Raw genomic sequence first — 47248 nt, 5'->3', positions numbered from 1 at the left:
GGGGGCGGGGTGGGGGGGGGGGGCCGGGGGGGACCCCCGGGGGCGCGGAGCGGGGGGGGGGGGGGGGCGGCGCGGCCGCGCCGCACCACCCGGGCGGAGCGGGCCGTACGGGTGCCGGTCAGGCGATCGAGAAGGTCACGACCGTCTGGTAGGTGTCGGCGAACATGAACGCCGGGAGCTGGATCATCCCGGCGCCGCCGACGGCGAACTCGCCACCGGTCAGCTCGTCGCCCCCGGCGGCCTGGGAAGCCACCTTCATCGGGACGTCGGTGATCGCGCCGGGCGTGCCCGCGGTGCAGGTGCTCGGGCTGTCCGGGTTGGTCACGGTGCAGGTCGGCTGGATGCCGATCTGCGCCTTCGGCATCGAGTGGCCGGTGGTCTGGTTCAGGAACGGGGTGCGGGTGGCCGTCACGTCCCAGCCGAGCGAGCCGCCGCGGAAGTCCTGGACGGTCGCGGCGTTGAAGACGCCGACCACCGACTGGGCCTTGCCGTTGATGGTGACCGAGCCGAAGCTGACCGCCGGCTGGCCGTCCTTCGGGCCCAGGGCGAGCGGTCCGGGAAGGACCTCGACGTCGACCGGGTTCTTCACGCCCGGCTGCTCCTCCACGAACACGAAGGCCTTGTACGGAGTGATCGAACCGTCGATCCTGATCGCGTCGGCCTTCTTGGTGATCGTGATGTCGCAGGTGGCGGCGCCGGAGGCGTCCGCGGTGCCGGTACCGGTGTCGCCGGTCACCGCCCCGGCGAGCAGTGCGGAACAGGTGACCGCGCCGGCCGGGAAGTTGGCGCCGCCCACGACGACGGCGGTGCCCGCCGGGCCGCTGTTGGGTGTCAGCTTCGTGGTGACCGGGTCCTTGGGCAGGGCCTCGACGGCGACCGATCCGAGCGAGGCACTCGGGCGGGGCGCCGGGGTGCAGGTGGTGGTGAAGACCGACCCGGAGAGGTCCGCGTCGGTCACCGCCAGGTCGAGGGCGACCTGGACGGTCGTCCCCTCGGTTCCGTCCGGGATCTTGATGGTCCCGGAGAACGCCTTGGGGTCGAGCGGCTGCCCGGCCACGACCGACACGGTCTCCGGCGGGCTGGTGACCACCTGGGTGGTCGTACCGACCTTGAGGGTGATCCTGGTCGTGTTCACCGTGGTGACGGAGAACGACGGGATCAGGGGGCTCGCACCCGGGTCGATCGTGATCGGGACGACGTCGCCGGCCTTGGCGCCGTCGGGCAGCGTGACCGTCCAGTCCTGGTTGCCCGAGCCGTCCGGCTGCGGAGCCGGGGCGTCGCAGTTCTCGAAGACGGCGGTGGTCTTGGTCGCGGCCTGCGCGGAGCCCGCCAGGCCCACCACTGCGCCGGTCAGGGCCAGCGACAGGGCCCCCGCCCCTGCCAGCACCTTGCGTAGATGCGTTCTCGTAGTCACTGGGTCGCGACTCCTTCGTCATGACGAACCCCTCCCCCCACCCGCTGTGTGGGGGAGGCCGAGCCGGTGCGGTGGCCGATATTGACGCGTCATGGTGATGAGAAGTCAATGGCTTGCTTTCCCCTGAAGCACACACACATTGATGGGCCATCAGAGAGAGGGCGATGGCCCATCGCATACCGACCGGTCGGGGTGGACCGGTGCCGGTCTGCCGCCGTCGGCCGAAGTCAGTTCGGGCCGGCGGCGACGTGCAGCAGCCGGTTGGGGGTGCCGGCCGGCAGTCCGGTGATCCGGTCGCGTACGGCGTCGCGCACCAGCACCTCGGACACCTGCGCCGGGGTGCGCGCCGTACCGGCGGCCAGGAGCAGCGCGGCGGCGCCCGCCACGTGCGGGGCGGCCATCGAGGTGCCGGAGGAGCGGGCGGTGGCGGTGGCGGAGCCCTTCCAAGCGGAGGTGACGGCCACTCCCGGTGCGAACAGGTCCACGCAGGAGCCGTGGTTGGAGAACGCTGCGCGGCGGTCCGCGGCGTCGGTCGCGCCGACGGTGAGGGCCTGCGGGACGGAGGCGGGGGATCCGCCGCAGGCGTTCCGGCCGTCGTTGCCGGCGGCGGCGACGAAGGTGACCCCGGAGGACACGACCCGTACGACGGCGGCGTCGAGGGCGCGGCTGCGGCTGCCGCCCATGCTCATGTTGGCCACGGCCGGGGTGCCCGGCGCGCGGGCGGCGTCCCGCACCACCCAGTCGAGCCCCTTGATCATGGCCGAAAGGCGCCCGTCGCCGCGGCAGTCGGCCACTTTCACCGAGACGAGCGCGACGCCCTTGGCGACCCCGTAGGTCTTCCCGCCCACGGTTCCCGCGACATGCGTGCCGTGACCGTTGCAGTCGCGGGAGCTCTCCATGAACACCGCGTTGTGCCCGGTCCGGGCACGGCCCGTGAACTCCTGGTGGCGGGTGTTGATGCCGGTGTCGAGGACGTAGACGGTGACGCCTCCGGCCTTCGTGGCGTACGTGTACGAGCCGTCCAGCGGCAGTTCGCGTTGGTCGATCCGGTCGAGGGGCCAGGGGGCGGGCGCCTGCGGCAGCGTCTGCGGTGTGTCTGCGGTGCCGGTGACGTGGAAGACGGCATCCGGCTCCACGAAGGCCACTCGGGGGTCGGCGGCCAGGGCGGCGGCCCGCGCGGCGGTGGCGCGGACGGCGAAGCCGTTCAGAGCCGCCTCATAGACGGGACCGACCACGTCCCCGGCGTCCGCGGCCTCGGCGGCGAGCGCGCGGGTCGGGGCGCGGGAGGCGGTGTCCTTGAGGACGACGACATAGGGGGCGGTGGAGTCAGGGCCGGAGGCGGAGGCGGAGGCGGAGGCGGGGCCGGGCCCGGGGCCGGAGGCGGGGCCGGGCCCGGGGGGTGGGCCGGTGACGGCTGCCGCGAGCAGGGCGGTCGCGGGCAGGAGCGTGGCGAATGCGGTGGGGGTCATGCGCCCGATGCTCCGTCAGGGGTGGCGCGGGCGCGCGGAGGGTGCGCCGAGTGGGCTCACGACACGCCGCCTCCGGGGGGCGGCCCGTGCCGTGTGGACCGGCGCGGGTCCGCAGCGCCCCGATCCCCACGACACGGCCTGGAGCCCGCTCCGGCCGAGCCGGCGCGCCCTACCGGGCGAGCGGCCAGCCGCGCATCGAGAACACACCCTCGTCGCGGGCCCCGGCGGCGTCGTAGGTGGCCAGCGCGGCCTCGTTGTCGGTGTCGACCCCCACCCACATCCCATAGCAGCCGCGTTCCCTCGCCTCGTCCGCGAGGGCCAGCGTCAAGGCCCGGCCGATGCCGCGCCGCCGGTAGCCCTCGTCCACGGAGAGCTCGTACAGGCACATCTCGGTGCCCTTGTCCGGGTGGACCATCTCGATGCCGGAGACCATTCCGGCGGGCACGCCGTCGACGTAGGCGATGAGCATCAGGTGCCCGGGGGACGTGAGGAAGCGCTCGGACCATTCCTGGCGGGCGGGCCCGTCGAAGAGGGATTCGGCGGCCGAGAGCTCGGCGGGTGTGAAGGCCCGGCGGATGTCCATGACGGTCACGATAGTGCGCGCCCGGCCGCGGGCGGGGCGCGGCCGGGCGCGGCGTGGCGACCTGCTGCCCGAGGCGGACGGACCGCTCCCGGGTGCCGACGCCCTCCGGGCCGCGGTGCCGACGCCCTCCGGGCGCGGGTGTTGCTGCGGTGCCCGTGCCCGATTGCGGCCACGACATCATGCTCTCGCGCTGGTCGCCGTCCTCGCGGAACACGCCTGCGCGGAGCCGTTGGACCTGGTGCGGGCACCGCCGGTGAAACCCGCCGCCGCGCCCCGCTCAGCCGCGGGCCGGCGGGGACGGCGTGCCGTCGGTCCACGCATAGACCCGCTTGCCGCGCACCGCGACCTGGTACTGGTGGAAGTCCCGGCACTCGGCGTGCACTTCGGCCCGCAGGGAGCGGCGCGGCCACCACCTGGCGTGCAGGTCCGGCGCACCCTGCCGCCGAGGGGTACCCGCCGCGCACTGCGGACCGTCCAGCGGGGTCTTGCCGAGGTCGAACCGTATGAGCCGGTCGTCGCCGCCGGTGCGCACCCGTATGCGGACGTCGGTGGCATCCCTCGGTATCCAGGACGGCAGGGCGAACGGCGCTGCCGCCCGTGTGGGGGCATCGCCGGCGGTCGCGAAGCGCTTGCCCTTCTCCTTGAACACCTTCTGGTCGATCGCGTCCGTCACGGGATTGGGCGGCAGGTTGGGGAGGGCGAAGGCGGCGGTGGCGAGGACTCCTACGGTGGCGGCGGCGACGACGAGCGGGCGGCGGTTCATGCGTCCAAGTCTCGGTCGGGCGAACTTCTTCGCGCGTCCCTCCACAGAACGAACCGCGCCTTGGCCGGAGGTCGCACACGGTGTCATACCTGCGAGGGTCTCCGGTCACGGGCACGCGACGCCCAGTAACCGGCCGGCGCCCGGCCCCGTTGGCCGGATGACCGTCCGCCCGGCCCCGAGGACCCCCATGCCGCGTCGCCTCCTGCCCGCCCTCGCCACCGCCACGGCCACCGCCGTGCTCGCCCTCGCGCCCGCCGCCTGGGCCGCCCCCGAGGTCCCGGCCGACAAGCCGCAGGTGCTGAGTCGCTGGACGCAGCCCAGCGCGGCGAGTTACGAGGCCTGGGCGGACGCGCGAGAGCACCGTGCCGCCTGGGCCGCCTATGCCTTCGACTGGTCGACCGACCAGTGCACCACCTCCCCGGACAACCCCTTCGGCTTCCCGTTCGCCGCGGCCTGCGCCCGCCACGACTTCGGCTACCGCAACCACCGGGCGGCAGGGCTGTTTCCGGCCGCCAAGGGTCGGCTCGACGAGGCGTTCCACGCCGACCTGAAGCGGGTGTGCGCCCGCTACTCCGGCGGCCGCAAGCGCTCGTGCGACGGCACCGCGTGGACGTACTACCAGGCCGTCAGGTTCCTCGGCATTTCCTAGCGAGCCGCGAGGCAGAGCACCGGGACCCGCTGGACCAGGTTGTTGCCGAACCCGCCGCGATTCCACGGCTGTTCGAGGGGCTGCGTGTGCCCTTCGGTGTCCGTGGCGCGGACGGTGAGGGTGTGGCGGCCCGGTGCGGCGGTCCAGTCGCAGCTCCAGGCCTGCCAGGCCCACGGATGCGGGTGTGGGGCGGCCAGCTCGGCCCGGGTCCAGGCCAGGCCTCCGTCGGTGCTCACCTCGACCCGGGCGACGGCCCCGTGGCCGGACCAGGCCCGCCCGTGCAGGTGCACGGGGCCGGGGTGCACGACGCGGGTGCGCGACATGAAGTCGGGGAAGCCGGGCGGGGCCATCAGGGCGCGCGGCGCGATCCGGGTGACCGGCTCACCGGGATCGTCCGGGTCGTCGGCGGACCACCGGAAGCGGTAGGCCGCGGACTGCTGGAAGCCGGTGAACGGTGCGTCGACGAGGGTGATCCCGCGCAGCCATTTGACGTGTGCCATGCCGTACCAGCCGGGCACGACCAGGCGCAGCGGGTACCCGTGCTGCGGTGGCAGCGGCGCGCCGTTCATGGCGTAGGCGATCAGCACGCCCGAGTCCTCCGCGGCGGCGTACGGCAGCGGCAGGCTGCGCCGGTAGTCCTGCTCGACACCGCGCTCCACACCGTGGTCGGCCCCGGTGAACACGGCTTCGACTGCATTCGGCCGCACCCCCGCCCGGTCCAGTACGACGCCCAGTGGGACCCCGGTCCAGTCGGCGGTGCCCACCGCCTCGACCAGCCACGGCTGACTGACCGGGCGGGGCGACAGAAGAGCCCGGCCGTTGCCGGCGCACTCCATCGTGACGCGGTGGGTGACGGCGGGCAGCGCGCGCAGGGCGTCGAGGTCCAGCGCGAGCGGTGAGGCGACCTGGCCGTCCACGTCCAGCCGCCAGCCGTCCGCGTCCGCGGCGGGGATGTCGTAGTGGACGAGGACGTAGTGCAGCCCGGGGGGTGTGACCTCGTAGCGCAGTGCCTCCAGCGGCAGGCCGTGGTTGCGGGCGGCGAGTGCCAGCTCCTCCGGGCCGATGCCCTCACCGGCCGGGGCGATGCGCGCCGGGGCGCTGACCTCCCGGGCGGACGTCTGCTCCATCTCCCCATGGTCGCGCGCCCCGCTCCGTGGGGCACGTCGTCGCGTCCCCGGACCGTCCCGTCACAGGTGCCGGGCGAACCAGGCGCGGGCCAGGGCAGCCACCTGAGCGAGGGCGCCCGGCTCCTCGAAGAGGTGCGTGGCGCCCCGGACGACCTCCAGCCGGTTCTCGCAGCGCAGCTCCCGCTGCGCCGCACGGTTGAGGTCGAGCACGGTGGTGTCGCGGCCGCCGACGACGAGCAGCGTCGGTGCCCGCACGGCGGCCAGCCGGGGCCCGGCGAGGTCGGGCCGGCCGCCGCGGCAGACCACGGCGCCGATGTCCGCGTCGGACGCGGACGCGGCCCACAGCGCGGCCGCGGCCCCGGTGCTCGCCCCGAAGTACCCGATGGGGAGGGACGCGTGCAGGCGCAGCCAGGCGGTGGCGCCGGCAAGGCGTGCGGCCAGGGTCCCGATGTCGAAGACGTTGGCCCGGTCCGCCTCCTCGGCGGGTGTCAACAGGTCGAAGAGCAGTGTGCCCAGGCCCGCCCGGTTCAGGTCCGCCGCGACCGCCCGGTTGCGCGGGCTCCGGCGGCTGCTGCCGGAGCCGTGGGCGAACATCACGACCGCCCGGGCGTCGCCGGGCAGGGCCAGGTCACCGGCCAGGGTCGGGCCGCCGGCGTCCACCTCGACGGCGACCGTCCGCGGGGCCGGCCCGGGCGGGGAGCCGGCCGCCGCCCGCGCCAGCAGGGAGACGACCTCGTCGTCGGGCGTCTGGGAGAAGTCCCGGTACCACTCGCCGACGGCCCGGAAGGCGCGCGGCGTGGACAGGCACACCACTTCGTCGGCCTCGGCGCGCAGCCGGGCGACCGCGTCGGGCGGCGCCACCGGGACGGCCAGCACCACACGGGCCGCGCCCTGGGCCCGTACGACCTGGCAGGCGGCGGCGGCCGTGGAGCCGGTGGCGATCCCGTCGTCCACGACGATCGCCGTCCGGCCGCCGAGCGGGACCCGCGTGCGGTCGCCGCGGAACCGGCGGGCCTGCCGGGCCAGCTCCGCCTCCTCGGCGTGCTGGACGGCCGCCAGGTCCTGCGGCGTGACACGGCTGATGCGGACGATGTCCTCGCTGATGACCCGAACGCCGCCCTCCCCGATCGCGCCGAACCCGAGCTCACGGTGGTGGGGGACGCCGAGTTTGCGGACCACGATCACGTCGAGCGGGGCGCCGAGGGCCCGCGCCACGGGGAAGGCCACCGGGACGCCGCCGCGGGGCAGGCCCAGTACGACCGGACGTTCGCCCTCCAGATGGCGGACGGCTTCGGCGAGTCGTTCTCCGGCGTCCGCGCGGTCGGTGAAGAACACGGGAGTTCACCCCCAACCCGAGGGGAGACGGAAGTGCGGGCACCCGCTTCCGACGCAACCCCACGCGGGGCCGTCCCGCAACTCGGGGGAGTCGGCGGGCCAGGGGCTTGGTACGTCGAAGAGGACCGACCGCTTCCGGTGAAGGGCTCGCCGTGCCGCCGCTTTCGGCCGATCTGCGGCCGGGCGCAGGCGTGTTCGGCCCGCGGACCGCCCTCCTCGGCGGCCCGGCCGACCGCTGCGACCTGCACGGAAGCCCTCCACGGAGGGAGGGCTTCGGGTGATGGAGAATATGTGCCCCCGGCAGGACTCGAACCTGCGGCCAAGTGCTTAGAAGGCACCTGCTCTATCCACTGAGCTACGGGGGCCGGAAGGTGACCCTGGTGGGCCTGGAGCCCCTGGTGGGGGTGGGACTTCGGTCCGTGCCGGGTCAAGGATAGGGCTCCGGTTGCCTTGTCCCGGTTGCTTCACCCGCGTGCCACGATGTGGAGGTTCGGTGAAGCGGTCCCGATAATCGCAGGCAGGTGCGATTCGCGCATCGCTTTTGCGCCGCGCCGCCGTGGGTGTTGTGCACTCGTTATGCCTGCGCCACGCCTGCGCCCCACTCGTCCGCCGTGCCCGGAATATCCCGTCCGAGTCGCCGTCGGCGCGCAGAGGGCGTATAAGCTTCAAAAATGGTCCTAAATTGGGCATTCTTCGCATGTGGTGACCTTGGATGTTCGGCCTCAGCTGCTCGAAGCCCTGTCCGCCCTGCGCGACCGGGTCGCGTCCGTACGTCTGCCGTTGCCCCTGCCCGGCGCCCCGCGGGCCCGTCAGACCAGATCCGAGCTGCTCGCGCAGCTCGACGACTACCTCGTACCGCGCCTGAAGGCGCCCGAGGCGCCCCTGCTCGCCGTGGTCGGCGGGTCCACCGGGGCCGGTAAGTCCACCCTCGTCAACTCCCTCGTCGGACGCCAGGTCAGCGAAGCCGGCGTGCTGCGCCCGACCACCCGCACACCCGTGCTGGTCTGCCACCCCGACGACCACCACTGGTTCGCCGGAATGCGCGTGCTGCCGGATCTGATGCGGGTGTGGGTGCCGCACGAGGACGACGACACGCCCCCCAGGCCCTCCTCGCGCCGCCGGGGCCGCAGCCACACCGGCGCCCAGGGCGGCCACGAGACCCGCGAGATGCGGATCGAGACCGTCACCAGCCTGCCGCGCGGACTCGCCATCCTCGACGCCCCCGACATCGACTCCCTCGTGGTCGAGAACCGGACACTCGCCGCCGAACTCATCTGCGCCGCCGACGTCTGGGTGATGGTCACCACCGCCTCGCGGTACGCCGACGCCGTCCCCTGGCACCTCCTGCGCACCGCCAAGCAGTACAAGGCCACCCTCATCACCGTCCTGGACCGGGTGCCGCACCAGGTGCTCGCCGAGGTCTCCCGCCAGTACGGGGCCCTGCTCACCAAGGCCGGACTGGGCGAGGTACCGCGCTTCACCGTCCCCGAACTCCCCGAGTCCACCGGCGGCGGCGGCCTGCTGCCCGCCAGTGCCGTCGCCCCGCTGTTCGCCTGGCTCGCCCACCACGCCCAGGACCCGGCCGCCCGCCAGTACGCCGTCGGGCGCACCGCCCTCGGGGCGCTGGACTCGCTCGGGCGCCGGATGCCCGAACTCGCCTCCGCCGTCGCCGCCCAGCACGCCGCCGCCGTACGACTCACCTCGGCCGTCGAGGACGCCTACCGGCGCGAGGGCAAGAGGGTGCGGGGCCGGCTCGACCGCGGTGCCGTGCTGGCCGGGGACGCGCTCACCCGGTGGCGCGGCTACCCCCTCGACACCAGCGCCGACGAACTGCTGGACTCGCTCGCCGAGTCCCTGGCCGCACTGCTCCAGTGCGCGGTCGCCGCAGCGGACGAGCGGATCGCCGAAGCCTGGCGGCGCGAACCGGCCTCCGGGGCGCTGGTGCTGCCCGCGCCCGACAGGGAGGCGGGGGAACGCATCGGCGTGGCGGTACGCCGCTGGCGGCGCGTGCTGGAGGAACTCGCCGAGGAGGAGGTCTCCCGGCTCGACAAACAGCCGGTGCCCGACGCCGACGGCGTCGCGGCCCTGCTCGCCGCCACCCTGCTCGGCGGCAAACGAGCCCGGCCCGCCGGGGAGAAGCTCGCCGAGCGGATCGGCGCCCAGGCCGCCCTGCGGCTGCGCGACAGGGGCGGAGAACTCGTCGGCGACCACCTCGACGAGGTGCTCCGCGGCGAACGCGACCGCCGTCTCGCCCCGTTGGAAGCACTCGAAGTGACCCCGGAACCCCAGGCCGAACTGATCGCCGCGCTGTCCGTACTGCAGAAGGAGAGGTGACGCCGTGACCGCCCTGACCGACCGCACCGACGACCGCTGGGACGACGGGCTCATCGCGCGCTCCCGTCCCCGCCCCGCCGAAGCGGACGAGGAGGGCGCCGCGGACACGGGCGACGAGGGCGACGAGGCGCTCGTACGGGCCGTCTCGGGCACCGGCAGCGACGGCGGCAAGGTGTCCGCGCCCCCGCTCAGCCCCGAGGCGCAGGCCCTGCGTCAGCGCCTGGACGCGCTGCGCCAGCTGGTCGCGCTCTCCCGGACCCGGCTCGACGGCAAGACCCTCGCCGAGGCCGGACGGGTGCTCGACGAGGCCGCCGCCCGCCGCGGGCTCTCGCCCCAGCACACGGTCGTCGCGATCGCCGGGGCGACCGGGAGCGGCAAGTCCACGCTCTTCAACTCACTCGCCGGAGTGCAGATCTCCGAGACCGGTCTGCGCCGCCCGACCACTGCCGCGCCCATCGCGTGCAGCTGGTCCGACGGGGCCGCCGGGCTGCTGGACCGGCTGGAGATCCCGGGACGGCTGCGCCGCCGGCCCCGGGAGACCTCCGAGGCCGAGACACTGCGCGGGATCGTCCTGGTGGACCTGCCGGACCTTGACTCCGCGCTCGGCGCGCACCGCGACCACGTGGACCGGGTACTGGCGCTCGTCGACGCGGTGGTGTGGGTCGTGGACCCGGAGAAGTACGCCGACGCGGTGCTGCACGAGCGCTATCTGCGGCCGTTGGCCGGGCACGCCGAAGTGACCTTCGTCGTGCTCAACCAGGTGGACCGGCTCCCCGGCGAGGCCGCCGACCTCGTCCTGGACGACCTGCGCCGGCTGCTCGACGAGGACGGCATCGCACTCGGCGAGCACGGCGAACCCGGCGCCACGGTCCTCGCACTGTCCGCGCTGACCGGCGACGGCGTCGGGGAGCTGCGCGAACTCCTCGGGCAGTTCGCGCAGGAGAAGGGCGCCGCGACCCGGCGGATCTCGGCGGACGTGGACCGCGCGGCGGTGCGGCTGCAACCGCTCTACGTCGCCGACGGGCACCCCGGACCCGAGATCGGGGAGGCGGCGCGCGCCGAGTTCGAGGACCGGCTCGCCGAGGCGGTCGGGGCCTGCGCGGCCGGACTCGCCGCCGAACGGGCCTGGCGGCGCAACGCGGGCAAGGCGTGCGGCACCCCGTGGCTGCGGCTGTGGCGCTGGTACGAGAACCGGCGCGCGCCGCACACCCTGGCGGGCCTGGCCGCCCTCGCAGCCATCGGCGGACGGGGCCAGACGGCCGCGCAGCCACCGGTCGAGGAGGAGGTGACCGCGCGTCAGCGGGTGGAGCAGGCCGTACGGGCGGTCGCCGACGAAGCGGTGACGGGCCTGCCCGAACCCTGGGCGCAGGCCGTCAGGGAGACGGCGGTGCGCGGCGCCGACCGGCTTCCGGAGGCGCTGGACGAGATCGCGGTGACCCTCGGGCCCGCCGCCACGCCGCCGAACGTCAAACCGCCGCGGCCCGCGTGGTGGCCGGTGGCGGTCCTGGCACAGGCGGCCATGACGCTGCTGCAGATCTTCGGCGGACTGTGGCTCGTCGGGCAGATCGTCGGCGTCCTGGAACCGGAGCTGATGCCGCCGGTGCTGCTGATGGTGGCCGGCATCGTCGGCGGGCCGCTCGTGGAATGGGCCTGCTCGATCGCGGCCCGCGGTCCGGCACGGCGGTACGGGCAGGACGCGGAGCGCAGGCTGCGGCAGGCGGCGGCCGGGTGTGGGCGGGCCCGGGTGCTGGAGCCGGTGGCGGCGGAGCTGCTGCGCTACCGGGAGGTGCGCGAGCAGTACGCCACGGTTGCCGCAGGGGGGAGCCGGTTGTCCACAACCCGCCAGTAGTCCACAGGCCGGAGCGGGGACCCTGCCGCCGGCCGCAGCATGGGCCGTAGCCCGTACGGATGGTCCGCGCGGGCCACGACGACGGGGGAGGGCGACCGGGATGTACGACACCCAGGTGACGCTGGTGGGCCATGTGGCGACGCAGGTCGACTACAAGGAGACGGCGCACGGGCCGTCGGCACGGTTCCGTTTCGCGGTGACACCGCGGTACTTCGACCGGCGCAAGGACGCCTGGACGGATGGGGCCACCAGCTTCTACACGGTGTGGGCGCGGCGCACCCTCGCGGTGAACCTCGCCGGTTCCGTCTCCGTGGGCGAACCGCTCGTGGTGCACGGGCGGCTGCGCGTGCGGGAGGATCCGCCCGACGGGGAGGGCACCCGGTGGTTCGGCGCGGAGATCGACGCGACCGCCGTCGGGCACGACCTGAACCGCGGCACGGCGGCCTTCAGGCGAGTGGCGAGAACCGATCATCCGCTGATGGACACTCAGAAGGCGCTGGTGGGGTGAGTGTTCGAGGCGGTTAGGATTCCCCGGTACTCACGGGCACCTGGGTCTTTGGCCCGAAGGGGAAGACTGTGTCGATTGCCGTTCCCGCATCCTCCGTTCCTGCTCCCGCTCCTGCTGTTCCCACATCCGCCATCCCTGCCGTTTCCGCACCTGCTCCCGCCCCCGCCGAACCCGGCCCGGCGGTCCGGGGCTCCGTGCGCCGGCCGCTCGCGGCCGTCCTGCTGGCCGCGGCCCTCGCCGCCGCGCCCGGAGCCCGGGCCTTCGCCGACTCCGGCCCGGTGGCGCCCCGAGCCCCGGAGGGCGCGAGCGCCGTGCTGGACGGTCTCAAGACGTACGGGGAGGCGGTCCTCCACGCCGGCGACGGATCGGTGCGGCACATCCCCGCCGGCCTGTACGAAATGCGGGTCGACGGCGGCGGGATGCTCCAGACCTACGGGGTCGGGGTCGACGGCAACGCCCAGCCGCAGGCCCGGTACACCGAGAGCGGCTGGAGCGGCAGCGCGCTGGCGGGCAACGGGCAGGCCGGCCGGATCCGCTGGGTGCTGGAGCACTCCTACCCCCAGCTGAACGACCTGGCCGGGCTCGCCGAGGCGGCCGGGGCCGCGTCGCTCACCGCGGAGAGCGCGGCGGCCGGGACCCAGGTGGCGATCTGGCGGCTCGCCGACGGGGCGCGGGTCGAGGCAGCGGACCCCTCCGCCGAGAAGCTCGCCGACTACCTCCAGCGGGCGGCCGGACAGAGACCGGAGCCGCCCGCCTCGCTGGCGCTCGACCCCGGCGACGTCTCGGGGCCGGTTGGCACGCGGCTCGGCCCGGTGACCGTGCGTACCGGCGCGCGCAGCGTTTCGGTCATCCCGGACGCGGCGGCAGCGGCCATGGGCGTGCGCGTGCTGGATGCCGACGGGCAGCCGCTGACCTCGGCGGTCAACGGGAGCCGGATCTACTTCGAGGTGCCCGTGGGCACCCCCGACGGGACGGCCTCGGTGACCGTCCAGGGCGCCACCAGGGTGCCGGTCGGTCGGGTCTTCACCAGTGGCGTCCCCGCCCAGACGCAGATCGTGGCCGGCTCCAGCGAGTCCGTGGCGACCGCCACGGCGTGGGCCGCCTGGCAGCTGGCCCCGGCGTCCGGGGCCGGCGCGGACCCGGCCCCCGCCCCGGCCCCGGGCAGTGGCGCGGAGGCGGTCGTGCTGGGCGCGCAGTCCGGGCCGCTCCCCGTCACCTCGCCGGACGAGGAACGGCTGGCGACCAGCGGCAGCTCGGCCGCCACGCCGGTCATCGCCTCCCTGGCGGTGGGCCTGGTCGTACTGGGCGGCCTGGTCGTCCTGCTGCTGCGCAAGCGCCCGCTCGACGAGGAGGAGTAGGACGAGGAGCAGCGGTGGAGGCAAGGCCGGCCCGCGGAGCGCCGGGCCGGTTGCGATGCGGGATCCGGGGTAGAGGCAGGAAATGGTTGATCAAGAACTGACCTGGACCGGCGCCTTCGCGCGGTGGGACCGCCGGCTGTTCGACGCCGTGGCCCGCAGGCACTGGCCCGGCGCCGACCGGGTGCTGCCGCGTCTGGGGCGGGCCGCGAACCACGGCGTTCTGTGGGGCGGGGCCGCCGCGGCCATCGCCGTCCTCGGGCCGACCGGCGCGCGCAAGGCGGCCCTGCGCGGGGCCGCCTCGCTGGCCCTGGCCTCCGCGACCATCAACACCATCGGCAAGTGGTCCGTACGCCGCCCCCGGCCGTTGCTGGAGGGGGTGCCCGCGGTGCGGCAGCTGGCCGTGCAGCCGCACACCACCTCCTTCCCGTCCGGGCACTCGGCGTCCGCCTTCGCCTTCACCGCCGGCCTGGCGCTGGAGGCCCCCGCCCTGGGCGCCGCACTCGCCCCGGTCGCCGCGTCGGTGGCGTTCTCCCGGGTCTACACCGGCGTGCATTACCCCTCCGACGTCGTCGCGGGCGCGGCGCTGGGCGTCGCCGCCGCGTTCGTCGTACGCCGGCTCGCGCGGGACGTGAAGGAGGCCCGGGCCGTGCCGGGCGACGAGCCGAGGGCCGTCGGTGTCCCCGCGCTGCCGGACGGGGACGGGCTGACGGTGGTGGTCAACACCGCCTCGGGCACGGCCGCCGAGGTGCGCGAGGTACTGCGCACCCGCCTCCCCAAGGCCGAGGTCGTCGCATGCGAGGGCGCGGAGCTGCTTCCCGCACTGGCGGAGGCGGCCTCGCGCGCCGCCGTCCTCGGCGTGTGCGGCGGCGACGGCACGGTCAACGCGGCCGCCGGCGCCGCCCTGCGGGCCGGGGTGCCCCTGGCCGTGTTCCCCGGCGGCACGCTCAACCACTTCTCGCTCGACCTCGGTCTCGTCGGACCGGAGAGCACCTGCGAGGCCCTGGAACACGGGGAGGCCGTCCACGTCGGCGTGGGCCGCTTCTCCCCGGGGCCCGGCCCCGACGGCGAGCCCGGCTACTTCCTGAACAACTTCAGCATCGGCGCCTACCCGGAGCTGCTGCGCCACCGGCTGCGCTGGGGCCCGCGCATCGGCGGCGGCCCGGCCGCGCTGCTGGCCGCCTGGAAGGTCCTGCGTGCCGAGCGGCCCGTGCGGCTGCGCCTGGCCGGGCGGCCCCGGAGCGTCTGGCTGCTCTTCGCCGGCAACGGCACCTACCACGGCACCGGCCCCACCCCCGGCCGCCGCGACAGCGTCGGCGAGGGCCTGCTCGACCTGCGGGTCGTCCACGGGGGCGGCCGGCCCGGGCCCCGGCTGCTGGCCGCCGCCTTCGCCGGCCCGCTGAGCCGTTCCCCGGTCCACGCGGCCACTCACCTGCGGAGCCTGCGCGTCGGGGCGGTCCCCGAGGGCACCCCGCTCGCCTACGACGGTGAATACGCCAAGGCGCCGGGCGAGCTGGTCCTCGACACCCTCCCCGGCGCCCTCACGGTCTACCGCCCCCTCTGACCTCCGGCCCGCCGTCGGGATCCGCCGCTCAGGCGGTCTCCCGGCGCCCGGGCGCCTTCCGGGTCCCGACCCCGACGGCGACGAGCGCCAGCCCCGCGGCGACGACGCCGAGGTAGGCGGCGGGCGGAAGGCCGGCGACCCGGTGCAGCCAGCCCCATTCCGTGCCGAAGAAGGTCTGCGAGGCGAAGCCGACGAGCCCCTGGGCCCCGACGACGTAGCCGATGTTCTCGACGGTGTATCCGATGGTTGTTCGCACGGATCAACCCTCCCGCGGCGGTGCCGCGGGATCGTCCTCCGCAGGGCCGAGAACGCGGTAGGCCGAAGGATGCAGCCGCCGCGGGGGACGCCGCGGGCCCGGGGCCCGGACCATACGGGTTTCCCCCGGGGTATGGACGCCTGGCAGTATGGGGTGTATCTGCCCACCATCGATCTGCCGGACGGTTTCTCTTGGCTGAGTACATCTACACCATGCGCAAGACGCGCAAGGCGCACGGTGACAAGGTGATCCTCGACGACGTCTTCCTGAACTTCCTGCCGGGGGCCAAGATCGGTGTGGTCGGCCCGAACGGTGCCGGTAAGTCCACCGTTCTGAAGATCATGGCGGGCATCGAGCAGCCGTCCAACGGTGACGCCTTCCTCGCACCCGGCTACACCGTCGGCATCCTCATGCAGGAGCCGAAGCTCGACGAGTCCAAGACGGTCCTGGAGAACGTCGAGGACGGTGTCGGCCCGATCAAGCAGAAGCTCAACCGGTTCAACGCGATCGCCGAGGAGATGGCGACGAACTACACCGACGAGCTCATGGAGGAGATGGGCAAGCTTCAGGACGACCTGGACCACGCCAACGCGTGGGACCTCGACGCCCAGCTGGAGCAGGCCATGGACGCCCTGGGCTGCCCGCCCGGCGACTGGCCGGTCACCAACCTCTCCGGTGGCGAGAAGCGCCGCGTGGCCCTCTGCAAGCTGCTGCTGGAGGCCCCCGACCTGCTGCTCCTCGACGAGCCCACCAACCACCTCGACGCCGAGTCCGTGAACTGGCTGGAGCAGCACCTGGCCCAGTACAAGGGCGCCGTCGTGGCCGTCACCCACGACCGCTACTTCCTCGACAACGTCGCCGAGTGGATCCTTGAGCTCGACCGCGGCCGCGCGCACCCCTACGAGGGCAACTACTCCACCTACCTGGAGAAGAAGGCCGAGCGCCTCAAGGTCGAGGGCAAGAAGGACGAGAAGCGCGCCAAGCGCCTCAAGGAAGAGCTGGAGTGGGTCCGCTCCAACGCCAAGGGCCGCCAGGCCAAGTCCAAGGCCCGTCTCGCCCGCTACGAGGAGATGGCGGCCGAGGCCGACAAGATGCGCAAGCTCGACTTCGAGGAGATCCAGATCCCGCCGGGCCCGCGCCTGGGCTCGATCGTGGTCGAGGTCAGCAACCTCTCGAAGGCCTTCGGTGACAAGGTCCTCATCGACGACCTGTCCTTCACGCTGCCGCGCAACGGCATCGTCGGCATCATCGGCCCGAACGGCGCGGGCAAGACCACGCTCTTCAAGATGATCCAGGGCCTGGAGAAGCCGGACTCGGGCGAGATCAAGGTCGGCGAGACCGTCAAGATCAGCTACGTGGACCAGGGCCGCGCCAACATCGACCCGAAGAAGACCCTCTGGGCGGTCGTGTCGGACGAGCTGGACTACATCAACGTCGGCCAGGTCGAGATGCCGTCCCGCGCGTACGTCAGCGCCTTCGGCTTCAAGGGCCCGGACCAGCAGAAGCCGGCCGGTGTGCTCTCCGGCGGTGAGCGCAACCGCCTGAACCTCGCGCTCACCCTCAAGCAGGGCGGCAACCTGCTGCTCCTCGACGAGCCCACCAACGACCTCGACGTCGAGACCCTGTCCTCGCTGGAGAACGCGCTGCTGGAGTTCCCCGGCGCGGCCGTGGTCGTCTCCCACGACCGCTGGTTCCTCGACCGGGTCGCCACGCACATCCTGGCGTACGAGGGCGACTCGAAGTGGTTCTGGTTCGAGGGCAACTTCGAGTCCTACGAGAAGAACAAGGTCGAGCGGCTCGGCCCGGACGCCACCCGTCCGCACCGTGCCACCTACAAGAAGCTCACCCGAGGCTGAGGGCTGAGGTCACGGCCATGGCCAGACACCAATACCGCTGCCCCCTGCGCTGGGCGGACATGGACGCCTTCGGGCACGTCAACAACGTCGTCTTCCTCCGCTACCTGGAGGAGGCGCGGATCGACTTCATGTTCCGCCTCGCGCCGGGGGAGGGCAGCGAGTCCTTCACGGGCGGATCCGTCGTCGCCCGCCACGAGATCGACTACAAGCTGCCCCTCGTGCACCGTCACGAGCCCGTCCTCATCGAATCCTGGGTGACCCGGATAGGCGCGGCCTCCCTGACCATCCGCTACGAGGTCAAGGACGAGGCGACCGAGGACCGGCCCGAGACCGTCTACGTGCGTGCGGAGACCGTGGTCGTGCCCTACAACCTCGCCGCGGGCCGGCCGCGCCGCATCACGGCCGAGGAGAGGCACTTCCTGGAGGAGTACCTCGACGAGCCGCGTTCCGAGGCCATCGCGGCATGAACGAGCAGCTGCGCTTCGCCGATCCCGGGGAGGCGGCGGACCTCGCCGCCTTCCTGGGCCGGCTGGTGCACTACGACCGCGCCGCCGCCGTCCGCCTCCAGGGGACACCTCTCGCGCCGCAGGCCGCGGGCGGGGGCGGCGGCGCGCTCGGCGTGTTCGGACGCCCGCCCTCCTTCGAGGTCCTGGCCATTCGCACCGTGCGGCTGGCCGTCCCCGTGGCGGCGCCGCTGGACGTGACCGTGTCCGCCGGGGAGCTCCTGGAATCCGTGGACGAGGCCGCGGCCGGAGCCACCGTGCCCGGGCCGGTCACCGGCCCGCCCTGGACCGGGGTCCTCCCGCCCCGCGGCGGCTGGCGGCAGTTGCCGGGGCTGCCCGGCACCGAGGCGATCGTCCAGGCCGTGGCGGCCTCCGTGACCGAGTTCCGGGCCCGTGACGAGGCCCTGCCCGCCCAGCACCGGACCCGGTCCGAGCGCGACCGCATCGGCCGCGAGATCTGGTCCCGCACCCTGGGCGACACCGAGCTCCCGCTGCGCGTCGCGCACGCCGCGCAGTCCCTGGGCTTCCTGCGGCCGGTACGCGCCGCGGTGTCCGCTTCGGCGTCCGCGTCCGCCGGGTCCGCGTCCGCAGCGTCCGATCCCGTGGCGCTGCTCGCCTCCGGGAGCTGGCTGCGCCTGCGCACGCCGTACGGCTCGGTCGCCACCCGCCGTCCCGGCGCCACCGGCGGCCTCGGCGCCTTCCGGGTCAGCCCCCGCTGAGCCCGCCGCAGGGCCCGCCCCCGACGGGGCCCGGGCCTGCGGTCGGCGTCCCGACCGGCCCGCCGCGCCGGTCCGCCGGACCATCCCTAGCCCGCCGTGTTGATCATCGACGCGGCGGCGTACGTGAGGTACTTCCACAGCTGCGCCTCGTGCTCCGGCGCCAGGCCCAGCTCGTCCAGCGCCACCCGCATGTGCTTCAGCCATGCGTCGTGAGCCGCCGAGTCCACCGTGAACGGTGCGTGCCGCATCCGCAGGCGCGGGTGCCCGCGGTGTCGGCTGTAGGTGGTCGGACCGCCCCAGTACTGCATCAGGAACAGCGCGAACCGCTCCTCGGCCGGACCGAGGTCCTCCTCGGGGTACATCGGGCGCAGTAGCGGGTCCTCCGCCACTCCTTGGTAGAAGCGCCGCACGAGGCGGCGGAAGGTGTCCTCGCCACCCACCTGCTCGTAGAAGGTCTGCTCCTGAAGGCCGCCCCGCGGAATCTCATTCACCCGACCATCGTCTCAGACGCCCGGCACCGCCCGGAGGCCCTTCGCGCTCGCACCCGGCGGCCGGGCGCAGGACAGTGGAGGCATGGGCGCACACACCACACGCACGGGGACGCGTGACCTGCGCGAGACGGCGCACGCCGCCCAGGTGCGGGAGCTGACCGCGGCCGGCGTGCTGGAGGACTCGCGCTGGCGGGCCGCGTTCGCGGCCGTGCCCCGGCACGTCTTCGTCCCGTACTTCTGGTCCGACCGCGGCGCCGGCCAGGAACGGCTCTGGGCCGAGGACCCCGACCCGGAGATCCGGGCCCGATGGCTGCGCGGCGTCTACGCCGACACCCCACTGGCCACCCGGCTGCGCGACGGCCGCCTGGTCTCCTCCAGCAGCCAGCCCTCGCTGATGGCGAAGATGCTGGCCGCGCTCGACGTGCGCGACGGCGACGACGTCCTGGAGATCGGCGCGGGCACCGGCTACAACGCGGCCCTGCTCTGCCACCGCCTCGGCGACGAGCACGTCACGACCGTGGACCTGGACGAGGAGATCACCGAGTCCGCCCGGGCGCACCTGGCCCGGCTCGGATACCACCCGGCCGTGGTGACCGGCGACGGCGCCCGCGGCTGCCCCGCCCGGGCCCCCTTCGACCGGATCCTGGTGACGTGCACGCTCCCGCTGGTTCCGCACGCCTGGCTCGGACAGTGCCGGCCGGGGGCGCGCATCCTCGCCCCGCTGTCGACCGGGCTGATCGCGCTCACGGTGCGGGACGCCGAATCCGCCGAGGGCCGCTTCCTGCACACCGCGGCCTACTTCGTCCCGCTGCGCGGGGCCACGGCCGTACCGCCGCCCGACCGGATGGCGATGGTCCGCGGCCTTCCCTACGAACTGGTGGAGAACGAGCGCTTCCAGTTCATGCTCGTGCTGACCGCCGGGGTGCTGACCCCCCGCGAAGCGCTGGACCTATGGCGCAGCGAGGGCCGTCCGGCCCGCGAACGCTTCGGGGTATCGGTCGGCCCGGAGGGCCAGTGGTCGTGGCTGGACGATCCCCAGGGGCCCTACGTATGGCCCCTGGGGGAGGCGTGATCAGCCGCGACGGATGGTGATGGTCGTCCAGGCGCCCACGTGGACCCGGTCGCCGTCGGCGAGCGGCACCGGGACGTAGGGCTGGATCGGGTCCTCGCCGCCGTTGATGGTGGTGCCGTTGGTGGAGTTCTGATCCACCACGGCCCAGCTCCGGTCGGGCTGCTGCACCAGCACTGCGTGCTGGTGGGACACGCCCGGGTCCTCCGGGGGCACCGACAGGTCGATGTCGGGGGACTCGCCCGTGGAGGCGCGGCGGCGGCCGATGGTGATCTGGCCGCCGGACAGCGGGAGGTGCTGCTCCGGTGAGTACGCGGGCAGGTTGAGCCCGGTCGCCTCGGGCCCGCTGCGCTGCATCATCGCCATGAAGTACGAGCGGTCCGGGCCGATCGTCGCGGTCCAGGACCCGCTCTGGGGCGGCAGGGGCTGGTACGACGGGCTCTGGGGCTGCTGCCGGTACTCCTGCTGGTACTCCCGCTGGTGTTGGGGCGGGGGCTGCTGCTGGTACTGGGGCTGCGGGGCCTGCTGGTAAGCCGGCGGCGGCTCGTGCGCGGGCGGCTGCAGCAGCCAGTCGTCCTCGCGGTGCAGCGGCTCGGCTGGGCGGTTGACCCGGGACGGCCGCGAGCCCTGGTAGTCGAAGTGGTCCTGCGTGTACGGCCCCGGCACGGGCGGCGGAGGCGTGCCGCCGGGACGGGATCCCGCGGCACCCGCGCCGGGCGGCGGCCCCGTGTCCCCGGCCGGCGGCGGCGTGTACGAAGTCGCCGAACGGGTCAGGAAGTTGTACCGGCACTCCTCGCAGAACGGGGCCATGGCCTCGCGCGGGGTCCGGCACTGCGGGCAGAGCTCTGCCTGGGCGGTCGGCTCACCGGCGGTCGGGGGGAAGCCGTAGCCGTAGGAAGGCACCGCGGGGGGTCCCTCCGGGGTACCCATGCGGTGGCCGCAGACCTCGCACCAGTCGTCGGAGGCGGACTGGTGCCCGTTCGGGCAGGTCGGCATGGCGGCTCTTCCCCCTTCTTCTCCCTGCGTCATCGCGGGAGGCTCTCAGGACTTCTTCACTCGGACGGTCTGCGTCGAACGTGTTTCGAGAGTCATCTCGTCGGCGTCGGCGACCTTCGCTTTCAGCCGCACAGTACCTGCCACCGCGTCCACCACATCCACCACCTTCGACAGGAGCCGTGCTGTGTCGGCGTTGCCGGAGGCGCTCGCCAGTTGTACCGCCCGTCCGAGTTTGGCCGTGGCGCCGTCGACATCGCCCATTTTGCGGGCTTCGAGGCCCTGCTGGATAGCCTGCGCCAGCTCCGCCTGCCCGGTGTAGTGGGCGACCTGCGGGTTGATCGCGGTGGACGCGGCCAGGTCGTCCGTCCACACCGCGCGCACCAGACCCTGGGCCAGGACGGCCTCGGGCTCGCCGCCCGTCGCGGGCCGGACCAGTGTGACGCGGGAGGCGAGCATCTCCTGGCCGACAGCCGCACCGGGGACGCGCACGCACACGTGGTACTCGCGGGACTCGTCCCCCCACGATCCGGTCGGGTAGTCGCCCGCGCGCGGGCCCGTGTCGGTGCGCCGGTCGGTGAGGTCGTGGACGGACGGCGCGACCTGCTTGACGTACTGGATCTCCGCGCCGACCGGGGTCCACAGGCGCAAGGAGACGTCCGCGACCTCCTTGCCCATGACGTTCTCCATCATGCGCGTGAAGTCCTCGGTGAGGTGGGCCGGATCGGCCACGATGTCGGCGGAGCCGAGCAGCGCACTCGCGATGCCGGTGACCTCCTTCACCTCCCAGTCGGTGCCCACACCGCGGGCGTCACAGGTGAAACGGCCCGCACAGGCGTCGAGGGCGGCGCGCAGGACGGCCGGCTCCTCGTGCTCGTTGCGTCCGTCGGTGAGCAGGATGCCGTGGCGGATGGCGGCAGGGGAGCCGCGCAGCAGGCCGTCGGCCAGCCGCAGCCAGGTGCCGATGGCGGTGCCGCCGCCGGCGCTCAGGCCGCGCAAGGCCTCCTTGGCCCGGGCGCGGGTGGAGGCGTCGGCGACGGCGAGGCGGCCCTGGCCCGGGTAGACCTCTTTGGCCACGTGCGTGCCGGCGACCACCGCGAAGGCAGTGCCGTCGCGCAGGGTGTCGACGGCCGCCGCGGTGGCCTCGCGGGCGCCGCGCATCTTCTCCGCCGGGTACTCCATGGAACCGGAGCAGTCGACCATGATCACGACGGCTGCCGTGCCGTCGGCGGACGTGCCGCGGGTGACGCTCCCGCCGCCGGTGGCGGTGACGGTGACGATGGCGTGGACGTCCCGCCCGCCTTCGGGGAGGAACTCGTTCTGGTACACGTCCACGCTGAAGCGCGGTGCGCTCGGCTTGGCGAAGTTCGCCATCGGCTGGACTCCTAGAGGGCTCGGGCAGGCGGGTCAGACCTGCGGGCGCGCTTCCACTTCCGGTTCCCGTCCGGGCTGCGCGGCGAACGGCACGACGGCCACGGTGATGTTGTCGTGGCCGCCGCCGTCGAGGGCGTGGCCCACCAGCACCTGCGCGCCGTGCAGCGGGCGGACCGCGGCGTCGGCGGGCAGCACCTGCGCCATCTCGCGCGCGGACTCCGCGTAGTTCCACAGTCCGTCGGTGCAGACCACCACCACGCCGGGGTGGTCCGGCTTGAAGATCGCGGTGTGCGGTTCGAGTTCGTACGCGTCGGCGCCCAGCCAGCCGGTGATGGCGTGCGCGCGGACGTCCGCGTAGGCCTCGGCCTCGCCCATCAGGCCGGCGGCGACCATCTGGGCGGCCCACGAGTCGTCCTCGGTGAGGCGGCGGGGCAGCGCGGCACGGTCGTCGGGCACCCAGTAGGCGCGGCTGTCGCCCACCCAGCCGATGGTCAGCAGCCCGCCGCTGACGACGGCGCCGACCAGGGTGCAGGCGGGCGCGTTCTGCGCGCCGGGGACCTCCGGGGCCAGGGCGTTGACCGCCGCGGCGGCGGCCAGGATCGCCTCGTGCATCGCCTCCTGGGGGTGCGCACCGCGGGGGAGGGCCTCCAGCAGGGCCTCGTTGGCGGCGCCGGCCGCGGCGGCCGACGCGTCGTCGGGGCGGCTCGCGGAGGAGACCCCGTCGCACACGATGGCCACGGTGGCGGCCGAACCGTCGGGCAGGGCGGTCGCCGACACGGCGAACGAGTCCTCGTTGCGGTGGTGGCGCAGCCCCCGGTCACTGACGGCGGCGACGCTGCCCAGCTCCTCCTCGACGTGGTCGCGCTCCCGGGGCTGCGCGTGCCCGCAGTGCTCGCAGTACCCGTCGGTGTCGACGTGCCCGGCCCGGCAGGCCACGCAGGTCTTCCCACCGGGTGCGGCACCGGACGGGGGCGCGCTGTCGTAGGCGTTCTCGTACGGGTTCTCCGGGCCCGGGCCCCAGGGCGTCCCCGCGAGGGGCGCGCCGGGGTCGCCGCCGGGCCGGTCGTGCCGGGTCTCGGGGCCGCCCGCCGGGTCCTGCGCGGCCGCGGACTCGGCGCCGCTGCCGTACGGGCTGCCGGGCCCGGGGCCGGGGCCGGGGGTGGGTCCGGGGTACGAGGCTCCGGCCGGGCTCGGCCGGAGCTCCGGTTCCGGCTCCGGATCAGGCTGCGCCGGGGTCGCGGACCAGTCGGCAGGGTCCCCCACCAGGGTCGGCGCGGCCGCGGCCACGCTGCCCCAGCCGGGGGCGGGTCCGCCGCCGGGGGAGCCGTGCGAGCCGGCCGGGGCCACCACCGCGTACCCAGCCGCGGGCGCGGCCTGGGCCGGCGGCGCCGGTGGGATGGGGAGGGTCGGCTGGTCCGTGGACGCGGCCGCGGGAGCAGCAGTCAGGGCGTAGCCGCAGAGGCCGCAGAAACGGTCCCCCTCTTCCATGGGCTCCGCGCAGCTCGGGCAGCCCGACGGCCGATGCATCGACATCAATCACACCCACGTCCGGGGACGGAAACGGTTGGCCCGTTCCACCAGTTCGATCCTCTCCTCGCCACGCCGCGCCAGCCGTGCGAGGACGCGGTACGAGCGCTCCAGTCCGAAGCGCAGGCCCCGCTCGTCCAGTTGACTGCCGAGCAGCGAGGTCCGGCCGGGGTCGGCACCCCGGCTGCCCGACAGTACCCAGTCCAGGGCCGAGCCCAGAACCTCCGTCGCCAGCAACTCCTGCCGCTCCGGGTCCAGCCCGAACCGCCGCAGCGCCTCCACCTGGTCCGCGGCGGCCGAGAGATCCGCCAGCAGCGGCTCCTGCGGTGACCGGTCGCGCAGACGTGCGCGTACGGCCGCCACCCGCGCGGCGGTGTAGTGGATGGACGCCTCGGGTACGGATTCCAGCGTGTGCACGGCCCCGTCCCGGTCCCCGGCGGCCAGTTGGACCCGCGCCAGTCCGAAGGCCGCGCTGACGAAGCCCGGATCGGTGATCCAGACCAGGCGGTAGTACTCGGCGGCGTTGTCCAGCTGGCCCAGCACCTCCGCGCACAGCCCGAGGGCCAGCTTCGGCGCCGGCTCGCCCGGGAAGGCGTCGTAGACCGCGTCGAAGGACAGGGCCGCCGTCTCGTCGTCACCGGTGGCCAGCGAGGCGATGCCGCGGGCCCACACCACCCGCCAGTCGTCCGGGTGACGGGCCTCCAGCTCGGCCAGCGCCTCCCCGGCCGAGGCCGGATCGCCGAGCTCCAGGCGGGCGCGCAGCTCGCGCAGCCGCAACTCGGCGGAGTCGGTGGGCGCCGAGGCCAGCGCGCCCAACAGGTCGCCGGGCGCGGAGGCCGCCAGGCCGGTCAGGAAGCCGGCATTGGGGTCGGCGGCGTCCACCAGCGGTACCGGCAGTGCCAGCGCCGTGTCGCGGGCGTCGACGGCCGTGGCGGGCCGCACGGCTCCGGCGTGCGGCGTGGCCGCAGGCTCCGGTGCGGCCGCCGCCGCGGGAGCCCGCCGGGCCCGGGGCACGGCCGCCCCGGCCAGGTGCGTGGCGCTGTCCCCCAGCACGGCTTCCGCGGGGGCCGTCCCGGTCAGCGCCGGACCACCGGGCCCGGCGAACGGCCCCGAGGACGCGCCGGCCGATACGGCCCCGGAGGGCGCCGGAGACACGGCGGCACCCCCGGCCGCCGTGCCGAACGGGGCTGGGTGGGCCGCGGCCGGTGCCGCAGCTGCGGGCCCGCCCGGTGCCGGAGCCGCCGGCAGGGCGCGGCCCACGAGGCTGCGCAGGCCGGCGCCCCGGCGGGCGGCGGTCTCGCGGCCGCCCAGCCGGGAGACCATCGTGTCCGCCGTGTCCGTGCCGGCGAACAGCCGGGTGTCCGGCACCCGCAGTTCCGGGCCGAAGAGGGTGGACAGCTGCGGTCGCGGCTGCCCCGTCTGCAGGGCGACCACCTCCCGCAGGACGCCGGTCAGCTGGTCGGCCATCTCCTCTGCGGAGGCGAACCGCCGCCCCGGGTCAGGGTCGGTCGCCCGGACGAGCAGCCGGTAGAAGGACTCGTACCGCCGGAACACCTCGATGTGCTCCGGATCCGGCAGCGAGTCCGCGAACACGTTGGTGTAGCCCTGGAAGTCGAAGGTCAGGACGGCCAGCGTGCGCGCCACCGTGTACAGGTCGGAGGCGACCGACGGGCCCAACTCCGCCACCTCCGGCGCCTGGTAGCCCACCGTGCCGTATATGGCCGACTCATCGTCGTCCATCCGCCGCACCGCGCCCATGTCGATCAGCTTCAGCTGGTCCTGCTGCTGGATCGCGTTGTCGACCTTGAAGTCGCAGTAGAGCAGGTTCCTGCTGTGCAGGTGCCCCAGCGCCTCCAGCGCCTCGATGCCGTACGCGCAGGCCTGTTCCACCGGCAGTGGGTCGCGCCGCCCGTCGGGCCGGCGCCGCTCGTTCGCGATCTCCTTCAGCGACTTGCCGCCGACGTACTCCATGACGATGTACCCGTCCAGCGAACCGGTCCGCTGGTCCAGGTGCTCCACGAAGTTGTAGATCCGCACGATGTTGGAGTGCTCGATCTCCGCGAGGAAGCGGCGCTCCGAGATCGCCGCCTCCATCGCGTCCTGGTCGCCCGTGTCGAGCAGGCCCTTGAGGACCACCCACCGGTCCGCGACCGCCCGGTCCACCGCCAGGTACACCCAGCCGAGGCCGCCGTGCGCCAGACAGCCCGCCACCTCGTACTGGCCGCGCACCACATCACCGGCGCGCAGCTTGGGCACGAAGGAGTAGGGGTGCCCGCACTTGGTGCAGAAGCCCTCGGTCCGGCCCGGCCGGTCCCCGCGGGCCCGGCCCACCGGAGCGCCGCAGTCCGAACGCGAGCAGAACCGCTTGCGCTCGGGCACCTCCGGGTTCTCCAGGACCGCCGTCGAGGGGTCGGGCCGCGGCACCTCCGGAACGCTGACCAGACCGGCACCCAGCCGGCTGCGTCCCGAGGAGGCGGCCGAACCCGAACTGCGCACCGAGACCGAGCGGGTTGAAGCCTGCCCCGCCAGGGAACGCGACAGCCGCCCCGACACCGAACGGTGCGAGGAGGAGGATCGGGAGGACCGGGCCGAGGCCGAGGAGCGCGCCGAGCCGTGGGACCCCTGGGAGCCCTGCGACCCGTGGGAGCCCCGGGACCCGCCGGAGCCCAGGGAACCGCGCGCCGGGCTCGTCATTCCCGTCGGCGGTGACACCAGCTCCTCGGCGCCCGCCGCGACCGCGCCGACCGGGGCCAGGCCGCAGGTGTCGCAGTACAGCCCGCCGCCGCCCATGTCCTCGTACGTCCCCGGGCAGCCGGGGCGGACGCACGCCGTTCCGCTCAGGCTCATGCGTCCTCCGTCCCCGGCCCGCCGGGCCGCTCTTCTTCGTGCTGCTCCGGTCCCGGCCGCTGCCGCGGTGCCAGCGACTCCCCGGCCGCCTGTTGGTAGCGCAGGACGGCCTGTTCGGCGGCCCGCAGGTCGCAGGGCGCGCTCCACAGCATCCGCCGGGCCGTGTCGTACCTCTCGATCAGCAGGGGGTCCTCGGCCAGGCCGTGCCGGGCCACCTTCGCCCGGTACGCGTCCAGCCGCCCGCGCAGCTCGGCCCGTACGGCCAGCGGGGCCGTCACCGCGGTCAACGATTCGCGGGCCCTGCGCAGTTCCTCCTCGGCCCGCTCCTCCAGCGATTCCAACAGGGGCGAGAGCCGGTGCCAGCGCGCGTGGCGCCGGTGGTCGGCGGCCGCCGCGAGCTGCTCCTGGAGCACCGTCGGCGGGCCGCTGACCACGGGCACCTCGGAGGCGGCGATCTTCGCCAGCACCTCGCCGCGCGCCGTCCGCGCCTCCGCCAGGGTGCGGTCGGCCCGCGAGAGCACGTCACGCAGGCCGATCAGCCGCTGCTCGGCGTCCTGCCGGACGGCCAGCACCGCCTCCACCTCGCGGCGCACGTCCTCCAGGGCGAGCGCGGCCCGGTCGTAGCGCCCGGTGTCGGGGCGGCCGCCGCCGGGCGCGGAACTGCCTGCGGCGGACTGCCAGAAGGCCAGCGGATCGGCGATCACCTCGGCGCGCAGCTCCGTGAGCTCGGCGGTGATGTACTCCAGGTCGTCCCCCGAGGGGTGCTCGCCCGGGCGCACGCCCACCGAGTGGGCCAGCGAACGGGTGCGGTGCAGCTCGGCGGCGAGCAGGTCGATCCGGGCGGGCAGCGCCGACCACACGGCGTCGGCCGCGACCACGACGTCCAGCGAACGGGCGTAGAGGTCGTTCATCCGGGCCACGAGCTCGGCGAGTGAGAGCCGCTCCGCCAGCGCGGCGCCCTCGGTGGCCGCCCCGGCGATCAGGACCCCGGGCCCGCGCAGCCGCTCGGTCAGCTCGGTCAGGTCGTCGCGGTTGGGCCAGCGGCGCCGCTCGCGGATCTCCCGGGCGGCGGCCAGTGCCCCGCTGTAGGCGTCGAAGTACGTCCACAGGCGGGTGATGTCCGCTTCGGCGCAGGTCCAGCGCTCCTTGGTGAGCCCACTCAGCTCGGCGCCTTCCAGCAGCCGGCGCCCGGCGTGGTCCTGGAGGGCGAGCAGTGAGGTCTCGACGGCCTCGTGCTCGGCGCCCAGCCTGGTCAGGGCGCGGTCGACGCCGTCCCGGTCCATCACTGCAGACCCCACCTCCACCGACTGTGCCTCCGCTTCCGCCGCCTCCGTGTCCGCTCCTGTCCTTCCCTTCCTTCCCTCCGTGTCCGACCTCGTGCCCGGTCCCGTGCCCGAAATCGCCACCGGTCTCAGCCCTCCCGGTACTTGGGCGCGGGCGGCCCGGTCACGCCGGGCAGCACGGGTTGGAGGTGTTTGAGGTACGCCTTCATCCACGGGCTGTCATTGCCGCCCGCGCGGTAGTCCTCCAGCACCTTGTTGACCCGGCGGACCAGGTCGGGGGCGTCCTTGTTCATCGCGACCCCGTAGAACTCGCGGGTGAAGGGCGAGCCCACCAGCCGTACCGCCGGGTCCTGCGCCGCCTGACCGGCGGCCAGTGCGTTGTCCGTGATGATGCCGTCGACCTCGGCCAGCTGGAGCCGGACCAGGCAGTCGAGCTGGTTGGCCACGGTGACCGCCGCCGCGCCGAAGGACTGGGCCTTGAGCGCACTCTCGGCCGTGGAACCGGCCGCGACGCAGATCCGCTTGTCCTTCAGCGAGGGGTCGTATCCGGTGATCGGTGAACCCTTCGGTGCCAGTACCTGCTGCCCGGCCTCGAAGTAGGCCGTCGAGAAGGCGACGTCCTCCAGCCGCTCGCAGTTGATCGTCATGGTCCGCACGACGATGTCGACACGGCCCTCCTGGAGGGCGGGGATGCGCTGGCTCGTCGGGACGGCCCGGTAGATGACCGCGTTCTCGTCGCCCAGGATGTCCTTGGCGATGGCCTTGACCAGGTCGATGTCGAAGCCGTCGAGGCGGACGCCCTCTGCGGTCTGGTTGCGGTACCCCCAGCGGAAGCTGCTCTGGTCCACGCCTGCGACGAGCTTGCCCGCCTTCTTGATCCGGGCGATGGACGCTCCGTCCAGGTCGGACGGGCGCAGGCTGGCCTCGGGGTCCTGACAGGGGCCCGACAGGACCCAGGGGGCCGCCGGGGCGGGTCCGTGCGCGGGGGCACCGGACGTCGTGTCGGGCGTCGCGTGGGCCAGCGGCAGCAGGACCCCCGCGGCGGTCACGGCACAGGCGACGGCCATCGCGCTCACGCCGCCCCAGCCGCGCAGCCGGCGCGCGCCCCGCCGGACCACGGAGACCGAGCCCGGGGCGCGGGTGCGGACCTCGTGCTCCTCGTGCTTTCCTTGGCCCTCGGCGGCCCGCCTCGCCCGTATCCGCATCGCTCTCACCTGTACTCCGAAAGCCTGCGCCCGATACCGAGCAGGGCCGCTGTGGCGCCGATGACCGCCAGTACCGCCGAGCCGGTCACCAGGCCGGCCAGCGCGCCGAGCCCGTCCTGGGCGGCGCGGGTGAACTCCCGCTGCTCGTGGGCGACAGCCTGTTCCAGGGAGGCGTCCACCGTGTCGAAGGCGGCGCCGCTGCTCTCCTTGTGCTGCGCGTCCCCGACGACCTGGGGCAGCGCGGCTTCGTAGTCGCCCTTCAAGTCCGCCTCCCGGGCCGCCGTGTGCCGCCGCTTCCACTGCTCGACGCCGTCGACGGCCTGGCTCACGGGCGTCCGGCCGTCGTCGTCGGCCAGCCGCAGCGCGGTCGCGAGCCCCGCGTCCAGCTGCTTCATGTTGTTCGTGAAGTCCACGTCGTACTTGTCCGACTTCTTGTCGTCGGCCAGTACGGCGCCCCGCGCGATCAGGGTCAGGTTCTCACTCGCCCGTGCCTGGAGGGAGGCGATCCGCGCGTCGTTGAGCACCTTCATCGACTCCTGCCCGTCCGTGCGCGCCTCAGTCAGCGACGAACGCGCCACCGTGTGGCCGACGGACAGCCAGAGCAGCACCACCACGGAGGCGGCGGTCGCGGCCACCAGCCCGTGGTTGAAGACCCGGTTCGTGTGCCGGTAGTTGCGCCGTTGCGTCCAGGCCAGCGCGGCCACGGTCAGCAGACCGAGCGCCAGCGAACCCAGCGGCCAGGACCGGGCGTCGTCGTCGTCCGTGTACAGCCGGCGGGTCTCCGCCTCGTACAGCCGCTGGGCGGCGGGCAGCAGTTGGGTGGTCATCTGTTCGTTGGCGTAACGGAGGTACGCGCCACCCAGTGGCAGGCCCTGCCGGTTGGTGGCCCGGGCCTGCTCGATCAGGCCGGTGTAGCGCGGAAGCTGTTCACTCAACAGGGTGATCTGCTCGCGGGACTCCTCGCTGCCGCCGGTGTTGGCGGCAGCGCTCACGAGCAGGCGGGAGGCATTGGCGATGTCCTTCTCGTACCGCTGGCGGACCTCGCGCGGCTCCTGCGCGCCGAGGAGGAACCCGCTGGAGGAGGTGGTGTCGGCGTCGGCGAGCGAGCGGTAGATGCTGGCCGCGTCCGCGCTCAGCGGCTGGCTGCGGCCCACCACGTCGTCCGCGGCGGTGGCCCGGGCGGAGATCTCCCACACGCTCACCGCGCCGAACAGCATGATGAGGGCGGCCAGTACCGCGCCGATGATCCGCAGCCGGCCCGGCTCGGTGGTGGCCGCCTCGCGCACCCGCTGGACGCCCTCGGACCAGGCGGTGCGCCGCCCCGGCGGGCCGGCGGGCGGGGACGCCGGCGGTCCGGCGGGCGGCGCGGAGACACCACCCCCGGGCGCGGGCGTGCGTGAAGTGATCGCCACCGTGACCTCCCCCTCGGTCCTGTCGTCCCGCAGCCGGCGCAGGAGGGTCCCCCCGCGCAGCAGCAGTATGGCCGTAGTGCCGGTGGACCACAGCACCCGGTGCTGGATCCGGGGCGATCCGCCCCCGCGGGCGCCTTTCGTCACCCCCTCACCGTCAATACGCCCTTACGGCCGTAACAGTTCCAGACCGGGCGCCTTCCGGGGTGGGTTCAACCGAAATGGGCACGGAGTTTTCCGTGGGCCCGGGCCGGGGCCCCGATCGAGTCCAGGCCCAGTAGCCCGGCGCCCAGCACCGGGGGCGCCGTGACCACCGTGATCCGGGCGTGCGGGGCGCGTTCGGCGAGGCCGGCCGCGATCCGGTCGTCGAGTGCGGGGTGCCGGGCCGCGAGCACCCCGCCGCCGAGGACCACCGGCACCTCCTCGCCCAGCAGCCCCAGCCGGCCCAGCGCCACCGTGGCCATGGCCACGACCTCGTCCGCCTGGCGGTGCACCAGAGAGAGCGCCACCGGATCCCCGGCGGCGGCCACCTCGAACAGCACCGGGACCAGCGCGTGTCGCCGTACCGCAGGCACGTCCCCCAGGTGCATCGCCTCGATCAGCGAGGCCATCGAGCCGTGGCCGAGGCACGCGGGCAGCGCCCGGGCCAGCTCCGTCGCCGCGCCCCGGCCGTCCTCCGCCCGGGCCGCGAACCACAGGGCCTCCTCGGCCAGTCCGCCCCCGCCGCCCCAGTCGCCGGAGAGCCGCCCGACCGCGGGGAAGCGCGCGGTCCGCCGGTCCGGGGTCATCCCGACGCAGTTGATGCCCGCCCCGCACACCACCGCGACGCCCCGTGGTTCGGCGCCCGCGGGCAGGCCGGCGCGCAGCAGCGCGAAGGTGTCGTTGTGCACCGCGGTGGCACGCCCCCAGCCGCGGCGCCCGATCTCGTCCGCGAGCCGCCGCTCCTCCACCGGGAAGTCGGCGTTGGCCAGGCAGGCCGACACGTGCTCGGCGAGGGGCCCGGACCCGCCGCCGGGATTCCACCCCGCCGAGGCCAGCGCCTCGGCCAGGACGTCCACGGCGGCGGCCACCCCGGTGCGGGGCGGCTGGAAGCCCCCGGACTGCCCGGTGGCCAGCACGGATCCGTCGGCGCCGAGGAGCGCGACGTCCGTCTTGCTGTTGCCCGCGTCGATCGCGAGGACCGCGGGGAGGGTCAGGCCCACGGCAGGTGCTCCTTGTTGTGCGCCAGGAGCCGGTCGGTCAACCCTTCGGCCAGGTCGTACTGGCCGACCAGCGGGTGCGCGAGCAGCGCCTTGAAGACCCGCTCCCGGCCGCCGCGCAGCGCCGCGTCCAGCGCGAGGTCCTCGTAGGCCGTCACCTGCGAGATCAGCCCGGCGAACAGCGGGTCCAGGCGCGGCACCGGGAGCGGCACGGGGAGCGGCACGGGGCTGGAGCCGCCGGGGGCGCGGACGCGGGCCTGCACCTCGACGACGGCGTCGTCGGGCAGGAAGGGCAGGGTGCCGGCGTTGTACGTGTTGACCACCTGCACGTCCGCGCCGCCGCCTCCGAGCAGTGCGGCCGCCAGGTCCACGGCCGCCTCCGAGTAGAAGGCGCCGCCCCGTCGGGCCAGCAGCGCGGGCTTCTCGTCGAGTGCCGGGTCCGCGTACAGGGCGAGCAGTTCGCGCTCCATCGCGGCGACCTCCGCGGCCCGCGAGGGCCGGGTGCCCAGTTCCCGCACCACCTCGTCGTGGGAGTAGAAGTAGCGCAGGTAGTACGAGGGGACGACGCCGAGCCGGTCCAGCAGGGCCCGCGGCAGCCGCAGGTCCGACGCGACGGCCTCCCCGTGCTCCGCGAGCAGGTGGGGCAGCAGATCCTCGCCGTCCGGGCCGCCCCGGCGCACGCCCAGCTCCCAGGTGAGGTGGTTGAGGCCGACGTGGTCCAGGTGGACGTCGGACGGGGCCAGTTCGAGCAGGGCCGCGAACTTCCGCTGGAGGCCGATGGCGACGTTGCACAACCCGACGGCCTTGTGTCCGGCCCGCAGCAGGGCCCGGGTGACGATCCCGACCGGGTTGGTGAAGTCGATGATCCAGGCGTCGGGATTGGCCCGGCGCACCCGTTCGGCGATGTCGAGGACCACCGGGACGGTGCGCAGGGCCTTGGCCAGCCCGCCCGCTCCGGTGGTCTCCTGCCCGACGCAGCCGCACTCCAGGGGCCAGGTTTCGTCCCGGAGCCGGGCGGCCTGTCCGCCGACGCGCAGCTGCAGGAGGACGGCATCGGCCCCGGCGACGCCCGCGTCGAGGTCGGTGGTCGTGCTGACCAGGCCGGGGTGGTCCTGCCGGGCGAGGATCCGGCGGCCCAGGGCGCCGATCAGCTCCAGCCGCTCGGTGGCCGGGTCGATCAGCACCAGCTCCTCGACCGGCAGGGTGTCGCGCAGCCGCGCGAAGCCGTCGATCAGTTCGGGGGTGTAGGTGGAACCGCCGCCCACCACTGCGAGTTTCAACGTCGTCAGCCTTTCACTCCGGTCGGGTTGGTGCGGTGCGGTGCGGTGTGCCCCGTGCAGGATCCCGGTCCGCAACCGGGCGTTCGGGCGCCAGCGCGGACCGGCGGAGCGCGACCGCCGGGATCGCGGGCCCCGGCACCGGTCCGGCCGTGCGCGGCGGACAGCGCCCGCGCCCGCGGACCGCACGCGGCATGCGGGCGGCGGACGGCCGCGGGGGGCGTGGGTCCGGTGCCGGTCACGGCGGGGCTCGCTCTCTGCGGGAGGGAACTTCCGGTGGGGCTGGCGGGGGTGCAGGCGGAGCGTGGTGGGGGAGCGGGCGCAGGGGTGCGGGGTCAGCGCGAGGTGTCGAAGACCTCGTTCCGGGTGGCGGCCAGCGCGCTCTCCAGCGCGCCGCGCAGGACGGGCCGCTGGAGGACCTCGCCCGGGACCAGCCGGGGCCGGGAGGGGGCCAGTTCGGCGAGCTCGGCCTCCAGCAGCTCGCGCAGCGGTTCACCGCCCGCGCCGATCGCGGCCCCCGCCAGGACCACGACCTCCGGGTCCAGTACGGAGACCAGCGAGGCGAGACCCGTGGCCAGGGCGGTGGCGTACCGCTGGAGGAGGCGCAGATGCGCCCCCTCGGGCGCGGCGGCGGCCCGCGCGAGCAGTGCGACGGCGGCGGCGACCTCCGGGCTGTGCGGGCCGGCGTCCTGGCCATCCGGCGGGTGCGCGGCCGGGCCGGGCGCCGTCGCGACGCCCAGTTCCGCGGCGAGGCGGGGCAGCCCCGCCACACCGGCGAGCTCCTGGTAGCCGCCGGAGTTGGCCCGGGTGACCTGCCGGACCAGGGGGCGGCCCGGCACCGGGAGGAAGCCCACCTCGCCCGCGCCGCCGGTCCAGCCGCGGTGCAGCCTGCCGCCGAAGACCAGCGCGGCGCCGAGCCCTTCCTCGTTCCAGAGCAGGACGAAGTCCTCGTGCCCGCGGGCGGCGCCCAGGCGCTGCTCCGCGACGGCGGCGAGGTTGACGTCGTTCTCGTAGTCGACGGGTACCGGCAGGGCCGCGGCCAGGTCGTCGAGGAGGGTGGGGGAGTGCCAGCCGGGGAGGTGGCGGGCGTAGCGCAGCCGGCCGGTCCGCGGGTCGAAGGCGCCCGGTGTGCCGATGACCACGCGGTGCAGGTCGCGGGGGTTCAGCCCGGCGTTCCCGACGGCCCCGCCCAGCGCCTCGGTCACCTGCTCGACGGCGTTCGCGCCCTCCGCGTAGGGGACTTCGTGGGTCGCGATCACGGTCCCGGTCAGGTCCGCGACGGCGGCCAGGACGCGCCCCGGGGTGACGTCGATTCCGCCCACGTGGGCGGCCCGCGGGTTGATCGCGTAGAGCTGGGCGCTGGGGCCGGGGCGGCCTCCGTCGGTGCCGGTGGCCACGACGAGTCCGGCTGCCTCCAGGCGGGCCAGCAGCTGGGAGGCGGTGGGCTTGGACAGTCCGGTCAGCTGCCCGATGCGGGTCCGGGACAGCGGGCCGTGCGCCAGCAGGAGGTCGAGCGCGGCCCGGTCGTTCATGGCGCGCAACAGGCTGGGTGTTCCGGGCGTGGCGGCGGGCATGCGGGGGCTCTCCCTCAGCGGAGATATCTGTCAGGTAAGTTTCCTGTCACTGTTCCGGCCGTGTCAATGCCGCTGCCCCGCGGGCTGTGTCCGTACGGACACGCCCCGCGGGGCAGCGCGGGCGGAAGCGGACCGGGCCGCTACTTGGTGATCCGCGGGCCGGCCGGCGGCGGGATCGGGGCGGTGGCCAGGGACTGCGGGGAGATGGGGTTGGCCAGCGCGGACGGCGCGGCGACGGAGGCCGTCGGGTCCGCGGGGGCCCCTTCCTCCTCGTCCGCGGCCGGGGCGCCGCCGATGATCCGGATGCCCGCGGTGTCGAAGGCCTCCTTGATCCGCCAGCGCAGCTCCCGCTCCACCGCGAACTGCTTGCCCGGCATCGTCTTCGCGGACACCTTCACCGTCATGGAGGCGAGCAGCACCTCGTCCAGTCCGAGCACCTCCACCGGGCCCCACAGGCGCTCGTCCCAGGGGGACTCCTTCGCCATCGAGTCGGCGACCTGCTGGACCACCTCGCGGATCCGCGTCAGGTTCTCCGTGGGCTTGACCTGGACGGCCACGGACGCGGTCGCCCACCCCTGGCTGAGGTTGCCGATCCGCTTGATCTCGCCGTTGCGCACGTACCAGATCTCGCCGTTGTCGCCGCGGAGCTTGGTCACCCGCAGGCCGACCTCGATGACCTCGCCGGAGGCCACCCCGGCGTCGATCTTGTCGCCCACGCCGTACTGGTCCTCCATGATCATGAAGACGCCGGAGAGGAAGTCCGTCACCAGGTTGCGGGCGCCGAAACCGATCGCGACACCGGCCACACCGGCACTGGCCAGCAGCGGGGCCAGGTCGATCTTCAGGGCGGCCAGGACCATCAGCGCGGCCGTGCCCAGGATCAGGAAGGAGGCCACCGACCGCAGCACGGAGCCGATCGCCTCGGACCGCTGGCGCCGCCGCTCGGCGTTGACCAGCAGCCCGCCGAGGGCGGTGCCCTCGACCGCCTCGGCACTGCTGTTCATCCGGTTTATGAGCTTGGTCAGCGCCTTGCGGACCGCGGAGCGGATCACGGCCGCTATCACGACGATCAGCAGGATCCGCAGACCGATGCTCAGCCAGGTGGCCCAGTTCTGCTCGATGAAGCTCGCGGCCTCGGTGACGCTCTCCTGCGCCTCCTTGACCGAAGCGGGCGTGTCCGGGACATCGGCTGCCAGCGGCAGCAGAACGGCGGGCCAGGGCACGACAGGAACCTCCAGATGTGCGGTCTGCCCGTCCGGGGTGTCCCCCCGGACGAGGTCCGGGGGCGGTTGCGCGGGCAGACCAACCACACTAACGGGGCAACCCCGTCACCTCGGCGCCATGTTCGAGGGAGAGACAGGACTCACCCGGGGATGACTGACTGTGGTCGAAAACACCTCGGACCCGTTACGGGCGAGTGGTGGCGCTTCGACCAGCCGTAAGGAGAGACTGGAGAGCAGATCGTCCCGGCGCGAGCCACGCGCCGCCGACGTACAAGGAGGCAGTCCGTGCCGCACGTCCTGGTCCTCAACGCGTCGTACGAGCCCCTCGGCGTCGTACCGCTCCGCCGCGCGCTCGTCCTCGTCCTGGAGAACAAAGCGGTCTCCCTGGAGGAATCCGGCGCCTATCTGCACAGCGCGACAAGGGTCGTCCCCGCGCCCAGCGTGGTACGGCTCAAGCGCTTCGTGCGGGTCCCCTACCGGGGGCCCGTTCCACTCACCCGGCGCGCCCTGTTCGCGCGGGACGGCGGGCGCTGCATGTACTGCGGTGCCGTCGCCACCAGCGTCGACCACGTCATTCCGCGCAGCCGGGGCGGACAGCACGTCTGGGACAACGTCGTCGCGGCGTGCCGGCGCTGCAACCACGTCAAAGCCGACCGGCACCTGCTGGAACTGGGCTGGCGCCTGCGCCACCAGCCGGCCCCTCCCTCGGGCCTTGCCTGGCGCATCATCGGCACCGGGCACCGGGACCCCCGGTGGATGCCCTACCTCCAGCCGTACGGGGCCGACGACGCCCTGGAACGGATCGGGATCGGCGTGGCCGCCTCCTGACGGCCCCGCCCCGTCGAAGGCCGGCGCGGCGGGAACCGGCCCCGCCGGCCTTCGCGGCTCGGAGTTCGGGGCGGTGGCCCGGAAGCCGGGGCGCGCGCCCCGGCGCTGAGGTGCGTCCCGGCGCCGACGTGCGCCCCGCGGGTCCGGCGGAGTGCCGCCAGGGCTACGGGGTGACCGCGTAAGCCTCCGCCGACCAGAGCGAGCAGCCGTAGCGCGTCGCCCGGCGTTCGCACGTCACCCGCAGGAACCGGGTGCCCGGGGCGTCGAGTCGGAGCGACTCGTGCCCGCCCGCGGAGCCCGTGACGGCCACGGCCGGCCGCCAGGTCACCCCGTCCGCCGAGGTCTCCACCCGGTAGGCGGAGGGGTACGCGTCCTGCCACTGCAGCTCCAGCCGGCCGACGCGGGCCGGAGCAGGGAGCTCCGCCTGCCACCACGCGCCGTCCACCGGCGGTGACGACCAGCGGGTGCTCGGGGAGCCGTCGACGGCCGCCGACGCCGGGAAGGCTGCGGTCTCGTTCGCCGAGGAGCTCGCCCGCGCGGTGCGCAGCAGATCCGGTCCGCCGGTGCGCGGCACCGCCCGCACCGTCAGGGTGCGCGACTGCCCGTCGAAGGCGACCGGTACCTGGTAGGTCCCCGGCGGGGTGTTCGCGGCGACGGCCACCTCCAGCGGTATCGACGCCCGGCCGCCGCGCGGGACCACCGCGGTCTGCGGGACGCGGACCTCGATCCCGGCCGGCGGCTGGGCCGACAGCGGCCCGCGGAGCTCGCCCGGGCCCAGGGCGGACAGCTGAGCGGTGACCCGCTGCGGGGCGCCGCCGATCTCGGCGTCGGCCCGGCCGCCGTTCGCCAGCTCGAAGCCGGCCCGAGGGCCGTCGCCGAACCACGGGACCACCCGGTGCACCACGGGCGAGGCCCCGGACCAGGCCAGGCGCACCGCATCCGCGCGCAGGCCCGCCGTGTCGATCTGGGTCCAGCCCGAGGGGGCCGCATCGCCGACCTTGCGCCAGCCCTCACCCGGTACGTGGACCTCCACCGCAGCGCCCCGGGAGCCCGCCGGGAGCGGATCCGTCATCGCCGTCACCGCCGTCACCGGGCGGGCGGTCTCCAGCCGCACCGTCCAGGCCTGCGCCTCCGTGGTCACCGTGCCGGTCGTGCGGGCGACGCCGGTCCAGGCGTCCGCCTCCTCCGCCGCCTTCGCCAGGAAGGGGTCCAGGACGGCCTTGTCCACCTGGGCGGGTCCCGGTTCGGTCAGGGCCTCGCGCGCCTCGGCGAGGGCCCGGGAGGCCTGCCAGGCGGCCGCTCCGTCCCCGCGGGCCTGGGCCCCCAGGACGTCCACGGCCAGCTCGCCGGCCGTGCCGTAGCGCGAGAGGCGCTCCAGCCAGGGGCCGGCCTCGTCCGACAGGGCGGTGAGCCGGTCCGGGGCCTCGCGCAGCACCGTGAAGGCCTTGCGCAGCTCGGTCCCGGCTGCCGGATCGCCGGCGGCCCTGGCCTTCCAGAACTGCTCGACCAGGGGCTTCAGGTACGCCGACTCCTCCTGCTTGAGCCCGGAGGCGGTGGTGTTCCCGGCCAGCGCCGCCACCGCCTCGCGCTCCCGCGGGTCCGAGCCCGCGAGGTCGCGCACCGCGGCCTGCCAGGACTCGCCGGCCCGGTAGCCGCGCGGGTTCCAGGCGAAGTCCGCCGCCGTGAACAGCGGGATGCGCGACAGGATGGGCTGCTGCATCGCGTTGGACAGCAGGGCCGCCGAGCCGCCGGCCACCGCCGGCTCGCGTCCCGCGTACGGGCCCAGGAAGATCCGGCCCGGATCCCAGTCGTTGACCGGGTAGTTGTCCATGGTGATCAGGGGCTGCTGTCCCAAGGCGGAGCGCGCTCCGGCCAGTTCCCGGCCGGTGATCGTGCGCGGCACCACGCCGACGCCGGTCCAGGCCACCTCCACCCGCGCGTCGAGCCCGCGGGCCAGGGCCGTCCGGTAGGACGTCGCGCCCTCCTGGTAGTACTCGGTCGGCAGCAGCGACAGCGCGGGCGCCCCCGGATACCGGGAGGCCAGGTGCGCGGCCAGCTCGTTGGCGACCTCCGCGTGCGCCTTCGCGGCGGCCTGCGGGCCCCTCCCGTACCGCTGTACGTCCGCGCGGCAGCCCCATTCGGTGTAGCTGACGTCCTGGAACTGCACCTGGAAGGCGCGGAAGCCCAGGTCCCACATCGCGTCCAGCTTGCGTCCGAGCGCCGCCCGGTCGGCCGCCGACGACAGGCACATGGACTGCCCCGGCGTGACGGCCCAGGCCAGCACGACCCGGTTGGCGCGGGCCCGCTCGGCCAGCGCGCGGAACTCCTCCTGCCGTTCCTTCGGGTAGTCCTCGCGCCAGCCCGTCGTGCGGTACGGATCGTCGCCGGACGCGATCAGCAGCCGGTTCTGCTTGGTGCGGCCCATGAAGTCCAGCTGGGCCAGGCGCTGCTCGTGGCTCCACGGCTGTCCGTAGAAGCCCTCGGTGATCCCGCGCACCGGCGCCGCCGGCCAGTCCCGCACCACGACGCCGGGGACCTTCCCGCCGCCGGCGGCGAGCAGCTGGCGCAGCGTCTGCGCCGCGTGGAAGAGCCCTTCCTCGCCGACGCCGGCCAGCGCGACCGTGTCCCGCCCGCCGGGCCGTCCCACGGCCAGCCGGTAGCCGCCGTTCGGCAGGTCCGTGGCCGCGGTCGCGCCCAGCGCCAGCAGTGCCTCCTGCGCGCCCGCGTCCTGGAGCCGTACGACGGTGCCCCGACCGGGCAGCGGCTCCCCGGGGGCGGGTTCGCGCAGGGTCTTCACGCCCGCCTTGCGCAGGGCCTCGCGCACCACCCCGACGGCGTACGGATCGGCGTCGGCCGGAGCCACCAGCACGGCCTCCCTGCCGAGCGGCACCTCACGCGCCGGATCGGCGGCCATCGACTGCGGTCGGGGCCACACGGCGGGGCCCTCGGCGGCACTGCGGGGCGTGTCCGCCCCGGGGTCGAGCACGGGGCCGACCGTGCCGTTGGTGCCGACACCCGCCGCACCCGCGGCGCCGGCCGCGCCGGCGGCGCCCGGTGCGGCCGGCGGACCGTCGGGGAGAGAGGGGCCCGCGAGGAACCCGGGCGGCGCGGAGGCCACGGCGCCGCCGAGCAGCGACCCGATCACCGCGATGGCGGCGGCCGTCGACCGTTTCCTGCCCCTGAGCTGCACAGAGCCTCCTCGTCGCGAGACGTCCCCCACTCGTACGAATGAGCCCGAGCCCACCACCCGTGCGGCTGGAGTGTCAATGCGAGTGGGCGATCTGCCCCGGATCTGCCAGGAATGCGGCCCCTTCGAATGGGTATGGCTGCGTTGTCCCCCGGCGGCGTCCCGCCTTGGTGCTCCACGCTTCTGACCCACCCTCATTCCCTCTGCCCGCACGCACGAAGGAGCGCCCGTCCATGGACGACCTGGCCCGGCTCGCCACCCTGCACGGCATCGCCACCGCCTACCAGCCGGCCCCCGGCGTGACCGTCGAGGTCCCCGAGGCCACCGTCAGAACGGTCCTCGGCCTGCTCGGGGTGTCCGCCGGCTCCCCCGAGGACCTCCGGGCCCAGGCCGACCGGGCCGACCGGGAGCGGGCCGACCGGCTGCTCCCGCCGACCGTCGTGCACTGGCAGGGGTGCGGTGAACCGCCCGCGCTGCCGCCGGCCCTGGCCGCGCTGCCTGCGGGCACCCGCGTCCGGGTGGTGCTGGAAGACACGGGCGAGAGCGTGCCGTGGAATCCCGTACTGCCCCTCGGGGTCCACCGGGTGCACGCCGAGGCCCCGGACGGGCGGCGTGCCGAGGCCGGCCTGGTCGTGGCCCCGGACCGGGCGCCCGCCGTGCCGGAGCGGGCCCACGGGCTGCTCGTCCAGCTCTACTCGCTGCTCTCCGAACGCTCTTGGGGCATGGGCGACCTGGGGGACCTCGCCGCACTCGCCCGCTGGGCGGGCCGGACCCACGGCGCGGCCTTCATCCAGGTCAACCCGCTGCACGCAGCCGTGCCGGGGACGCCGACCGACCCCTCCCCCTACCGGCCGTCCTCGCGCCGCTTCCCCGACCCCGTCCACCTGCGGATCGAGGACGTGCCCGAGTACCCCGACTGCCCCGACCGCGAGGCGCTCGCCGAACTCGCCGCGCAGGGCGGGCAGCTGCGCCGTGAGGTGCTGGAGAAGGGCGCGCTCATCGACCGGGACTCCGTCTGGGAGCTCAAGCGCCGGGCCCTGGAACTGCTGTACGCCGTCCCGCGCACCCCCGAACGCGAAGCGCTGTACCGGGAGTTCCGGGCGGAGCAGGGCGGCGCGCTGGACGAGCACGCCGCCTGGTGCGCGGCCGCCGCGGGCGAGGACCCCGCGGAGCGGGCCGACTTCCACCGCTGGCTGGTCTGGCTGACGGACGGCCAGCTCGTTGCCGCCCAGGCAGCCGCACGCGGGGCGGGAATGGCCGTCGGCATCGTGCACGACCTCGCCGTCGGAGTGCATCCCGACGGCTCGGACGCGGTGACCGGCGCCTTCCACGCCCGCGGCTCCTCGGCCGGGGCCCCGCCGGACGCCTTCAACGCGCGCGGCCAGGACTGGGGGCTGCCGCCCTGGCGCCCGGACGTGCTGGCCGCCACCGGCTACGCCCCCTTCCGGTCGCTGCTGCGCGGGGTGTTCCGCTGCGCAGGAGCCCTGCGCATCGACCACGTCATGGGCCTCTTCCGGCTGTGGTGGATCCCGGAGGGAGCCCCGCCCGCCGAGGGCACGTACGTGGGCTACGACGGCGAGGCCATGCTGGCGGTCCTGGTCCTGGAGGCGCACCGGGCCGGTTGCCCGGTCATCGGCGAGGACTTGGGGACGGTGGAGCCGCACGTGCGCCGCGAGCTGGCCCGGCGCGGTGTGCTGGGCACGTCGGTGCTGTGGTTCGAGCGGGACTGGGCGGACGGCGGGGGCCCGCTCGCCCCGCAGGCCTGGCGGGCGGACTGCCTGGCCACCGTCACCACCCACGACCTGCCGCCGACGGCCGCGAAGCTCGCCGGCGGCCATGTGGAACTGCGCGATCGGCTCGGCCTGCTGACCCGTCCGGTCGAGCGGGAGCGGGCCGAGGACGCCGCCGACACCGCCGAATGGCTGGACCTGCTGGACGGGCTGGGCCTCGATACCAAGGGCGAGGAGGCCGCCGTGCGGGCCCTGTACGCCTTCCTGCTGCGCACCCCCGCGCGCCTGGTGGGCGTATGGCTGCCGGACGCGGTGGGGGACCGGCGGCCGCAGAACCTGCCGGGCACGTGGGATCAGTACCCCAACTGGCGCCTGCCGCTCGCCGATGGTGCGGGCAGGCCGCTGACGCTGGAGGAGCTGATGGCGTCGCCCCGGGCGAACGCGCTGCTCAGCGCGGTGCGGGAGGGGGCGGGTCCCCGTACGGCACCCCCGGGCGCGCGCGGCGTTTAGGTGTTCGCTACGTTTGCACCGTGGACAAGAAGAACGCTCTGCGCGCCGGCGCCGTCTCGGCCGGAACGACGCTGATGATGCTGCTGATGACGTCTCCCGCTCTCGCGCTGACCCGCGACGACGGCGACGACCCGGGCCCGGGCCTGAGCATCGGCGAGACGCTCGGCCTGTACGTGGCCCTGCCGATCGTGATCTTCCTGGTCATCGTGGGGCTCGTGATGGCCCTCGACAAGTCGGACAGGCCGAAGAAGAAGCAGGCCTGACCCGGTCCGGCCCCGCGGGGGCCGGAGCCGTGTGACCTTCCCGGGCGCCGGGGGTCCGCACCGCCGATCGACATCGGCCGTGCGTCGACCCCCGGCGCCTCGTCATGTCCTCAGACGCCGGCCAGCAGCTTGCGGAGCAGGCCGGTGAGCTGGGCGACCTCCTCGTCGGTCAGCCCGGTGAGCGCGGCGCGCTGCACCTCCAGGCCGGCCGTGACGGCCTCGTCGACGAGTGCGAGGCCGCGGTCGGTGATCGTCACCTGGAGCCCCCGCCGGTCGTGCGGATCGGGCTTGCGGGACAGCAGTCCGGCCTTCTCCAGCTTGTCCAGCCGCCCGGTCATGCCGCCCGTGGTGAGCATGAGCGTCGCCGAGAGCTGACGGGGCGAGAGCGTGTACGGGGCGCCCGAACGGCGCAGCGTGCCGACGACGTCGAACTCCCCGCGCGAGATGCCGAAGCGCTGGTAGCGCTCCTCCATCGCGTCGCCCATGGCCCTGGCGATCCGGTAGATGCGTCCGAACACGGCCATGGGGGCCGTGTCCAGCTCGGGGCGCACGGCGAACCACTGGTCCGTGATCGCGTCGACCGCGTCCTTGTCCTCACTCATGAGCGCAGTATTCCGGTTCCCCCGGATCATTCGCAAGAAACTTGCTTGACGGAAAGTAGCTTAGCGGTAAGCTACTTGCTATCAATCGAATCGGGGGAGAGGCCGTCATGGCAGTGTTCAGGGGCAAGGCGTCGCAGGTAGGGGAGGCGAAGGTCGCGGGGGAGCGGTCGCTGCTCGTCGGCATCGCGATCAGCGCGGTCGGGATCGGCATGTACGTCCCCTTCTCGCTCGTCTTCTTCCACCACGTCACCGGCCTCTCCTTCACCCTCGTCGGTCTGGTGATGACGGTCACCGGCGTCGCCGGACTGGCCTTCATGCCGCTGGCCGGCTCGGCCGTCGACCGGTTCGGCGCCAAGCGGGTGAACCTGGTGCTCTACGGGATCCGGGCGCTCGGCTTCGCCCTCTACCCCTTCGCGAGCTCCCCGGCCGCCTTCGCGGCCGTCGCCCTGGTCACCGCGCTCGCCGACCGCTCCTTCTCCGTCGTGCAACAGTCCCTGATCGGCGAGGTGGCGCTGGGCGCAGCCCGCGACCGACTCCAGGCCTCCACCCGGGCCCTGCAGAACGCCGGGATGGGTGCGGGCGCCCTCCTCGTCTCCGGCGTCCTGGCGCTGTGGGGCACCGGCGCCTTCGCCTACACCGCCTGGGCCAACTCCGCGGCCTTCGCCCTCGCCGGACTGCTCGTCGGCCGGGTCCGCCCGGTCCCGGCCGACGCCAACGCCGCGGCCGCAGCCGCCCCCGCCGGACGGCCGGGTGCCGGCTACCGGACGGTGCTGCGCGACCGCCCCTTCCTCGGGCTCACCGCCGCCAACTTCCTCACCGCCCTGGGCTACTCCGCCCTCTCCGTGCTCTTCCCGCTCTACCTCTCCACCTGGCTGGCGGCCCCCGACTCCCTCACCGGGGCGGCCTTCACCCTCAACACCGCGCTGTGCGCCGGGATCGGCGTCCTGGTCGCGGGCCGCGTCCGCCGCTCCGGCGCCCGCCGCACCCGCTCCGCCGCCCTCGGCGCGGTGCTCTTCGCCGCCGCCTTCCTGGGGCAGATCGCGCTCGGCACCCTGCGCCCCGGCCAGGGCCCGACCCTCGCCGCCCTCCTCGTCATCGTCATCGTCTACACCCTCGGCGAGCTGGTGCACAGCCCGTCCGGCGGCGCCCTGTCGGTCTCCGCCGCGCCCGAGCCGGTCCGCGGCCGCTACCTGGCCACCTACCAGCTGTCCTACTCGCTGGCCACCGCCCTCGCCCCCTCCCTCTTCACCGCCCTGCTCGCCGTGGACGGCCGGCTGCCCTGGGCCGTTCTGACCGTCGCCGCGCTCGGCGCCGCCCTGGCACTGCTCCGGCTGGAGCGGCACCTGCCGGCCGAAGCCGTGCACGCCGAGCCCCCGGCCGCGTCCGACGGTCCCGCTCGGGCCGCGTCCGCAGCCGACCGCCGCCCAGCCACCGCGTCCGCCTGAACCGCGTCCGCCTGAACCGTGTCCCCGGTCTCGCCTTCGTCGCCCGCACGAGGAGCCACCCGCCATGAAGCGTCTCGCCACCGTCGCCCTGACCGCCCTCGCCCCCGTCTCCTGGGGCTCGACCTACGTCGTCGCGTCCGAACTGCTGCCGCCCGACCGGCCCCTGTTCACCGGCGTCATGCGGGCGCTGCCCGCGGGCCTGCTGCTGACCGCACTGGCCCGCACCCTGCCCAAGGGCGCCTGGTGGTGGAAGTCCGCCGTCCTCGGCACGCTCAACATCGGCGCCTTCTTCCCCCTCCTGTTCCTCTCCGCGTACCGGCTGCCCGGCGGGGTCGCGGCCGTGCTCGGCTCCGCCGGTCCGCTGTTCGTCGTGGGCCTCGCCGCCCTCGTCCTCGGGGAGCGCGCGAGCCTGCGTACGGTACTGGCCGCCGTCGCGGCGGCGTTCGGCGTGAGCATGGTCGTCCTCAGGGCCGAGGCTGCGCTCGACCTGGCCGGTGTCGTCGCGGGCGTGGCCTCCTCCGCCTCCATGGCCGCGGGCACCGTGATGACCAAGCGCTGGGGCCGGCCCGAGGGCGTGGGGCCGCTCGCCATGACCGGCTGGCAGCTCACCGCCGGCGGCCTGGTCATCATCCCGGTGGCCGCCCTCGTGGAAGGCGCGCCACCCGCGCTCGACGGCAGGGCCCTGCTCGGCTACGGCTACATGATGCTGATCAACACCGGTATCGCCTACTGGCTCTGGTTCCGCGGCATCGGGCAGCTCGACGCGACCTCGGTCACCCTCCTCGGACCGCTCTCCCCGCTCACCGCGGCGGCCATCGGCTGGGCGGCCCTCGGACAGGTGCTCACCCCCGTACAGCTCGCCGGCATGGCGATCGCCTTCGCAGCCACCGTCACCGGGCAACTGGCCGCAGCCCGCACCCACCAACCGTTCAGATCTACTGAAAAGAATGATCGGAACATTTCGATAGACCTGATCAATGGGCCGGTGCGACGGTAGATCCGCCGACACCGCACCGACCCGAGGGGGAGACACCCAGTGGCCGTCATGGACCGCGCCCGTACCGTTTCGCACGCCGAACCCGGCAGCACCGGCAGGAAGGGTGCCGCCGGGTTCGGCGTCCTCCTCGCCCTGCTCGCGACGGTCGTCTGGTCCGGCAGCTTCGTCGCCACCCGCGGCATGGCCGAGACCGTCCCGCCCGTCCAGGCGGTCTTCTGGCGCTGGATCATCGCGCTGCTCGCCGTCGCTCCCCTCGCCGCCCGCCAGGCCTGGCGGCAACGCGCCCTGATCCGCCGACACCTGGGGTTCATCGCCCTCGCGTCGCTGTTCGGAGTCGCCCTGTACAACACGCTCGTGCACCAGGCCGGACTGACCACCTCGGCCTCCAACATGGGCACGATCATGGCCGCCTCGCCCGTGATCATGGCGCTGTACGCCCGCCTCGGCGGCGAACGCCTGGGTGCCCGCAGGACCTTCGGCATGCTGCTCGCCGCCTTCGGCGTGCTGCTGCTCGTCGGGGACGGCTCGATCGGCTTCGACTTCGCCGCCGGCGACCTGTGGATGTTCGCCGCGGCCCTCTCCTTCGCCACCTACAGCGCACTGCTGAGGCGCAAGCCCGCCGAACTCGGCGGACTGACCTTCCTGCTCACCACCTTCGTCCTCGGCGCGCTGATGCTGGCCCCGGCCTACGCCGCCTCCCTGCACGCCCAGGGCGGCTTCGAGACGACGCCGGGCACCGTCGGACCGCTGCTGTACGTCGGGGTGTTCTCCTCGGCCGTCGCCTTCTTCGCCTGGAACAAGGCGGTATCGGTCATCGGGCCGGCCCGCGCAGGAGTCGTCTACTACCTCCAGCCGGTCTGCGTGGCGGGGCTCGGGCTCCTGCTGCTGGGCGAACCGACCGGACCGGAGCAGCTGGCCTGCATGGCGCTGATCCTCGGCGGGGTCGGGCTGGGAAGTGCCCGGCGGTAGGTTCGGCCTCATGACCGAGTGGGACATCAAGAAGCTGCGGATCCTGCGGACCCTCGCCGAACGGGGGACCGTGACCGCGACGGCCGAGGCCCTGCACATGACGCCCTCGGCCGTTTCGCAGCAGCTGACGAACCTCGCCCGGCAGCTGGGAGTCGCCCTGCTGGAGGCACAGGGCCGCCGGGTCCGCCTCACCGACGCCGCCCAGCTCGTGCTGCGGCACGCGGAGGCGGTGTTCGCGCAGCTGGAGCGGGCCGACGCGGAACTGGCCGGCTACCTCGCCGGGGACGCCGGCGAGGTACGGGTCGGCGCGTTCTCCACCGCCGTGCCCGCGCTGGTGGTCCCGGCGGTGGCGGAGCTGCGCAGGGCGCACCCGGGGGTGGAGGTCAGGGTGCGGGAGACCGAGGCCGCGGAGTCCTACGAGCTGCTGTCGGCCGGGGGCGTGGACCTCGCGCTGTCGCTGGCCGCCCACGCACCGACGGCGCGGGACCGGAGGTTCACCCGGGTCACGCTGATGGAGGACCCGCTGGACGTGGCGCTCCCGCCGGGGCACCCGCTGCGGGACGCGGGAGACCTGCGCCTGGCCGACCTGTCCGGGGACCCGTGGATCTACGGGGGCAGCGGACCGTGGTCGGAGATCGCCCGGGGCGCGTGCGAGGCGGCGGGCTTCGTCCCCGAACAGGCCCACTCCGCGTCGGGCTGGACGGCCATCCTGGCCATGGTCGAGGCGGGGATGGGCGTGGCCCTGGTCCCGCGGATGGTGTCGAGCCGGGCCTCGGGGGTGGCGGTGCGGGTACTGGCGCGGGATCGGCCGACGCGGCACGTCATCGCAGCCGTCCGCCGCGGCGCCGAGTCCGCCCCCGCGGTCGCCCACGTCCTCGCCGCCCTGCGAGCCGTCGCCGCGGCACGCTGACCGCTGCGCGGAGCCCCGCCCGGGCCCGGGGCCTCCCGCGGGAGGCCCCGGG

38 protein-coding genes and 1 tRNA gene are annotated in these 47248 nt (G+C 74.5%); 17 read left to right on the top strand and 22 right to left on the bottom strand.

The window, feature by feature from the left end:
* Nucleotides 1-118: 118 nt before the first annotated feature.
* The 4 genes from ACFW2G_RS03975 to ACFW2G_RS03960 form a co-directional block, all read right to left on the bottom strand.
* On the bottom strand, nt 119-1414 hold the full coding sequence (locus ACFW2G_RS03975) for a hypothetical protein (RefSeq protein ID WP_384580722.1): 1296 nt from the start codon (nt 1412-1414) through the stop codon (nt 119-121).
* Nucleotides 1415-1641: 227 nt separating this feature from the next.
* A complete protein-coding gene (locus ACFW2G_RS03970) occupies nt 1642-2883 on the bottom strand; it encodes a S8 family peptidase (RefSeq protein WP_384580725.1) in 1242 nt (413 codons plus the stop codon).
* A 169-nt stretch (nt 2884-3052) separates the two neighbouring features.
* Nucleotides 3053-3466, bottom strand: a complete 414-nt coding sequence (locus ACFW2G_RS03965) for a GNAT family N-acetyltransferase (RefSeq protein WP_037923566.1) — start codon at nt 3464-3466, stop codon at nt 3053-3055.
* A gap of 277 nt (nt 3467-3743) precedes the next feature.
* A complete protein-coding gene (locus ACFW2G_RS03960; RefSeq protein ID WP_384445935.1) occupies nt 3744-4229 on the bottom strand; it encodes a hypothetical protein in 486 nt (161 codons plus the stop codon).
* A gap of 187 nt (nt 4230-4416) precedes the next feature.
* On the opposite strand from ACFW2G_RS03960, the gene ACFW2G_RS03955 reads away from it, so the two are divergent.
* On the top strand, nt 4417-4878 hold the full coding sequence (locus ACFW2G_RS03955) for a phospholipase (protein WP_037923570.1): 462 nt from the start codon (nt 4417-4419) through the stop codon (nt 4876-4878).
* Here ACFW2G_RS03955 and ACFW2G_RS03950 read toward each other — a convergent pair.
* The 3 genes from ACFW2G_RS03950 to ACFW2G_RS03940 form a co-directional block, all read right to left on the bottom strand.
* On the bottom strand, nt 4875-6005 hold the full coding sequence (locus tag ACFW2G_RS03950) for a sulfite oxidase (protein ID WP_384445934.1): 1131 nt from the start codon (nt 6003-6005) through the stop codon (nt 4875-4877). The two genes, ACFW2G_RS03955 and ACFW2G_RS03950, sit on opposite strands and share 4 nt — an antisense overlap.
* Before the next feature lie 60 nt (nt 6006-6065).
* On the bottom strand, nt 6066-7340 hold the full coding sequence (locus ACFW2G_RS03945) for a phosphoribosyltransferase family protein (RefSeq protein WP_037923574.1): 1275 nt from the start codon (nt 7338-7340) through the stop codon (nt 6066-6068).
* 292 nt (nt 7341-7632) lie between these two features.
* Nucleotides 7633-7705: transfer RNA gene (locus ACFW2G_RS03940), tRNA-Arg, on the bottom strand.
* Between the two features lie 343 nt (nt 7706-8048).
* Between ACFW2G_RS03940 and ACFW2G_RS03935 the strand changes: the two genes are divergently transcribed.
* The 5 genes from ACFW2G_RS03935 (at nt 8049) to ACFW2G_RS03915 (ending at nt 14950) form a co-directional block, all read left to right on the top strand.
* Entirely contained in the window at nt 8049-9674 is a 1626-nt protein-coding gene (locus ACFW2G_RS03935) for a dynamin family protein (RefSeq protein ID WP_384445921.1), read from the top strand.
* A gap of 4 nt (nt 9675-9678) precedes the next feature.
* Nucleotides 9679-11523 carry a GTPase gene (locus tag ACFW2G_RS03930; RefSeq protein ID WP_384580729.1) on the top strand — a complete coding sequence of 615 codons (1845 nt, stop codon included), beginning with the start codon at nt 9679-9681 and terminating at the stop codon, nt 11521-11523.
* A gap of 100 nt (nt 11524-11623) precedes the next feature.
* Nucleotides 11624-12031 (top strand): single-stranded DNA-binding protein, encoded by a 408-nt coding sequence (locus ACFW2G_RS03925; protein WP_037923625.1) that lies wholly within the window; start codon nt 11624-11626, stop codon nt 12029-12031.
* Between the two features lie 194 nt (nt 12032-12225).
* On the top strand, nt 12226-13389 hold the full coding sequence (locus ACFW2G_RS03920; RefSeq protein ID WP_384445918.1) for a thioester domain-containing protein: 1164 nt from the start codon (nt 12226-12228) through the stop codon (nt 13387-13389).
* Nucleotides 13390-13471: 82 nt separating this feature from the next.
* Entirely contained in the window at nt 13472-14950 is a 1479-nt protein-coding gene (locus tag ACFW2G_RS03915) for a bifunctional phosphatase PAP2/diacylglycerol kinase family protein (protein ID WP_384445917.1), read from the top strand.
* A 28-nt stretch (nt 14951-14978) separates the two neighbouring features.
* Here the strand turns inward: ACFW2G_RS03915 and ACFW2G_RS03910 are convergent, their stop codons facing one another.
* A complete protein-coding gene (locus ACFW2G_RS03910) occupies nt 14979-15206 on the bottom strand; it encodes a hypothetical protein (protein ID WP_384445916.1) in 228 nt (75 codons plus the stop codon).
* 191 nt (nt 15207-15397) lie between these two features.
* Here ACFW2G_RS03910 and ettA point away from each other — a divergent pair, with 191 nt between their 5' ends.
* Genes ettA through ACFW2G_RS03895 form a run of 3 tightly spaced genes read left to right on the top strand, consistent with a single transcriptional unit; the run spans nt 15398 to nt 18284 of the window.
* Nucleotides 15398-17062 (top strand): energy-dependent translational throttle protein EttA, encoded by a 1665-nt coding sequence (gene ettA, locus ACFW2G_RS03905; RefSeq protein WP_037923637.1) that lies wholly within the window; start codon nt 15398-15400, stop codon nt 17060-17062.
* A 17-nt stretch (nt 17063-17079) separates the two neighbouring features.
* Entirely contained in the window at nt 17080-17529 is a 450-nt protein-coding gene (locus ACFW2G_RS03900; protein ID WP_030031525.1) for a thioesterase family protein, read from the top strand.
* A complete protein-coding gene (locus ACFW2G_RS03895; protein ID WP_384445913.1) occupies nt 17526-18284 on the top strand; it encodes a hypothetical protein in 759 nt (252 codons plus the stop codon). Before ACFW2G_RS03900 ends, ACFW2G_RS03895 begins: the two co-directional genes overlap by 4 nt.
* 86 nt (nt 18285-18370) lie before the next feature.
* On the opposite strand, the gene ACFW2G_RS03890 is transcribed toward ACFW2G_RS03895, so the two are convergent.
* Entirely contained in the window at nt 18371-18775 is a 405-nt protein-coding gene (locus ACFW2G_RS03890; RefSeq protein WP_037923641.1) for a globin, read from the bottom strand.
* An 82-nt stretch (nt 18776-18857) separates the two neighbouring features.
* Between ACFW2G_RS03890 and ACFW2G_RS03885 the strand changes: the two genes are divergently transcribed.
* Entirely contained in the window at nt 18858-19847 is a 990-nt protein-coding gene (locus tag ACFW2G_RS03885; protein WP_384445912.1) for a methyltransferase domain-containing protein, read from the top strand.
* Here ACFW2G_RS03885 and ACFW2G_RS03880 read toward each other — a convergent pair whose 3' ends face one another.
* From ACFW2G_RS03880 to ACFW2G_RS03830, 11 genes are all read right to left on the bottom strand, one after another.
* Nucleotides 19848-20840, bottom strand: a complete 993-nt coding sequence (locus ACFW2G_RS03880; protein WP_384445911.1) for an FHA domain-containing protein — start codon at nt 20838-20840, stop codon at nt 19848-19850. It abuts the gene before it with no gap.
* A 45-nt stretch (nt 20841-20885) separates the two neighbouring features.
* A complete protein-coding gene (locus ACFW2G_RS03875; protein WP_384445910.1) occupies nt 20886-22211 on the bottom strand; it encodes a VWA domain-containing protein in 1326 nt (441 codons plus the stop codon).
* Nucleotides 22212-22244: 33 nt separating this feature from the next.
* Complete coding sequence (locus ACFW2G_RS03870; RefSeq protein WP_384580732.1) at nt 22245-23699, bottom strand: PP2C family protein-serine/threonine phosphatase; 1455 nt, start codon at nt 23697-23699, stop codon at nt 22245-22247.
* A 48-nt stretch (nt 23700-23747) separates the two neighbouring features.
* Nucleotides 23748-26585 (bottom strand): tetratricopeptide repeat protein, encoded by a 2838-nt coding sequence (locus ACFW2G_RS03865; RefSeq protein ID WP_384580734.1) that lies wholly within the window; start codon nt 26583-26585, stop codon nt 23748-23750.
* Nucleotides 26582-27868 carry a hypothetical protein gene (locus tag ACFW2G_RS03860; RefSeq protein WP_384445983.1) on the bottom strand — a complete coding sequence of 429 codons (1287 nt, stop codon included), beginning with the start codon at nt 27866-27868 and terminating at the stop codon, nt 26582-26584. The genes ACFW2G_RS03865 and ACFW2G_RS03860 overlap by 4 nt, the downstream gene beginning before the upstream one ends.
* Nucleotides 27869-27996: 128 nt before the next feature.
* A complete protein-coding gene (locus ACFW2G_RS03855; RefSeq protein WP_384445982.1) occupies nt 27997-28935 on the bottom strand; it encodes a glutamate ABC transporter substrate-binding protein in 939 nt (312 codons plus the stop codon).
* A gap of 143 nt (nt 28936-29078) precedes the next feature.
* A complete protein-coding gene (locus tag ACFW2G_RS03850; RefSeq protein WP_384445981.1) occupies nt 29079-30485 on the bottom strand; it encodes a hypothetical protein in 1407 nt (468 codons plus the stop codon).
* 209 nt (nt 30486-30694) lie between these two features.
* Nucleotides 30695-31684 (bottom strand): N-acetylglucosamine kinase, encoded by a 990-nt coding sequence (locus ACFW2G_RS03845; protein WP_384580736.1) that lies wholly within the window; start codon nt 31682-31684, stop codon nt 30695-30697.
* Nucleotides 31675-32961: a 6-phospho-beta-glucosidase gene (locus tag ACFW2G_RS03840; protein WP_384580739.1), complete on the bottom strand. Its 1287-nt coding sequence runs from the start codon at nt 32959-32961 to the stop codon at nt 31675-31677. The genes ACFW2G_RS03845 and ACFW2G_RS03840 overlap by 10 nt, the downstream gene beginning before the upstream one ends.
* 332 nt (nt 32962-33293) lie before the next feature.
* Complete coding sequence (locus tag ACFW2G_RS03835; RefSeq protein ID WP_384445903.1) at nt 33294-34532, bottom strand: ROK family protein; 1239 nt, start codon at nt 34530-34532, stop codon at nt 33294-33296.
* A gap of 140 nt (nt 34533-34672) precedes the next feature.
* The gene (locus ACFW2G_RS03830) at nt 34673-35755 is read right to left on the bottom strand and encodes a mechanosensitive ion channel family protein (protein WP_384445901.1); all 1083 of its coding nucleotides are present in this window, start codon (nt 35753-35755) and stop codon (nt 34673-34675) included.
* Between the two features lie 285 nt (nt 35756-36040).
* Between ACFW2G_RS03830 and ACFW2G_RS03825 the strand changes: the two genes are divergently transcribed.
* Nucleotides 36041-36583 carry an HNH endonuclease gene (locus ACFW2G_RS03825; protein ID WP_030650158.1) on the top strand — a complete coding sequence of 181 codons (543 nt, stop codon included), beginning with the start codon at nt 36041-36043 and terminating at the stop codon, nt 36581-36583.
* Nucleotides 36584-36746: 163 nt separating this feature from the next.
* On the opposite strand, the gene ACFW2G_RS03820 is transcribed toward ACFW2G_RS03825, so the two are convergent.
* Nucleotides 36747-39773 carry a beta-N-acetylglucosaminidase domain-containing protein gene (locus tag ACFW2G_RS03820; RefSeq protein ID WP_384580741.1) on the bottom strand — a complete coding sequence of 1009 codons (3027 nt, stop codon included), beginning with the start codon at nt 39771-39773 and terminating at the stop codon, nt 36747-36749.
* Nucleotides 39774-40003: 230 nt separating this feature from the next.
* On the opposite strand from ACFW2G_RS03820, the gene ACFW2G_RS03815 reads away from it, so the two are divergent.
* Nucleotides 40004-42010, top strand: a complete 2007-nt coding sequence (locus tag ACFW2G_RS03815) for a 4-alpha-glucanotransferase (protein ID WP_384580744.1) — start codon at nt 40004-40006, stop codon at nt 42008-42010.
* A gap of 20 nt (nt 42011-42030) precedes the next feature.
* Entirely contained in the window at nt 42031-42273 is a 243-nt protein-coding gene (locus ACFW2G_RS03810) for a hypothetical protein (RefSeq protein WP_030650150.1), read from the top strand.
* A 110-nt stretch (nt 42274-42383) separates the two neighbouring features.
* On the opposite strand, the gene ACFW2G_RS03805 is transcribed toward ACFW2G_RS03810, so the two are convergent.
* Nucleotides 42384-42875, bottom strand: coding sequence for a MarR family winged helix-turn-helix transcriptional regulator (locus ACFW2G_RS03805; RefSeq protein ID WP_384445893.1), 492 nt, complete (start codon nt 42873-42875; stop codon nt 42384-42386).
* Nucleotides 42876-42982: 107 nt separating this feature from the next.
* On the opposite strand from ACFW2G_RS03805, the gene ACFW2G_RS03800 reads away from it, so the two are divergent.
* The 4 genes from ACFW2G_RS03800 (at nt 42983) to ACFW2G_RS03785 (ending at nt 47196) form a co-directional block, all read left to right on the top strand.
* On the top strand, nt 42983-44320 hold the full coding sequence (locus tag ACFW2G_RS03800) for an MFS transporter (protein ID WP_384580746.1): 1338 nt from the start codon (nt 42983-42985) through the stop codon (nt 44318-44320).
* Nucleotides 44321-44384: 64 nt separating this feature from the next.
* Nucleotides 44385-45317 carry an EamA family transporter gene (locus ACFW2G_RS03795; protein ID WP_384580748.1) on the top strand — a complete coding sequence of 311 codons (933 nt, stop codon included), beginning with the start codon at nt 44385-44387 and terminating at the stop codon, nt 45315-45317.
* Nucleotides 45318-45365: 48 nt separating this feature from the next.
* A complete protein-coding gene (locus ACFW2G_RS03790; protein ID WP_384445980.1) occupies nt 45366-46286 on the top strand; it encodes a DMT family transporter in 921 nt (306 codons plus the stop codon).
* A 10-nt stretch (nt 46287-46296) separates the two neighbouring features.
* The gene (locus ACFW2G_RS03785; protein WP_037923670.1) at nt 46297-47196 is read left to right on the top strand and encodes a LysR family transcriptional regulator; all 900 of its coding nucleotides are present in this window, start codon (nt 46297-46299) and stop codon (nt 47194-47196) included.
* The last annotated feature ends 52 nt before the right edge of the window (nt 47197-47248 follow it).

It is taken from the genome of Streptomyces sp. NPDC058880, assembly GCF_042742535.1.
In the GTDB taxonomy this organism is placed as follows: Bacteria; Actinomycetota; Actinomycetes; order Streptomycetales; family Streptomycetaceae; genus Streptomyces.
This window is presented reverse-complemented; position numbering and strand designations above follow the sequence as displayed.

Excerpts from the sequence above, each read along its gene's own strand:
- ACFW2G_RS03970 (WP_384580725.1), bottom strand. The coding sequence starts at position 2,883 with ATGACCCCCACCGCATTCGCCACGCTCCTGCCCGCGACCGCCCTGCTC.
- ACFW2G_RS03900 (WP_030031525.1), top strand. The coding sequence starts at position 17,080 with ATGGCCAGACACCAATACCGCTGCCCCCTGCGCTGGGCGGACATGGAC.
- ACFW2G_RS03860 (WP_384445983.1), bottom strand. The coding sequence starts at position 27,868 with ATGGACCGGGACGGCGTCGACCGCGCCCTGACCAGGCTGGGCGCCGAG.
- ACFW2G_RS03835 (WP_384445903.1), bottom strand. The coding sequence starts at position 34,532 with ATGCCCGCCGCCACGCCCGGAACACCCAGCCTGTTGCGCGCCATGAAC.
- ACFW2G_RS03870 (WP_384580732.1), bottom strand. The coding sequence starts at position 23,699 with ATGGAAGAGGGGGACCGTTTCTGCGGCCTCTGCGGCTACGCCCTGACT.
- ACFW2G_RS03875 (WP_384445910.1), bottom strand. The coding sequence starts at position 22,211 with ATGGCGAACTTCGCCAAGCCGAGCGCACCGCGCTTCAGCGTGGACGTG.
- ACFW2G_RS03785 (WP_037923670.1), top strand. The coding sequence starts at position 46,297 with ATGACCGAGTGGGACATCAAGAAGCTGCGGATCCTGCGGACCCTCGCC.
- ACFW2G_RS03885 (WP_384445912.1), top strand. The coding sequence starts at position 18,858 with ATGGGCGCACACACCACACGCACGGGGACGCGTGACCTGCGCGAGACG.
- ACFW2G_RS03805 (WP_384445893.1), bottom strand. The coding sequence starts at position 42,875 with ATGAGTGAGGACAAGGACGCGGTCGACGCGATCACGGACCAGTGGTTC.
- ACFW2G_RS03915 (WP_384445917.1), top strand. The coding sequence starts at position 13,472 with ATGGTTGATCAAGAACTGACCTGGACCGGCGCCTTCGCGCGGTGGGAC.
- ACFW2G_RS03855 (WP_384445982.1), bottom strand. The coding sequence starts at position 28,935 with ATGGCCGTCGCCTGTGCCGTGACCGCCGCGGGGGTCCTGCTGCCGCTG.
- ACFW2G_RS03795 (WP_384580748.1), top strand. The coding sequence starts at position 44,385 with ATGAAGCGTCTCGCCACCGTCGCCCTGACCGCCCTCGCCCCCGTCTCC.
- ACFW2G_RS03895 (WP_384445913.1), top strand. The coding sequence starts at position 17,526 with ATGAACGAGCAGCTGCGCTTCGCCGATCCCGGGGAGGCGGCGGACCTC.
- ACFW2G_RS03925 (WP_037923625.1), top strand. The coding sequence starts at position 11,624 with ATGTACGACACCCAGGTGACGCTGGTGGGCCATGTGGCGACGCAGGTC.
- ACFW2G_RS03880 (WP_384445911.1), bottom strand. The coding sequence starts at position 20,840 with ATGCCGACCTGCCCGAACGGGCACCAGTCCGCCTCCGACGACTGGTGC.
- ACFW2G_RS03790 (WP_384445980.1), top strand. The coding sequence starts at position 45,366 with ATGGACCGCGCCCGTACCGTTTCGCACGCCGAACCCGGCAGCACCGGC.
- ACFW2G_RS03800 (WP_384580746.1), top strand. The coding sequence starts at position 42,983 with ATGGCAGTGTTCAGGGGCAAGGCGTCGCAGGTAGGGGAGGCGAAGGTC.
- ACFW2G_RS03950 (WP_384445934.1), bottom strand. The coding sequence starts at position 6,005 with ATGGAGCAGACGTCCGCCCGGGAGGTCAGCGCCCCGGCGCGCATCGCC.
- ACFW2G_RS03960 (WP_384445935.1), bottom strand. The coding sequence starts at position 4,229 with ATGAACCGCCGCCCGCTCGTCGTCGCCGCCGCCACCGTAGGAGTCCTC.
- ACFW2G_RS03965 (WP_037923566.1), bottom strand. The coding sequence starts at position 3,466 with ATGGACATCCGCCGGGCCTTCACACCCGCCGAGCTCTCGGCCGCCGAA.
- ACFW2G_RS03815 (WP_384580744.1), top strand. The coding sequence starts at position 40,004 with ATGGACGACCTGGCCCGGCTCGCCACCCTGCACGGCATCGCCACCGCC.
- ACFW2G_RS03955 (WP_037923570.1), top strand. The coding sequence starts at position 4,417 with ATGCCGCGTCGCCTCCTGCCCGCCCTCGCCACCGCCACGGCCACCGCC.
- ACFW2G_RS03865 (WP_384580734.1), bottom strand. The coding sequence starts at position 26,585 with ATGAGCCTGAGCGGAACGGCGTGCGTCCGCCCCGGCTGCCCGGGGACG.